Origin of the sequence: Kitasatospora sp. NPDC002227 (assembly GCF_040296285.1) — a bacterium.
GTDB lineage: Bacteria > Actinomycetota > Actinomycetes > Streptomycetales > Streptomycetaceae > Kitasatospora.
Genome location: NZ_JBEOWY010000060.1, coordinates 1 through 47,880, shown reverse-complemented (window position 1 = coordinate 47,880; position 47,880 = coordinate 1). Strand labels below are relative to the sequence as shown.

42 protein-coding genes and 1 tRNA gene are annotated in these 47,880 nt (G+C 71.7%); 8 read left to right on the top strand and 35 right to left on the bottom strand.

Annotated elements, in window-relative coordinates:
* Positions 1-284 precede the first annotated feature (284 nt).
* On the top strand, positions 285-2,531 hold the full coding sequence (locus tag ABT095_RS34070) for a glycosyl hydrolase family 18 protein (RefSeq protein ID WP_350533435.1): 2,247 nt from the start codon (positions 285-287) through the stop codon (positions 2,529-2,531).
* Here the strand turns inward: ABT095_RS34070 and ABT095_RS34065 are convergent, their stop codons facing one another.
* From ABT095_RS34065 to ABT095_RS34015, 11 genes are all read right to left on the bottom strand, one after another.
* Complete coding sequence (locus tag ABT095_RS34065; protein ID WP_350533434.1) at positions 2,532-3,242, bottom strand: spermidine synthase family protein; 711 nt, start codon at positions 3,240-3,242, stop codon at positions 2,532-2,534. It lies immediately after the preceding gene.
* A gap of 59 nt (positions 3,243-3,301) precedes the next feature.
* A complete protein-coding gene (locus ABT095_RS34060; RefSeq protein WP_502885115.1) occupies positions 3,302-4,351 on the bottom strand; it encodes a YeiH family protein in 1,050 nt (349 codons plus the stop codon).
* A gap of 7 nt (positions 4,352-4,358) precedes the next feature.
* Positions 4,359-4,922, bottom strand: coding sequence for a cysteine dioxygenase family protein (locus tag ABT095_RS34055; RefSeq protein WP_350533433.1), 564 nt, complete (start codon positions 4,920-4,922; stop codon positions 4,359-4,361).
* Between the two features lie 97 nt (positions 4,923-5,019).
* On the bottom strand, positions 5,020-5,946 hold the full coding sequence (locus tag ABT095_RS34050; RefSeq protein ID WP_350533432.1) for a LysR family transcriptional regulator: 927 nt from the start codon (positions 5,944-5,946) through the stop codon (positions 5,020-5,022).
* A gap of 84 nt (positions 5,947-6,030) precedes the next feature.
* Positions 6,031-6,900, bottom strand: a complete 870-nt coding sequence (locus tag ABT095_RS34045; protein ID WP_350533431.1) for an amino acid ABC transporter permease — start codon at positions 6,898-6,900, stop codon at positions 6,031-6,033.
* Positions 6,897-7,541 (bottom strand): amino acid ABC transporter permease, encoded by a 645-nt coding sequence (locus ABT095_RS34040; protein WP_350533430.1) that lies wholly within the window; start codon positions 7,539-7,541, stop codon positions 6,897-6,899. Before ABT095_RS34040 ends, ABT095_RS34045 begins: the two co-directional genes overlap by 4 nt.
* 12 nt (positions 7,542-7,553) lie before the next feature.
* Positions 7,554-8,447, bottom strand: coding sequence for a glutamate ABC transporter substrate-binding protein (locus ABT095_RS34035; protein WP_350533429.1), 894 nt, complete (start codon positions 8,445-8,447; stop codon positions 7,554-7,556).
* An 11-nt stretch (positions 8,448-8,458) separates the two neighbouring features.
* A complete protein-coding gene (locus ABT095_RS34030; RefSeq protein WP_350533442.1) occupies positions 8,459-9,187 on the bottom strand; it encodes an amino acid ABC transporter ATP-binding protein in 729 nt (242 codons plus the stop codon).
* 35 nt (positions 9,188-9,222) lie between these two features.
* The gene (locus ABT095_RS34025) at positions 9,223-9,474 is read right to left on the bottom strand and encodes a LapA family protein (RefSeq protein WP_350533428.1); all 252 of its coding nucleotides are present in this window, start codon (positions 9,472-9,474) and stop codon (positions 9,223-9,225) included.
* Positions 9,475-9,568: 94 nt separating this feature from the next.
* Entirely contained in the window at positions 9,569-11,335 is a 1,767-nt protein-coding gene (locus ABT095_RS34020) for an ABC transporter ATP-binding protein (RefSeq protein WP_350533427.1), read from the bottom strand.
* Positions 11,332-13,173, bottom strand: a complete 1,842-nt coding sequence (locus ABT095_RS34015) for an ABC transporter transmembrane domain-containing protein (RefSeq protein WP_350533426.1) — start codon at positions 13,171-13,173, stop codon at positions 11,332-11,334. The genes ABT095_RS34020 and ABT095_RS34015 overlap by 4 nt, the downstream gene beginning before the upstream one ends.
* A gap of 374 nt (positions 13,174-13,547) precedes the next feature.
* Between ABT095_RS34015 and ABT095_RS34010 the strand changes: the two genes are divergently transcribed.
* A complete protein-coding gene (locus ABT095_RS34010) occupies positions 13,548-14,402 on the top strand; it encodes an aldo/keto reductase (protein ID WP_350533425.1) in 855 nt (284 codons plus the stop codon).
* Positions 14,403-14,544: 142 nt separating this feature from the next.
* Here the strand turns inward: ABT095_RS34010 and ABT095_RS34005 are convergent, their stop codons facing one another.
* Positions 14,545-15,369, bottom strand: a complete 825-nt coding sequence (locus ABT095_RS34005) for a MarR family winged helix-turn-helix transcriptional regulator (protein ID WP_350533424.1) — start codon at positions 15,367-15,369, stop codon at positions 14,545-14,547.
* 481 nt (positions 15,370-15,850) lie between these two features.
* Here ABT095_RS34005 and fabG point away from each other — a divergent pair, with 481 nt between their 5' ends.
* The 4 genes from fabG (at position 15,851) to ABT095_RS33985 (ending at position 18,163) form a co-directional block, all read left to right on the top strand.
* Positions 15,851-16,633 (top strand): 3-oxoacyl-ACP reductase FabG, encoded by a 783-nt coding sequence (fabG, locus tag ABT095_RS34000; RefSeq protein WP_350533423.1) that lies wholly within the window; start codon positions 15,851-15,853, stop codon positions 16,631-16,633.
* Between the two features lie 203 nt (positions 16,634-16,836).
* On the top strand, positions 16,837-17,028 hold the full coding sequence (locus tag ABT095_RS33995; RefSeq protein WP_350533422.1) for a hypothetical protein: 192 nt from the start codon (positions 16,837-16,839) through the stop codon (positions 17,026-17,028).
* 127 nt (positions 17,029-17,155) lie between these two features.
* Positions 17,156-17,881, top strand: a complete 726-nt coding sequence (locus tag ABT095_RS33990; RefSeq protein WP_350533421.1) for a phosphatase PAP2 family protein — start codon at positions 17,156-17,158, stop codon at positions 17,879-17,881.
* A gap of 9 nt (positions 17,882-17,890) precedes the next feature.
* Positions 17,891-18,163 carry a DUF6343 family protein gene (locus tag ABT095_RS33985; protein ID WP_350533420.1) on the top strand — a complete coding sequence of 91 codons (273 nt, stop codon included), beginning with the start codon at positions 17,891-17,893 and terminating at the stop codon, positions 18,161-18,163.
* On the opposite strand, the gene ABT095_RS33980 is transcribed toward ABT095_RS33985, so the two are convergent.
* From ABT095_RS33980 to ABT095_RS33905, 16 genes are all read right to left on the bottom strand, one after another.
* Positions 18,160-19,548: an aspartate aminotransferase family protein gene (locus tag ABT095_RS33980; protein WP_350533419.1), complete on the bottom strand. Its 1,389-nt coding sequence runs from the start codon at positions 19,546-19,548 to the stop codon at positions 18,160-18,162. The two genes, ABT095_RS33985 and ABT095_RS33980, sit on opposite strands and share 4 nt — an antisense overlap.
* Positions 19,541-21,445 carry a 1-deoxy-D-xylulose-5-phosphate synthase gene (dxs, locus tag ABT095_RS33975; protein ID WP_350533418.1) on the bottom strand — a complete coding sequence of 635 codons (1,905 nt, stop codon included), beginning with the start codon at positions 21,443-21,445 and terminating at the stop codon, positions 19,541-19,543. The genes ABT095_RS33980 and dxs overlap by 8 nt, the downstream gene beginning before the upstream one ends.
* Before the next feature lie 44 nt (positions 21,446-21,489).
* Complete coding sequence (hpnH, locus tag ABT095_RS33970; RefSeq protein WP_350533417.1) at positions 21,490-22,503, bottom strand: adenosyl-hopene transferase HpnH; 1,014 nt, start codon at positions 22,501-22,503, stop codon at positions 21,490-21,492.
* A 2-nt stretch (positions 22,504-22,505) separates the two neighbouring features.
* On the bottom strand, positions 22,506-23,159 hold the full coding sequence (locus ABT095_RS33965; protein ID WP_350533416.1) for a phosphorylase family protein: 654 nt from the start codon (positions 23,157-23,159) through the stop codon (positions 22,506-22,508).
* Positions 23,156-25,078, bottom strand: coding sequence for a squalene--hopene cyclase (gene shc / locus ABT095_RS33960; protein ID WP_350533441.1), 1,923 nt, complete (start codon positions 25,076-25,078; stop codon positions 23,156-23,158). Before shc ends, ABT095_RS33965 begins: the two co-directional genes overlap by 4 nt.
* Before the next feature lie 115 nt (positions 25,079-25,193).
* The gene (locus ABT095_RS33955) at positions 25,194-26,234 is read right to left on the bottom strand and encodes a polyprenyl synthetase family protein (RefSeq protein ID WP_350533415.1); all 1,041 of its coding nucleotides are present in this window, start codon (positions 26,232-26,234) and stop codon (positions 25,194-25,196) included.
* A 131-nt stretch (positions 26,235-26,365) separates the two neighbouring features.
* Complete coding sequence (gene hpnE / locus ABT095_RS33950) at positions 26,366-27,757, bottom strand: hydroxysqualene dehydroxylase HpnE (protein WP_350533414.1); 1,392 nt, start codon at positions 27,755-27,757, stop codon at positions 26,366-26,368.
* Positions 27,758-27,860: 103 nt separating this feature from the next.
* The gene (gene hpnD / locus ABT095_RS33945; RefSeq protein WP_350533440.1) at positions 27,861-28,718 is read right to left on the bottom strand and encodes a presqualene diphosphate synthase HpnD; all 858 of its coding nucleotides are present in this window, start codon (positions 28,716-28,718) and stop codon (positions 27,861-27,863) included.
* A gap of 41 nt (positions 28,719-28,759) precedes the next feature.
* Complete coding sequence (hpnC, locus tag ABT095_RS33940) at positions 28,760-29,674, bottom strand: squalene synthase HpnC (RefSeq protein ID WP_350533413.1); 915 nt, start codon at positions 29,672-29,674, stop codon at positions 28,760-28,762.
* 341 nt (positions 29,675-30,015) lie between these two features.
* Positions 30,016-30,789, bottom strand: coding sequence for an ABC transporter ATP-binding protein (locus ABT095_RS33935; protein WP_350533439.1), 774 nt, complete (start codon positions 30,787-30,789; stop codon positions 30,016-30,018).
* A 34-nt stretch (positions 30,790-30,823) separates the two neighbouring features.
* Positions 30,824-31,798 carry an ABC transporter permease gene (locus tag ABT095_RS33930; RefSeq protein WP_350533412.1) on the bottom strand — a complete coding sequence of 325 codons (975 nt, stop codon included), beginning with the start codon at positions 31,796-31,798 and terminating at the stop codon, positions 30,824-30,826.
* A 103-nt stretch (positions 31,799-31,901) separates the two neighbouring features.
* Positions 31,902-32,792 carry a glycosyltransferase family 2 protein gene (locus ABT095_RS33925; protein ID WP_350533411.1) on the bottom strand — a complete coding sequence of 297 codons (891 nt, stop codon included), beginning with the start codon at positions 32,790-32,792 and terminating at the stop codon, positions 31,902-31,904.
* Complete coding sequence (locus tag ABT095_RS33920) at positions 32,789-33,526, bottom strand: CDP-alcohol phosphatidyltransferase family protein (protein ID WP_350533438.1); 738 nt, start codon at positions 33,524-33,526, stop codon at positions 32,789-32,791. Before ABT095_RS33920 ends, ABT095_RS33925 begins: the two co-directional genes overlap by 4 nt.
* Before the next feature lie 70 nt (positions 33,527-33,596).
* Entirely contained in the window at positions 33,597-34,658 is a 1,062-nt protein-coding gene (locus ABT095_RS33915; protein ID WP_350533410.1) for an iron-containing alcohol dehydrogenase family protein, read from the bottom strand.
* Positions 34,646-35,401, bottom strand: a complete 756-nt coding sequence (locus ABT095_RS33910; RefSeq protein WP_350533409.1) for a phosphocholine cytidylyltransferase family protein — start codon at positions 35,399-35,401, stop codon at positions 34,646-34,648. Before ABT095_RS33910 ends, ABT095_RS33915 begins: the two co-directional genes overlap by 13 nt.
* Positions 35,398-37,419 carry a DUF5941 domain-containing protein gene (locus ABT095_RS33905; RefSeq protein ID WP_502885116.1) on the bottom strand — a complete coding sequence of 674 codons (2,022 nt, stop codon included), beginning with the start codon at positions 37,417-37,419 and terminating at the stop codon, positions 35,398-35,400. Before ABT095_RS33905 ends, ABT095_RS33910 begins: the two co-directional genes overlap by 4 nt.
* An 881-nt stretch (positions 37,420-38,300) precedes the next feature.
* On the opposite strand from ABT095_RS33905, the gene idi reads away from it, so the two are divergent.
* Positions 38,301-38,882, top strand: coding sequence for an isopentenyl-diphosphate Delta-isomerase (gene idi / locus ABT095_RS33900; protein ID WP_350533408.1), 582 nt, complete (start codon positions 38,301-38,303; stop codon positions 38,880-38,882).
* Between the two features lie 28 nt (positions 38,883-38,910).
* Here idi and ABT095_RS33895 read toward each other — a convergent pair whose 3' ends face one another.
* The gene (locus tag ABT095_RS33895) at positions 38,911-39,480 is read right to left on the bottom strand and encodes an ATP-binding protein (protein ID WP_502885114.1); all 570 of its coding nucleotides are present in this window, start codon (positions 39,478-39,480) and stop codon (positions 38,911-38,913) included.
* A gap of 397 nt (positions 39,481-39,877) precedes the next feature.
* Here ABT095_RS33895 and ABT095_RS33890 point away from each other — a divergent pair.
* Positions 39,878-39,965 (top strand) — tRNA-Leu (locus ABT095_RS33890).
* A 657-nt stretch (positions 39,966-40,622) separates the two neighbouring features.
* On the opposite strand, the gene ABT095_RS33885 is transcribed toward ABT095_RS33890, so the two are convergent.
* From ABT095_RS33885 to ABT095_RS33860, 6 genes are all read right to left on the bottom strand, one after another.
* Positions 40,623-41,090 carry a hypothetical protein gene (locus tag ABT095_RS33885; protein WP_350533407.1) on the bottom strand — a complete coding sequence of 156 codons (468 nt, stop codon included), beginning with the start codon at positions 41,088-41,090 and terminating at the stop codon, positions 40,623-40,625.
* Between the two features lie 142 nt (positions 41,091-41,232).
* Positions 41,233-42,651, bottom strand: coding sequence for an alpha/beta hydrolase (locus ABT095_RS33880; protein ID WP_350533406.1), 1,419 nt, complete (start codon positions 42,649-42,651; stop codon positions 41,233-41,235).
* 33 nt (positions 42,652-42,684) lie between these two features.
* On the bottom strand, positions 42,685-42,834 hold the full coding sequence (locus tag ABT095_RS33875) for a hypothetical protein (protein WP_350533405.1): 150 nt from the start codon (positions 42,832-42,834) through the stop codon (positions 42,685-42,687).
* On the bottom strand, positions 42,831-43,139 hold the full coding sequence (locus tag ABT095_RS33870) for a type VII secretion target (protein ID WP_350533404.1): 309 nt from the start codon (positions 43,137-43,139) through the stop codon (positions 42,831-42,833). The genes ABT095_RS33875 and ABT095_RS33870 overlap by 4 nt, the downstream gene beginning before the upstream one ends.
* Positions 43,140-43,609: 470 nt before the next feature.
* Positions 43,610-44,578, bottom strand: coding sequence for a Gfo/Idh/MocA family protein (locus ABT095_RS33865; RefSeq protein ID WP_350533403.1), 969 nt, complete (start codon positions 44,576-44,578; stop codon positions 43,610-43,612).
* A 78-nt stretch (positions 44,579-44,656) separates the two neighbouring features.
* Complete coding sequence (locus ABT095_RS33860; protein ID WP_350533402.1) at positions 44,657-47,281, bottom strand: tetratricopeptide repeat protein; 2,625 nt, start codon at positions 47,279-47,281, stop codon at positions 44,657-44,659.
* Positions 47,282-47,880: the final 599 nt, after the last annotated feature.

Genomic DNA, 47,880 nt, shown 5'->3' with positions numbered 1-47,880 from the left:
AACGCTCGGCTGGGAAACCCCAGCCGAGCGTCTGGCTAAACTCCTCGCGGCCTAGACAACCGACCACGTGTTGCAACGACCCCTAGAAACCGCCCACCCGGTACGGGGCCTTCCGCATCCGACGGACCGTCAGATCACAGGTGGTCCAGACCTATTGCCAGGGCTCCGTCACATCCCTACCCTCCAAACAACAGACCTCCGCGGCACCCCGACGGCCCGAGGTCCGCTCCGCCCTGCCCAACCCAGGCAGACCCACCTCCCCACAGGTAGAGGAGCCCCCACCCATGCGCAGACGTCGGTTCCGCCTGCCCCTGCTCGCCGCAGGAGCACTGCTCGCCCCCTTCCTCGCGGTCGCCCTGCCGGGCGCCGCCCATGCCGCCTCGGCCACCGCCTCCTTCGCCAAGGACCAGGACTGGGGCACCGGTTACGGCGGCAGCTACACCATCAACAACGCCACCACCAGCACGATGAACGGCTGGACCCTCGAGTTCGACCTCCCGACGGGCAACTCCGTCGCCTCGCTCTGGAACGCGACGTACACCGCCGCCGCCTCGCACGTGACGGTCAAGCCGCCGAGCTGGCAGACCACCATCGCTCCCGGCGCCACGTACAACTTCGGCTTCAACATCGCCTACTCCGGTGCCTACGCCCCGCTGCTCAACTGCAAGTTGAACGGCAAGCCGTGCGACGGCTCCGGCGGCGACACCCAGGCCCCGACCACCCCGGGCAACCTGCAGGGCACGGCCGGCAACGGCTCGGCCGCCCTCAGCTGGACGGCCAGCACCGACAACGTCGGCGTCGCGGGCTACGACGTGTTCAACGGCTCGGCCAAGGCGGCCACCGTGACCGGCACCAGCGCGACCGTCACCGGCCTGGCGGCAGGCACGTACGGCTTCACCGTGGTCGCCTTCGACGCGGCGGGCAACCGGTCGGCGGCGGCCGGGCCGGTCTCGGTGACGGTGCAGCCCCCGCCGCCGGACACCCAGCCGCCCACCGCCCCCGGCACCCCGACGGTGACCGGCACCAGCTCCAGCAGCGTCTCGCTGAGCTGGGCGGCGAGCACCGACAACGTGGGCGTCGCGGCCTACGACGTCTACAACGGCACCGCCCTCGCCGCCACGGTCACGAGCACCGGCGCCACCGTCAACGGTCTGGCCGCCGACACCCCGTACACCTTCACCGTGAAGGCCCGCGACGCGGCGGGCAACGTCTCGCCCGCCTCCGGCGCCGTGACGGCCCGCACCCAGGCCGGGGGCACCAACCCGGGCGGGGCGATGAAGATCGGGTACTTCACCCAGTGGAGCATCTACGCCCGCGGCTACAGCGTGAAGCAGCTGGACACCTCCGGCAGCGCCGCGCGGCTCAGCACGCTCAACTACGCCTTCGCCAACATCGACCCGACCAGCAAGAAGTGCTTCATCACCAACCACGCGGCCGGCAACGACTCCGACCCGAACGCGGGTGACGGCGCGGGCGACGCCTGGGCGGACTTCGAGAAGGGCTGGGACGGCGGCGCCTCGGTCAACGGCACCACCGACACCTGGGACCAGCCGCTGGCGGGCAACTTCAACCAGCTCAAGGAGCTCAAGGCCAAGTACCCGAACCTCAGGATCCAGATCTCGATCGGCGGCTGGTCCTACAGCAAGTGGTTCTCGGACGCGGCGGCCACCGACGCCTCCCGCAAGGCCATGGTCAGCTCCTGCATCGACCTCTACCTCAAGGGCAACCTGCCCGCGATGGACGGCCGGGGCGGCCCGGGCACGGCGGCCGGGATCTTCGACGGGATCGACCTCGACTGGGAGTGGCCGAACTCCGCCGGGCACCTGGGCAACATCTACAACCCGGCCGACAAGGCCAACTACGTGCTGCTGGCCCAGGAGTTCCGCCGCCAGCTGGACGCGCTGGGCAGCGCCAACGGCAAGCACTACACCCTGAGCGCCTTCCTCCCGGCCGACCCGGCGAAGATCTCGGCGGGCATCGACATCCCCGGCCTGTTCGGCCAGTTCGACTTCGCCACGATCCAGGGCTACGACTACCACGGCGCCTGGGAGACCACCACCAACCAGCAGTCCGCCCTGCACCTGGCCGCCGGTGACCCGGGCCCGTTCCAGTTCAGCTCCGAGATCGCCGTCAACGCGTACGTGAACGGCGGCGCCCCGAAGAGCAAGCTGACCCTGGGCATCCCGTTCTACGGCCGCGGCTGGACCGGCGTCCCGGCGGGCTCCACGCACGGCCTGTTCCAGACCTCGACCGGGCCGGCCCCGGGCACCTACGAGAACGGGTACGAGGACTACCACAAGCTCAAGGACATGGCCACGAGCGGTGGTTACACCATCTACCGCGACCCGGTGGCCGGGTACGCGTACATCTACAACGGGTCCGTCTTCTACACCTACGACGACCCGACCGAGATGGCCCGCAAGACCGCCTGGATCAAGCAGCAGGGCCTGGCGGGCGCGATGATCTGGTCCTTCGACGGGGACACCGCCAACGGTGAGCTGATGGCGGCCGTCGACAACGGGCTCAAGTAACTACGCAGCGCGGCGGCCCAGGTGCACCACATCGGGCACGCCGCGCGGCACCGGGATCTCCACGGTGTGCACATCGGCGAAACCAGCGGCGCGCAGCGCCTCCTCGAAGGCCGGGGAGGGCTGCGCGCTCCACACCGCGAGCACCCCGCCGGGGTTGAGGCAGCGCTGCGCGGCGGCCAGGCCCTCGGGGCCGTAGAGCCCGGCGTTGGAGTCGGTGACCGTCCAGTCCGGGCCGTTGTCGATGTCGAGGCAGAGCGCGTCGTACCGGTCCGCGCCGGAGGCCAGGTACGCCACCAGGTCGCCGTGCAGGACGCGCACCCGCTGATCGTCCAGCGCGTACGCGGAGAAGGCGGCGAGCGGGCCGGTGCGGTGCCAGTCGATGATGGCGCCCTCCCGCTCGGCCACCGCGATCTCGGCCCAGCGCGGCTCGGCGGCGGCGTAGGCGAGCGAGAAGCCCACGCCGAGGCCGCCGATCAGCACCGACGGCCGCTCGGCCGTCAGCGCGTCGAGGGCCGCCTGGATCAGCAGCCGCTCCGAGCGGCCGTCGGCGGTGTCCATCAGGAAGCAGCCGTTGGCGATGATCTCGTAGTGGCCGCCGCGCTCGCGCAGCACCACCTCCCCGTACGGCCCCTCCCGCCGGTCCACCGTCACGGGAGCGCCCAGCACGTCCCGGTCAGCCACCGCGGTGAGGTCGGAGAACGGGTCGGTCATCGCGGTCCTTCCGAAGAGGGTCGTAACCGCACCAGCTTAGACCGACAGTTGGCGGGGTCTCAGGTGGTGAGCAGCACCCCGCCGTAGCTCACCCCGGCGACCACCACCCAGGAGGCGAGGCCGAGCAGCGCGATCCGGCCGCCGGTCTTGGCCATGGTGGGCAGGTGGATGGCACTGCCGAGGCCGAACAGGGCGGCGGCGAGCAGCAGTTCCTGGGCGCTCTGCGCGGCGTCGAGCACGCCGGCGGGCAGGGTGACGAAGGTGCGCAGCACGATCATGGCCAGGAAGCCGGCCACGAAGAGCGGCAGCAGCGGCGGGCGGGTGCCGGTGGCGGGCTGCCCCTTGCGGCGGCGGGCCAGCGCGAGCCCGACCCCGGCGGTGAGCGGGGCGAGGAGGGTGACGCGCATCAGCTTGACCAGCACGGCCTCGCGCAGCGCGACCGGTCCGCCGGTCTGGCCGGTGGCGACCACCTGGCCGACGTCGTGCACGCTGGCGCCGACCCAGCGGCCGAAGGCGTCCGCGTCCAGGCCCAGCGGGTGCTGGAGCATCGGCAGGACGGCGATGGCGAGGGTGCCGCAGAGGGTGACCAGGGCGACGGAGGAGGCGATGTCCTCCTCCTCGCTGCCGGCGGCCTGGCTGACGGCGCCGATCGCGGAGGCACCGCAGATCGAGTAGCCGGTGGCGATCAGCAGCGGCTGGTCGCCCGGCAGGCCGAGCTTGCGGCCGAGCCAGACGGTGCCGAAGAAGGTGGCGGTGACCACGGCGAGCACCATGGCCACGGTGGCCCAGCCGAGCCCGGCCACGTCGTGCAGGCTGAGCTTGAGGCCGAGCAGCACCACGCCGGCCCGCATCAGCCGCTTGCCCGCGAGCGAGAGCCCGGGGCGGGCGATGCCCTTGACCACCGGGCGCAGCACCGGCAGGTGGGCGGCGGCCACGCCGAGCAGCACGGCGGCGGTGAGCCGGGGCACCACGGGGAAGGCGGCGTGCACGGCCCAGGCGGTGGCGACGCCGCAGGCGGCGAGCAGCAGGCCGGGGGCGTCGCGGCGCATGCCCGAGGGCGCGCTGGTGGTGGCCGCCGGGCGGGCGGCGGTGCGCAGGGTCAGGGCCATCGCGGGTTCAGCACTCCTCGGCGGGCAGCCGGTAGACCCGGCGGACGCTGCTGCCCAGGCGGGAGATGTCGGCGCCGTAGGCGTGCAGCGAGATGGCCTTGGTGGTGCCGGAGTTGGTGACCCGGTGGATGTCCCCGGGCGGGGCGAAGGAGGCCACGTCCCCCTGGCCGCTGACGACGTACTCGCTGGCGACCAGCCGGGCGGCGGCTCCGTCGGCGACCAGGCGGTAGCGCTGCTCGCTCTCCTCGCCCAGGTGGACGCCGGTGGTGCACCAGGCGAGGTGGTCGTGGATGGAGGTGCCCTGGCCGGGCATCCAGACCAGGGCGACCAGCGAGAAGCTGCCGTCGGCCTCGGCGTGCACCAGGTGCTGGCGGTAGCGGTCCTGGTGGCCCTCGCACTGCTCGGGGGTGAGCAGGTCGGCGGCACCCAGGTGCGGCCTGAGTGTCTCCGCCGCCAGGTACGCCGTCAGCTCGGGCGCGAGGCCGCGGCCGACGACGGCGCGCAGGTCCTCGACCAGGCTGTGCATGCGGTCCGTGTGGGCGCTGACTGCGATGGTGGCGGATTCTGTCATGTGGTCAGCGTCGGGGCTGGCCACCCATCACGTCCAACAGCAGTTCTTTCGCCACTTTCAAACCACAGCTTATGGGATGAGTGTTTTCGATGGCCGGTCAGCACCCCTGCCGTGCGGCCGCCACCGCCCGCAGCTCGTCGAGCACCAGCGCAGTGGCGGGCACCCGCAGGTGCTCGCGCAGCACGTACGCGCAGACCCGGCGGCGCAGGTGCGGCTCGACCAGGCGGCCCGTCACCTTGCGGTGGCTCAGGAAGGAGAGCACCAGCGCGGGCATCAGCGCCACGCCCACCCCGGCCGCGACCAGGGACTGCACGGCCAGGTTGTCGTCGGTGGTGAAGACCACGTCGGGGGCGAAGCCCTCCTCGGCGCAGACCTGCAGCAGATTGGCCCGGCAGCGCGGGCAGCCGGCGATCCAGCGCTCCTCGGTGAGGTCGGAGAGCCGTACGGCGTGCCGCCGGGCGTAGGGGTGGCCGACCGGGAGCAGCACGGTGAGCTGGTCCTCCAGGAGCGGGATCTCCACCAGCTCCTCGGGCCCGTTCTCGGCCCCGGACACGGCGGCGCCGGGCGAGCCGGGGTAGGTGAAGGCCAGCGCGATGTCGCACTCCCCGCGCAGCAGCCGGTGCACCGACTCGGGCGGCTCGGCCTCCATCAGCTCGACCCGCACCCCGGGGTGGTCGGCGAGCAGCCGGGCGGTGGCCTCGGGGATGAGCGTGGCGTTGGCGCTGGGGAAGGCGCAGATCCGCACCCGCCCGGCCCGCAGCCGGGCCAGCGCGCCGAGCTGCTGCTGGGCGGCGGAGAGGCTGCCGAGGATCACCTCGGCATGCCGGGCCAGCGCCTCGCCGGCCTCGGTCAGCCGCAGCCCCCGCCCGGCCCGGGTGAACAGCGGGACACCGGCCGAACGCTCCAGCGCCTTCATCTGCTGGGTGACCGCCGGCTGGGTGTAGCCCAGTGCCCGGGCGGCCGCCGAGTACGAGCCGGCGCTGACCACCTCGTGGAACGTCTTGATGTGGCGTGAGTCGAACACCGTCGAATCATAAGCAGAATTTGGAGTGTCGAACCATCTCCTCAACCACCCCTTTGGTACCGGTGCTCCACTTCCGGACGATGCCTACTGCTGCGCCTCCGGCGGCAGCCCCAGCGCCACCCCCGCCTTGGCCATCGGCGCCCCGCCCTTGACCCGGGGGCTGCGCCGCCCGCGCCGCTCGACCCAGCGGGCCAGCCAGGAGAGCAGCAGGCACATGCCGATGTAGATCGGTGCGATCACCAGCACCACCGGGATGAACGGCAGGTCGTAGTCCAGGTTGGTGGCGATCAGCTTGCCCGCGTGCAGGAACTCCTCGTAGGTGATCAGGAAGCCCAGCGAGGTGTCCTTGAGCGCCACCACCAGCTGGCTGATGATGCTGGGCAGCATCGCCCGGTTCGCCTGCGGCACCAGCACGTACGCCATCACCTGGGTCTTGCGCAGCCCGAGCGCGAAGGCCGCCTCGCGCTGGCCCTTGGGCACGGCGAGCACCCCGGCCCGGAAGACCTCGGCCAGCACCGAGCCGTTGTAGAGGGTCAGCCCGGCCACCAGGGCCCAGAGCGGCTGGACCTTCATCGCGACGAAGATGAAGAAGATCATCACCAGCAGCGGCATGGCCCGGAAGAACTCCACCACCAGCGTGGCCGCCCACCGCACCACCCGGTGGTCCGAGAGCCGCCCCGCGGCGAAGAACGCGCCGAACGGGAGCGCGAACAGCGCCGTGAACGCGAAGGCCTTGAGCGTGTTGCCGAGGCCGTGCAGCAGCAGACGCTGGATGCCCTGGTACTCGAAGGGCATCCACTTCTGGTAGGTGAACTGGTGGGTGTCGAACAGCTCCCACACCACCCAGCCGAGCAGCGCGAGCAGCCCGAGCAGGGCCAGCCCGCCGTACAGCCGGTGCCGGGCCGCGGCCTTCGGGCCGGGGACGTCGTACAGCGCACTCGCCGAGGAGCTCATCGCGCCACCGCCCACTTGCGCTCCATCAGGTTGAAGACGGCGCTGATCGCCAGCGTGATGACCAGGTAGCCGACGGCGATCCAGACGAAGGTCCAGATGATGCTGTAGCCCAGCTCGTTGAGGGTCCGGTAGGTGCCGAGCAGCTCGACCACGCTGAACGAGCCGGCGATCGCCGTGTTCTTCGCCAGCGCGATCATCACACTGCCCACCGGCGCGATCACCGACCGGAAGGCCTGCGGCAGCACCACCAGGCCCAGCGTCTGCCCGAAGGTCATCCCGAGGCTGCGCGCCGCCTCGCCCTGCCCGGTGGGCACCGTGTTGATGCCCGAGCGCAGCGCCTCGCAGACGAAGGCCGAGGTGTAGCAGCCGAGCGCCAGCACCGCGAAGGTGAAGAACGGCAGCGAGACGCCGAACCTCGGCAGGCCGAGCACCACGATGAAGAACAGCAGCGTCAGCGGCGTGTTGCGCAGCACCGTCACCCAGGCCGCGCCCAGCGTGCGCAGCGGCCCCACGGGCGAGACCCGGCAGGCGGCCATCAGCACCCCGAGCACCAGCGCGAGCAGCGCGCTCACCCCGGTCAGCTCCAGGGTGCCGAGGAAGCCGTGCCAGTAGGTCGAGAAGTTGGCGGTCAGGACTTTCACGCGGGTGCCCCCTCAGTACCGGTCGATCGGCGGCGGCGTCGGAGCGGGCACCCCGGAGAGCCCGAGCGTCGCGTCGTAGGCGGCCTTCCAGTCGCCGTTCTTCTCGTGCCGGGCCAGCGCGTCGTCCAGCGCCAGGCGCAGCACGGTGTCCGACTTCGGGGTGCCGATGCCGTACGGCTCGGTGGAGAACGGCTGGCCGGCGATCTTCAGTTCGTCCGGCACCTTGGCGGCGTAGCCCTGCAGGATGGCGTTGTCCGTGGTCACGGCGTCCACCTGACCGGTGATCAGGTTGTCCACGCAGGCCGAGTAGGTGTCGTAGCCCACCAGCTGCGCCTTGGGGTACTGGTCCTTGATCCGCTGGTACGGGGTCGAACCGGCCGCCGAGCACACCTTCTTGCCCGCCAGGTCCTTCGGCCCGTGAATCGAGTCGTCGAGCTTGCGCACCAGCAGGCTCTGCCCGGCGACGAAGTACGGCCCGGCGAAGCCGACCAGCTTCTTCCGGTTGGCGTTGATGGTGTACGTGCCCACGTAGTAGTCCACCTGGCCGTTCTGCAGGGCCGTCTCGCGGTTGGCGGAGGCGATCGTGCGGAACTGCACCTGGCCGGGGGCGAAGCCCAGGTCGGCGGCGACCATCTTGGCGATCTCGATGTCGAAGCCGGAGTACACGCCGGTCGCCGGGTTCTTCTGGCCCAGGTAGGGCTGGTCCTCCTTGGCCCCGACCACCAGGTGGCCCCGGCTGCGCGCCGAGTCCAGGGTCGGCGAGCCCTGCACGGCGTCGGTGCTGCGCACCTGGTAGCTGGGCAGGGCGCTGGGCTGCGGGCCCTTGGGCGGCGGGGTACCGGGCTTGCCGCAGCCGGCCAGCAGGGCCAGCGCGAGCAGGGCGGGGCCGAGCAGCTTCCGTGTCACCGGGCGGCCTCTCAGTGCTTGAGGATCTTGGAGAGGAAGTCCCGGGCCCGCTCGGTCTCGGGGGCGCTGAAGAAGGCCTCCGGGGCGCGGTCCTCCAGGATCCGGCCGTCCGCCATGAAGACCACCCGGTTCGCGGCCGAGCGGGCGAAGCCCATCTCGTGGGTGACCACGACCATCGTCATGCCCTCGGCGGCCAGTGAGCGCATCACGTCGAGCACCTCGTTGATCATCTCCGGGTCGAGCGCGGAGGTCGGCTCGTCGAAGAGCAGCGCCTTGGGGCTCATCGCCAGCGCGCGGGCGATCGCCACCCGCTGCTGCTGGCCCCCGGAGAGCTGCGCCGGGTACTTGTCGGCGTGCGCGGCCAGGCCCACCCGCTCGAGCAGCTCCCGGGCGGTCCGCTCGGCCTCGGGCCTGGACCGCTTGCGGACCTTCACCTGGGCCAGCGCGACGTTCTGCAGCACCGTCTTGTGCGCGAACAGGTTGAAGGACTGGAAGACCATCCCCACCTCGGCCCGCAGCCGGGCCAGGCCCTTGCCCTCCTCGGGCAACGGCACGCCGTCGATGGTGATGGTGCCGCTCTCGATCTGCTCCAGCCGGTTGATCGCCCGGCAGAGGGTGGACTTGCCGGAGCCGGAGGGGCCGATCACCACGACCACCTCGCCCCGGCCGACGGTGAGGTCCACGTCCTGGAGCACGTGCAGGCTGCCGAAGTGCTTGTTCACCCCGCGGAGCTCGATCAGCGGGGTGAATCCTGGCGTGCTGCCCGCCGTACTGCTCAACCCCGGCGCCCCTTGACCAGCCAGCCGAGCGCGAACCCGGCCAGCAGGGTGGCGAGCAGCGCGATCCAGAGCGGTGAGGAGACGGTGAACACCCAGAACTGGATTTTCACCTTGTCCAGGTTCGCGAAGAGGAACCAGATCGCCAGGATGACGATGACGCCGATCGCGATCACCCGGTTGGGGATGCCCGCGATCTGGCCGCCCCCGCGCGATCCGGTGGATGACGAGCCGTCTGAAGTCTTGGTCACCTCCGCAGTCTGCGCCGCCCCTCCGCCCGCACCGCCCCTCGCCACCTCCGCGTCCTCCGATCGGCCCAGTCCGTACGCCCTGACGGGTGAGGGCCTACTCGTCGCGCCAGGAGCGCCAGAGTGCCGCGTACGGGCCGGCCGCCGCGACCAGCTCGGGGTGGCTGCCGTACTCGCTGATCCGGCCGCGCTCGACCACCGCGATGACGTCGGCGTCGTGCGCGGTGTGCAGGCGGTGGGCGATGGCGATCACCGTGCGGCCGGCCAGCACCCGGGCCAGCGAGCGCTCCAGCTGCCGGGCCGCGCGCGGGTCGAGCAGGGACGTCGCCTCGTCGAGCACCAGGGTGTGCGGATCGGCCAGGACCAGGCGGGCCAGGGCGAGCTGCTGGGCCTGCGGGGGCGTCAGGGCCGTGCCGCCGGAGCCCACCTCGGTGTCGAGGCCGGCCGGGAGGGCGGCCACCCAGGCGGTGGCGTCCACCGCGGCCAGGGCGTCGTGCAGCTCGGTGTCGCCCGCCGTGGCCCGGGCCAGCCGCAGGTTGTCCCGCAGGGTGCCGACGAAGACGTGGTGCTCCTGGTTGACCAGGGCGACCTCGGCGCGCACCCGCTCGGCGGGCATCCGGGAGAGCGCGGCGCCGCCCAGGGTGACGCTGCCCTTGCGCGGGGCGTAGATCCCCGCGAGCAGCCGGCCCAGGGTGGACTTGCCCGCGCCCGAGGGGCCCACCAGCGCCACCCGGCTGCCGGGGGCCACCGCGAGGCTGATCGCGTGCAGCACGTCCGCCCCCTCGCGGTAGCCGAAGCTCACCTCCTCGGCCGTCACCTCGCGGCCCTGCGGCCGGGCCCGCTCGTCGGTCTCCGGCGCCGTCACCTCCTGCACGCCCACCAGCCGGGCCAGCGAGGCCTGGCCGATCTGCAGTTCGTCGTACCAGCGCAGGATCAGGTCCACCGGGTGCACCAGGGCCTGGGCGTACAGCACCCCGGCGGTCAGCTGCCCGATGCTCAGCCGGCCGTGCACGGCGGCGAGACCGCCCACCGTCAGGGTGGCCAGCACGGCGATCGCGTAGGTGGCGTCCACGCTGGGGAACCAGACGGTGCGCAGCCACATGGTGTACCGCTCCCAGGCGACCCACTCGGCGATCTTGCGGTCCGTCAGGCGGACCCGCTGCCCGCCCAGGCGCAGCGCCTCGACGGTGCGGCCGGCGTCCACCGTCTCGGCCAGCACGGTGTTGACCGCCGCGTACCCCGCGCCCTCGGCCCGGTAGGACTGCGGAGCGCGGCGGAAGTACCACCGGGAGGTGACCAGGAGCAGCGGCACCCCGAGCACCGAAGTCAGCGCGAGCAGCGGGCTGGTGACCAGCAGGGCGCCGAGCACCAGCACCACCGAGACCAGCGCGACGGCCAGCTCGGGCACGGCCTCCCGGACGGACTTGGCCAGCCGGTCGATGTCGGTGGTGCCGCGGGAGACCAGATCGCCCGTGCCGGCGCGCTCGAGGACGCCGGGCGGCAGCGCCACCGAGCGGACCAGGAAGTCCTCCCGGAGGTCGGCCAGCACCTCCTCGCCGAGGATCGAGCCGCGCAGCCGCGACCAGCCCATGAAGGCGGACTGGACGGCCAGCGCCGCCGCGTACCACCCCACCGCCGGGAGCAGCCGCACCGGGCCGCCGGCGCCGATCCGCTCGACCAGGCCGCCGAGCAGCCACGGCCCGACCAGCCCGGCGAGGGTGGAGACGCTGTGCAGCACCACGACGGCGCCGAAGCCCCGCCGGTGGCGCCGGGCGAGCAGCCGGACGTACCGCCGCACGGCGGCCGGCGAGCCGACCGGCAGCATGGTGGCGGGCCCGCGCTCCTGCTGGGCCGGGGGCTTCATGACGCCTCCTGGAGGCTCGGGTGGTCGTCCTCGCGGGTGACCACGGCCCGGTAGTGGGGGTGGGTGTGCAGCAGCTCGCAGTGGGTGCCGGTGGCGGCCACCCGGCCCTCCTGGACCAGGGCCACCACGTCGGCCTGGTCGAGCAGCAGCGGGCTGGTGGCCAGCACCACCGTGGTGCGGCCCGCCCGCAGGCCGCGCAGGCCGGCCGCGACCCGGGCCTCGGTGTGGGCGTCGACCGCGCTGGTCGGCTCGTCGAGCACCAGGACCGGCGGGTCGGCGAACAGCGAGCGGGCCAGCGCGAGCCGCTGGCGCTGGCCGCCGGAGAGCGAGCGCCCGCGCTCGGTGACGGTGGCGAGCAGCGCGTCGCCCCCGCACTCGGGCGAGCCCTCTACCAGGGCCTCGAGCACGTCCTCCGCCTGGGCGGCGGCCATCGCCTCGGGGACGGCCACCCGGCCGGAGGCCGGGACGTCGAGCAGCGCGGCCAGCGTGCCGGAGAGCAGCGCGGGCTCCTTGTCGTGGACCAGCACGGCGGCCCGGGCCGCGGCCAGCGGCGCGGTGTCCAGCGGCACGCCGCCCAGCCGGGCGGCCGGCTCGGGCTGCTCGCCCTCCGCCAGCGGCACGTGCCCGCCGAGCCGGGCCGCCAGCGCGCCCGCCACGTCGGGATCGCCGCAGACCACGGCGGTGAGCCGCCCGGCCCGCACCGTCAGCCCGGTGACCGGGTCGTACAGGTCGGCCGAATCGGCCTCGGGCAGCTCCGCTCCGTCGGCCGCGGCCGGCCCGGTCTCCGGAACGCCTGCCCCGGGCAGCCGCCCCTGGTCACCGGCCGGGCCCGCCGGCTCCTCGAGGCGGCTCAGCGCCAGCACCCGGACGGCCCGCCCGGCCGAGACCCGGGCCACGCTCCAGGCGTGCGCCGCCTCGCCGAGCACCCGCAGCGGCGCCGCCAGGAAGGCGGTGGCCCCGTAGACGGCGACCAGCTCGCCGACGCCGATCCGGCCGCTCAGCGCGAGCTCGGCGCCGTACCAGGTGACCCCGATGACGAACAGGCCGGGCAGCAGCACCTGCTGGGCCTGCATCAGCGACCAGATCCTGGCGCTGCGCACGGCGGCGCCGCGCACCTGCTGGGAGGCCTCCCGGTACCGCGCGAGGAACAGCTCCTCGCCGCCGATGCCGCGCAGCACCCGCAGGCCCGCGACGGTGTCGGCCGCCAGCTCGCCGGCCTTGCCGCCGAGAGCCCGCTGCTCGTCGTAGCGCCGCTCGAAGGGGCCGAGCAGCGGCCAGACGGACACCGCGAGCACCGGCACCCCGAGCAGCACCACCAGACCGAGCAGCGGCTGCCGGACCAGCACCACCACGCTGACGCCCAGCCAGACCAGCACCGCGGCCCGGACCCGGGCCATCAGCTCGACGTACCAGCCGATCTTCTCCACGTCCCCGCTGCTGACCGCGACCAGCTCGCCGGTGGCGATCCGGCGGGACAGCCCGGCGCCGAGCCGGGAGGCCTGCCGGGCGACCAGCTGCCTGGTCTGCGCGGCGGCGGTGATCCAGTTCCACACCGCCTGGCGGTGGCAGTTGACTCCGCCGACGGACTGCAGCACGGCCAGGCCGAGCGCGAGCGCGGCGGCCCGCCAGACGCCGGCGGCCCAGTGGTCGACCGCGGACTGGATGCCGAGGCCGAGCGCGGCGGGCAGGGCCGCCTGGCAGCCCGTCTCGAGCACGGCCCACAGGGTGGCGAGCAGCTGCCCGCGCCGCTGGCTGCGGCCGAGCCAGCGCAGGAAGGGCAGCGGCCCCCGCAGATCGGGGCGGCCGGGATCGGGCATGGGTAGGTCTACGAGCGGCATGACGCTCCGTCACGGGGGCAGGAGGGTGCAGGGGAACTCGAAACGGCTCTGCCCTCGTACCTGAGAGGGCTTCTCGCGGTGCCGATTCGGCTTTGCGACGGACCGGCGGGCCCGGGGGATCACGGTGTGCCGATTACTGGGAGTCCGAGCCTGCCCGGCGGCACGTGACGCACGCAACAGGTTTTCCGGGCGCACCCGGGGAATGCCGTTCGTTGGCCTCCACGGCGCCCGGGTACCGGCGCTGGACGGGGGCCTCGGGGCCGTCCGTACTTTCATCAATTCCGGTGAATTTCCGCGAGGTGGGAACATTTTCTGACCGCCCCCGGTTACTCCCCGGCGGTACCAATTGGACAATCCGGAAGGTTCCCCTTCTAGTGACCACCATTCCCAGCATCACCCTGAACAACGGCGCCCGGATTCCGCAGCTCGGGTTCGGCGTCTGGCAGGTCGAGGACGACGCGGCCGAGGCCGCCGTCCGCACCGCGATCGAGGCGGGCTACCGCAGCATCGACACCGCGGCGATCTACGAGAACGAGGCCGGCACCGGCCGGGGCATCGCCGGCGCGGGCGTGCCCCGCGAGGAGCTGTACATCACCACCAAGCTGTGGAACTCGGGCAAGCGCGACTGGTCCGGCGCCCAGGGCCAGGACGCGGTGCTCCGCGAGTTCGACTCCTCCCTGGCCAAGCTGGGCCTGGAGTACGTCGACCTCTACCTGATCCACTGGCCGCGCCCGATGCACGGCAGCTTCGAGAACATCTGGCAGGCCTTCGAGAAGCTCGCGGCCGACGGCCGGGCCCGCTCGGTCGGCGTCTCCAACTTCGGCCCCGCCCAGCTGGACGCGCTCGCCGAGCGCTCCGGCGTGGTGCCGGTGCTCAACCAGATCGAGCTGCACCCGCACTTCCCGCAGCACGAGCTGCGCGCCTACCACGCGGAGCACGGCATCGCGACGGAGGCCTGGAGCCCGCTCGGCCAGGGCAAGGCCCTGCTCACCGAGCCCGCCCTGGTGCAGATCGCCGAGAAGCACGGGCGCACCGTCGCCCAGGTGGTGCTCCGCTGGCACCTGCAGAGCGGCGTCATCGCCATCCCGAAGTCGGTGACCCCCTCCCGCATCCGGGAGAACCTGGACGTCGCCGGCTTCGAGCTGGACGAGGCGGACATGGCGGCCGTCGCCGCCACCGCCACCGGCGAGCGCCTGGGGCCGGACCCGCAGGGCTTCGACTGGAACTGACCGGGCACGCGTGAGGGGCTGCCCCACCCGACGGCACAGCGGTGCCGAGCGGGTGGGGCAGCCCCTCACGTCCTCCCGGGGGAGGAATCTCCGGACCATACGCCCGTCCGGTAAATCGTTCCTGCTGTGATCGGAGCGCCGACTACAGTCGCGCGGCCTTGGCCAGCAGCGCGAGCGCGGCCTCGTGCTCGTGCGGCTCCAGCGGAGCGAGCAGCAGTTCCTGCACCTCACGCACTCCGGCGGTGGAGCGGTGGAGCAGCTCCTGGCCGGCCGGGGAGAGCGAGAGCAGGTTGCGGCGGCCGTCCGATGGGTCGCGGCGCCGGAGCACCAGACCGCGCCGGACCAGGCGGCTGACCATCTCCGCCATCGTCGCCTTGTCGAGCGAGGCCAGCTCACCGACCGTGCGCTGGTCGGCGCCCGGCTCGGTCTCCAGCGCGTCCAGCACCGCGTACTGCGGCGCCGTCAGGTCGCAGCCGACCTTCTCGGACCACAGCTTGGTGTGGACCTGCTGGGCCACCCGGATCAGGTACCCGATCGCCCGCTGGGCGTCGAGCACCGGACGGGAGTCGGTCACCATGGCGACCGCCCCGGGCTCCAGCCTGGCTATTTTCGCCATCACCCGGACGATTTCCGTCTGCTCGTCCGGAGTCAGGTTCTCGAAGAGTGTCCGCTGGACGCGGACCACTCCGCCGGTCGCCTCGCGGACGGCCTGAGCGCCGTTCTGCGAGAGGGCCAGCAGTTTGCGCCGACCGTCGGCGGGGTCTCGGCGCCGGAGCACCAGACCGCGCCGGACGAGCCGGGCGACCATCTCCGCCATCGTCGCCTTGTCCAGAGAGGCGCGCTCGCCCACCGTGCGCTGGTCAGCGCCAGGTTCGAGGGCGAGCACCAGGAGCACGGCGAACTGCGGAGCCGTCAGTTCGGTACCGACGTGTTCGGACCACAAGCGGGTGTGTACCTGCTGGGCCACGCGGATGAGGTGGCCGGGCGACTGCTGCAGTCGACCGGGCACACGGGTCGTCGGGATCTCCCCCAGCACCATGAAATCCGTCCCGATGTCACACCCGGTGTGTGTGGGACACCCGGGCGGGGCAGTAACGGCGAGTGAGCGTCCTGCTGTGAAGGTAAGCGCGCCAGCCGTGCAGCCGGTGGCTGCTGGCGCACACTATACAAACGGTCGGCCCGTACTGGCAGGCGGGGGCCAAGAGTAGACGCCTGTTCGTTGAAGTTGGCATATTTCCACAACCTGTCGCGATCACGACGAGTGCTCCGCCCGACCGACCCCGGCAAGCCGCCCTCACCCTCTGTCACCTGCGACTCTGCCCTCTGGCCCGGAACCTTACCCGCCGGTAGGGTTGCCGCCGCAGCGCTCTCACCACCACCCTTCCGGGTCAGGCCGCCTTCCGGGGCGGCCTTCGACCGTCACCCGACCGAGAGAGACGAGTACGAGCATGAGCGAGCAGACCGCCACCTCCCCGAACGCCGGCCCCCGGGTCGCCGTGGTCACCGGCGCCGCGCGCGGGATCGGTGCCGCGACCGCCGAGCGCCTGGCCGCCGACGGGTACGCCGTCGCCGTCCTCGACCTCACCGAGGAGTCGGCCAAGGCCACCGCCGAGCGGATCGAGGCGGCGGGCGGGCGCGCGCTCGCCGTCGGCGCGGACGTCTCGGACGCCGAGCAGGTGGCCGCGGCGGTCGAGAGGATCGCCGCCGAGCTGGGCGCCCCGGTGGTCCTGGTGAACAACGCCGGGGTGCTCCGGGACAACCTGATCTTCAAGATGTCCGAGTCCGACTGGGACACGGTCATGAACGTGCACCTGCGCGGCGCCTTCCTGATGACCCGCGCCGTCCAGAAGTACATGGTGGACGCCAGGTTCGGCCGGATCGTCAACCTCTCCTCCTCCTCGGCGCAGGGCAACCGCGGCCAGGCCAACTACTCCGCGGCCAAGGCCGGTCTGCAGGGCTTCACCAAGACCATGGCGATCGAGCTCGGCAAGTTCGGCATCACCTCCAACGCCGTCGCCCCCGGTTTCATCGCCACCGACATGACGGCCGCCACCGCCGCGCGGGTCGGCATGGAGTTCGACGCCTTCATGCAGGCGGCCGCCTCGCAGATCCCGGTGAACCGGGTGGGGCTGCCCGAGGACATCGCCAACACGATTTCCTTCCTCGCCGCCGAGGCCGCCGGATTCGTCTCCGGCCAGGTGATCTACGTGGCGGGGGGGCCGCTCGACTAGTCGGTGCACGTCCACCCGCGGGAAAAACCGGACGCCCGGCTTCTTTTTACCGCTCCTATATATAGGGGACGGCGAACGCGGCCGGGCTCGCCGTGCGTCCGGGGCGGCGCGGGTGGAGACTCGGGATGCGGAGGTCTGCCGCACGGCAGACGCGGCGACCGCCCGGGTGGGCCCGGGCGGCGTCCGATCCCCGGGAGGCACTGATGAGCGAGCCCACTGACGTCGATTCCATGCCCACGCCGGACGCCCTGCTGCACACGGGCGCCGAGCGGCCGTTCGATCCCGAGGACCTGGTGATGGCCTCCGGGCGCACCGTGACGCCGGAGCGCGTCGAGTGGGCCCGGCGGGCGATCGAGGAGCGCGGCGCCGCCGCGCTGGAGCGTTACCTGCCCTGACCCCGCACCGGGTGGCGCGGACCTTCCGGGGGCGTGTGGCAACTGCCGCACGCCCCTCTGCGCGCCAGTTCGTGATCACTCCTCGGGGTGACCGTTAACTGTGGGTTCACCCGGTAGTGTCGGCTCCGTGCGAGTTCAGACCCCTTCCACCGACAGCCCGAATCCGCTGGCGGACGGCGCCGGCGACTGGCCGCCGATGAGCAGGCGGCACGCGCTCCTGTTCGGGCTGACGGGGTTGCTCTACCTGCTGGTGGTGGTCGCGGTGCTCTGCGACACCAAGCTGGTCGACCTCGACTGGGCGCTCAAGCAACTGCGCCCCTACAAGCGCTGGCCCGAGATCCAGCCCTTCCTGAACGTCTGGATCGTGGCCGGGCAGCGCGGGCCCTCGGCGATCGTCGCCTCCGTCTGGCTGGGCTGGCGCTGCTGGCGGGCCCGGACGGTGCGGCCGCTGCTCGTGATGGGGGCCGCGCTGCTGCTGCTCAACATCACAGTGGGCGCCGTCAAGATCGTCACCGGGCGGCTCGGGCCGCACTACGCCCACTACATCGGCTCCCCGGAGCTGTTCTCCGGCGGCACCATCTTCCCCTCCGGCCACACCGCCAACGCCGTGGTCACCTGGGGCGTGCTCGCCTACCTCGCCGTCCGCTGGCGCCGCACCGGCACCGTGCTGGCCGGCCTCACCGCCGTCTCGATCGGCCTCACCACGGTCTACCTCGGCACCCACTGGGTCTCCGACGTCTTCGCCGGCTGGGCCGCGGGCGCGCTCGTCCTCCTCGCCCTCCCCCTGGTCGAGCCCACGATCGCCGACCTGGACCGCCGGATCGTCTCCCTCTGGCGCCCGCAAGCGGCCTAGGCTGGAGGGGTGAAGGCGAAGACTCCGCGGACTTGGCGCAGCGGTACCGAGCCGGTGACCGCGCGCAGTGACCTCAAGCTGCGCTTCCTGCTCTCGGTGGTCTTCACGCCGTTCTTCGCGCTCTGCACGACCGGCTTCGCGCTCTGGGCCGCCCATTCCAACGGGCGTTCGGTGCCCACCGACGGCACGCTGACCGTCTTCGCGATCGCCTGCGGGGTGCTCACCCTGGTGGCGGCGGCCGACCTGTACGTGGTCGTCCGCCGCCGTCGTACGGAGCTCTAACGACTGCTGACGGCCTGCTTGACCAGGGTCCGCCCGAAGTCCCACATCAGGCCGCTGCCCCGGTGGGCGTCGTCCATCACCTCGGTGAAGGCCTCGACGAAGCGGTCCACCTCGCGTTCGGTGATGATCAGTGGCGGGATCAGCTTGATCACCTCCAGATGGTCGCCCGAGACCTGGGTCAGGATCCGGTGGCGCTGGAGCAGCGGCACCACCACCATCTGGGCGAACAGCCCCTTCCGGGCGGCCTGCAGCGCCGTCCAGCCGGTGCGCAGCTTGAGCGACTTGGGGCGGCCGAACTCGATGCCGATCATCAGCCCGCGCCCGCGCACCTCGGCGAGCAGCTCGTACCGGTCGACCAGCTCGGCCAGCCGCGCCCGGAGGAGGTCGCCGACCCGGCGGGCGTTCTCGACCACCTTCTCCTCGCGCATCACGTGCAGCGTGGCGAGCCCGGCCGCCATCGCCTGCGCGTTGGAGCCGAAGCTCGCCGAGTGGACCAGCACCCGGTCCATCGAGGAGTACACCTTCTCGAAGATCCACCCCTTCCCGAGGGTGGCCCCGATCGGCACGTAGCCGCCGGAGAGCGCCTTGGCGGCGCAGACCAGGTCGGGCAGCACGCCCTCCTCGTGCTGGTAGGCGAAGAAGTCGCCGGTGCGGCCGACGCCGGTCTGCACCTCGTCGCAGATCAGCAGCGCCTTGTGCTCGTGCAGCAGCTGCTGGGCGGCGAGCAGCCAGCCGGCCGGCGGGGCGTGCACGCCCTTGCCCTGGACAGGTTCGACGATCAGCGCGGCCACGTCGCCCTTGCGCAGCTCGCGGGCGAGCGCGCCGAGGTCGCCGAGCGGGATCGCGGTGTCCGGCAGCAGCGGGTCGAAGCCCTTGCGGAAGCCGCCCTCGCCGTTGACCGAGAGCGAGCCGGCGGTCAGGCCGTGGAAGGCGTGGTCGCAGTAGAGCACCCGGGGCCGGCCGGTGGCGTACCGGGCGAATTTGAGGGCGGTCTCGACCGCCTCGGTGCCGCTGTTGCCGAAGAACACCCGGTCGAGGCCGGGCGCCTCGGCGAGCAGCGCCTCCGCGAGCAGGCCGGGCAGCGGGGCGCAGTCGAAGCGGGTCAGGTCCGGCAGGTCCAGGTCCATCACCTGCTGCACCGCCGAGCGCACCACGGGGTGGTGGCGCCCGAGCGCGAAGATCCCGAACCCCGCCAGCATGTCCAGGTACTCCTGGCCCTCGACGTCGTAGAAGTACGGGCCCTCGGCGCGCTCGTACGTCTTGTCGAAGCCGATGGTGTGCAGCATCCGGGGCAGCTGCGGGTTGAGGTACTTGGCGTGCAGTTCGTAGCGCTCACCGCCGCGGGCGGCGAGCAGGGCGGCGAGGTCGAGACCTGGCTCAGGCATGGTGCGGGTTCGCTCCTCGGATCGGTAGCAGGTGCTTGGCGAAGGCGGCGGTCTGGGCGGCCACACCGGTGCCGGTGAGCCCGATCTCCTCCATGATCTCCCCGCGTGAGGCGTGCGCGAGGAACTCCTGCGGGATGCCGAGGTCCCGCAGCGGTACGTCCACCTCGGCGTCCCGCAGGGCCTGGGCGACGGCGGAGCCGACCCCGCCGGTGCGGCCGTTGTCCTCGACGGTGACCACCAGGCGGTGGGCGGCGGCCAGCTCGACCAGGACCGGATCGACCGGCTTGACCCAGCGCGGGTCCACCACGGTGCAGGTGAAGCCCTCGGCGAGCAGCAGCGCGGCGGCGTCCAGGCAGGCCCCGGCCAGCGGGCCGACGGCGACCAGCAGGATGTCGGGCGAAGGCCCGGTGCGCTGCAGCACGTCGACCCCGCCGATCCGCTCGACCGCGGGTACCGCCGGGCCGGCCTCGCCCTTGGGGAAGCGCAGCACCGTCGGCGCGTCGGCCACCGCGACGGCCTCCCGCAGCTGCTCGCGCAGCTGGTCGGCGTCGCGCGGGGCGGCCAGCCGGAGGCCCGGCACGACCTGCAGGAGGGACATGTCCCACATTCCGTTGTGCGAGGCCCCGTCGTTGCCGGTGACCCCGGCCCGGTCGAGCACGAAGGTGACGCCGAGCCGGTGCAGCGCGACGTCCATCAGGACTTGGTCGAAGGCCCGGTTGAGGAAGGTCGCGTACACCGCGACCACCGGGTGCAGCCCGCCGGTGGCCAGCCCGGCCGCGCTGGCCACGGCGTGCTGCTCGGCGATGCCGACGTCGAAGGTCCGCTCGGGGTGCTCCTCGGCGAAGCGGGCCAGTCCCACCGGCTGGAGCATCGCGGCGGTGATCGCCACCACGTCCGGCCGCTCGGCGCCCAGCGCCACCAGCTCGGAGCCGAACACCGACGTCCAGGAGACCCCGGCGGAGGGGCTGACGGGCAGGCAGGTGTACGGGTCCATCGCGTTGACGGCGTGGAACCGGTCGGCCTCGTCCAGCTCGGCGGGGCGGTAGCCGCGCCCCTTGACGGTCAGGCAGTGCACGATGACCGGGCCGCCGAAGTTCCGGGCCTGGCGCAGCGCCTGCTCGACGGCGCCGATGTCGTGGCCGTCGATCGGGCCGAGGTACTTCAGGCCGAGGTCCTCGAACAGGCCCTGCGGGGCGAAGGCGTCCTTGAAGCCCTTCTTGGCGCCGTGCAGCGCGTCGAAGATCGGCTGGCCGACCAGCGGGGTGCGCTGCAGCGCGCCCTTGCCGAGCGCCAGGAAGCGCTCGTACCCCTGGGTGGTGCGCAGGGTCGACAGGTGGTGGGCCAGGCCGCCGACCGTCCGTGCGTAGGAGCGCTCGTTGTCGTTGACCACGATCACCAGTGGCCGGTCGGCCTCGGCGATGTTGTTGAGCGCCTCCCAGGCCAGCCCGCCGGTCAGCGCGCCGTCGCCCACCACGGCGACGGTGCACCGGGGCGGGCCGCCGAGCAGCTGCTGCGCCTTGGCCAGGCCGTCGGCGTAGCCGAGGGCCGTGGAGGCGTGCGAGTTCTCGATCAGGTCGTGCTCGGACTCGGCGCGGGCAGGGTAGCCGGAGAGGCCGCCCTTGGCCCGCAGCCGGGAGAAGTCCTGGCGGCCGGTGAGCAGCTTGTGCACGTAGCTCTGGTGTCCGGTGTCCCACAGGATGCGGTCCTGCGGCGAGTCGAACACCCGGTGCAGGGCGATGGTCAGCTCGACCACGCCCAGGTTCGGGCCGAGGTGCCCGCCGGTGCGGGTGACGGCGTCGATCAGGAAAGCCCGGATCTCCTCGGCCAGCTGCGGCAACTCGGCGGGGGCCAGCGCCCGCAGCTCGGCGGGCCCCTTGATACCAGGTAGCAGTGACATGGCTTCACCTTCCGCCCGACGGCCGGGTTGCACCACTCGAGCAGCTATGCGCCCAGCGTCTCCCGGGCCGCCCGGATGGACTCCTTGAGCGAGCCCATGGTGGCCAGCACGGCCGTGGGCTCGTAGCCGCAGTGGGCCATGCAGTTGGCGCAGCGCGGGTCCTTGCCGCGGCCGTACTTGGACCAGTCGGTGTCCTCGATCAGCTCGCGGTAGGTCGGCACGTACCCGTCGGACATCAGGTAGCAGGGCCGCTGCCAGCCGAACAGCGAGTAGTTCGGGATGCCCCAGGCGGTGCACTCGAAGTCGATCCGGCCCTCCAGGAAGTCCAGGAAGAGCGGGCTGTGGTTGAGCCGCCAGCGGCGGCGGTTGCCGCCCGCGAAGGCCTTCCGGAACAGCTCCCTGGTCTGCTCGACGCCGAGGAAGTGCTCCTGGTCGGGGGCCTTCTCGTAGGCGTAGGCCGGGGAGATCATCATCTCGTCGACCTTGAGCTCGTCGTTGAGGTAGTCGAGCACCTCGATGACGGTCTGCGGGGTGTCGGTGTTGAAGAAGGTCGAGTTGGTGGTGACCCGGAACCCCCGGCGCTTGGCCTCGCGGATCGCGGCCACCGCCTCGTCGAAGGTGCCCTCCTTGGCCACCGAGGCGTCGTGCCGCTCCTTCAGCCCGTCGATGTGCACGGTGAAGGTCAGGTACGGCGAGGGGGTGAACTTGTCGAGCTTCTTGCGCAGCAGCAGGGCGTTGGTGCACAGGAAGACGTACTTGCGCCGGGCCACCAACTGCCGGACGATCTCGTCGATCTGCGGGTGCATCAGCGGCTCGCCGCCGGCGATGGAGACCATCGGGGCGCCGCACTCGAGCACCGCGCCGACGGCCTGGGCCACCGGCATCCGCTGCTTGAGCACCCCGGCCGGGTGCTGGATCTTGCCGCAGCCCTCGCAGGCGAGGTTGCAGGCGAAGAGCGGCTCGAGCTCCACGATCAGCGGGAACTTCTCCCGCCGCCTGAGCTTCTGCTGCATGAGGTAGGAACTGACGCGAAGGGACTGACGCAGCGGCATGGCCATGACTAGCTCGCCTCCTGAGGGAGCGTCGAGGGCAGGGTTTCGGTGGCGGGAGCCGCGAAGCGGTGCCAGGCGGTGAGCGCCGGTACGGCGGCGCGCAGGGCCCGCCAGGCCTGGAGGCCGGCGGGCAGGGTGCCCGGGCGCAGCAACTCGCGCTCGGGCGTGTCGACGACCACCCGCAATACGGCCACGGGCAGCTCGGGTCTCAGTTCGGCGGCGGCCGCGAGCACGGCGGCGGCCTCCATGTCCACGGCCAGCGCGCCCTGCGCGTGCAGGGCGCGCCGCTCCAGGCCGCGGACGACGTGGTCGGCCGTGTGGTGCGGGCCGATGTGTACGGTCAGGCCGCGCCCGCGCAGCTGGGCGGCCAGCGCCTCGGCCGAGCCCAGCGCATGGAAGGCGCCCTGGCCCTGCACGCGGTCGGCCACGATCACGTCGCCCGGGCGGCAGCCCGGGCCGACGGCGGCACCGAAGCCCGCCACCGCCAGCCCGCCGTATCCCCCGGTGGCCAGCAGCGCGCCCGCCCGCTCCCGGGCCCGGGCCGGTCCCATCCCGGTGCGGGCCAGCACGGGCGTGACGGCGGCACCCGTCCAGTCCCCGCCGCGCAGCGCCCAGACCTCGGGCGCCAGCGCGCAGACCACCAGGAGCGGGGCGGCACTCACTTGGGCCCACCGCCCAGCGGGGTGCGGTGCAGGTACCGGCCGAGCGCGGTGACCGGGAAGACCAGCCGGTAGAGGTGGTAGTTGATCGAGAAGTCCCAGGGGAACCCGGTGCCGGTGAACTGCGGCTCGTCCCAGGTGCCCGAGGGCAGCTGGGTGGCCGCCAGCCAGGCGACGCCGCGCTCGACGGCCGCGCTCGACCCGTCGGAGAGGCCTTCGCCCGCCGCGAGCAGGGCCATCAGCGCCCAGGCGGTCTGCGAGGCGGTGGACTCGCCCCGGCCGGACCATGTCGCCGGGTCGGCGTAGGAGCGCATGTCCTCGCCCCAGCCGCCGTCCTGGTTCTGCCGGCTCTCCAGCCAGCCGACCGCGTGGCGCACCGCCGGGTGGTCGGTGGGCAGCCCGGCGGCCACCAGGGCGGGCAGCACCGAACCGGTGCCGTAGATGTAGTTGGTGCCCCAGCGGCCGAACCACGAGCCGTCGGCCTCCTGGTTGGCCAGCAGCCAGGCCACGCCCCGCTTTGTGCGCGGATCCTCGGCCCGGCCGACCTCGGCGAGCATCTCGACCATGTGCGCGGTGACGTCGGCCGAGGGCGGGTCCACCACCTCGCCGAAGTCGCAGAACGGCAGCTTGTTGGGCAGCGTGCTGGTGTTGTTGACGTCGAAGGCACCCCAGGCGCCGTTGCGGGACTGCATGCCCAGCGTCCACTCGACGGCCCGCTCCACCGCGCCGTCCAGCCGCGACTGCTCCGGATGGGTGACGCGGCGCAGCGCGAGCACCACCTCGGCGGTGTCGTCCACGTCGGGGTAGTTGTCGTTCTCGAACTCGAAGGCCCAGCCGCCGGGGGCCAGCCGGGGCCGCCGCACGGCCCAGTCGCCGGGGGTGGTGATCTCCTCGTCCAGCATCCAGCCGACGGCCGAGGCCAGGGCCGGGTGGTCGGCGGGCAGTCCGGCGTCGCGCAGCGCGATGGTGGCCAGGCAGGTGTCCCAGACCGGGGACTGGCAGGCCTCCATCCAGCGGCGGCCGTCCTCGGTGTGCACGGTGAAGCGGTCGAAGGAGTCGAGCCCGGCCTTCATCACCGGGTGGTCGAGGTCGTAGCCGAGCAGCTGCAGGGCGATCAGCGAGTAGACGGCGGGGGGCTGGATCCCGCCCCAGCAGCCGTCGGCCTCCTGGCGCTCGACGATCCAGCGCCCGGCCTTGGCCAGCGCCGCCCGCCGCAGCGGGCGGGCCGCCACGTGGTGGTAGGCGTGCAGGACCTTGTCCAGCCGCTCGAACAGGCCGTCCCAGCCGGCGATCGGCGAGAGCGGGCGCAGCGGGTAGGGGTCGGCGGGGTCGGTGTGCAGCTCGGTCAGGTCGAAGGGGCCCGGGCGCACCGGGCGGTGGGCCGAGACCACGGTCAGCGGCACGATGGTCTGCCGGGCCCAGCAGCCGAAGGCGTAGATGTTCAGCGGCACCCAGCGCGGCAGGAACATGATCTCGGGCGGCATCTCCGGCAGCCGCTCCCAGGGCCACCAGCCGAACAGCGCCAGCCAGATCCGGGTGAACACCCGGGCGGCGGCGATCCCGCCCGCCGCGCGGACGTACGCGCTCGCGGCGGCCATGTGCGGCGCCTCGGGATCGTCCCCGGCGAGTTTGAGGGCGACATAGGCCTCGACGGTGGCGGACAGCTCGGGCGGGCCGTCGTGGAAGGTGGCCCAGGTGCCGTCGGCGCGCTGCTGGGAGCGGATCCAGGCCGCGCTCGCGGCGGTCTGCTCCGGCTCCCGGATGCCGAGGAACTGGCGCAGTAAGAGGTCCTCGGCGTCCATCGTGACGTTGGTCTCCAAGTCCCCCTTCCACCACCCGTCGGCGTTCTGCAGTGCCAGCAGGTGGTCGGTGGCCCGGGCCAGTGCCTCGCGCGGGTCGGGGGGCGCGGCGGAGCGCCCCACCGATCCCTGACGAGTGTTCAGCAGGCCCGTCCCCGACGGGCGCTCGGTCACCGCGACCGGCTCGGAATCGTACTCAGGGTCGAGCCGGCCGTCCGCGGTTGCTGTCAACGTGCAGTCACCTCTCTCGTACCACCACGAATTCGGCGAGAGCGACGAAGTGCGCCCGCACCTCGTCGGCCATCGGCACCTCGTCCAGGGCGGCGAGGGCGGTCCTGTGCTGGCGGCGGGCCTCGTCCTGGGTCCAGGCGCGGCCGCCGGCCTGCTCGATCAGTGCGGCCCGGGCGGCGAGCTCGCTCTCGCTCTCCTCGCCCCGGCCCTTGGGGTCGGCCAGCTGGGCGGCGAGCGTCCGGGCGGCGGCGCCGCCCTCGGCGAGCGCGGCGGCCACCGGGAGGGACTTCTTGCGCTGGCGCAGGTCGCCCCAGTGCGGCTTGCCGGTGACCTCGGTGGCTCCCCAGATGCCGAGCAGGTCGTCGACGGCCTGGAAGGCCAGGCCGAGGTGGTGGCCGTAGCGCTGCAGCGCGTCCGAGACGCGGTCGTCGGCCCCGGCGAGCACCGCGCCGATCGCGCTGGCGGCGGCCAGCAGGGCGCCGGTCTTGCCGCCCTCCATCACCAGGCACTCCTCAACGGTGACGGAGTCGCGCTGCTCGAAGGCGACGTCCATCGCCTGGCCGTCGATGAGCTTGCGGGTGGCGGTGGTGATCAGCCGGACGGCCCGCGCGGCGTCCACCGCGCTCGCCCCGCCGGTCACGGCCGCGTCGAGCAGCACCTCGGTGCCCAGCGTGGCCAGCGCGTCGCCGACCAGGATCGCCTGGGCCGGGCCGAAGACCGTCCAGGCCGTGGCCCGGTGCCGGCGCGTCTCGTCACCGTCCATCAGATCATCATGGAGCAGGCTGAAGTTGTGCACCAGCTCGACGGAGACCCCGCCGGGGACCCCGGCCTCCAGGCCGGCCCCGGCGGCCCGGGCCGAGAGCAGCGCCAGGGCCGGGCGCACCGCCTTGCCGGCGTCGCCCGCGGCGGGCTTGCCGTCCCGGTCGATCCAGCCGAAGTGGTACGCGCCCACGGTGTCCATCGGTGCGGCCAGCCGCGCGACGGCCTCGCGCAGCGGCGGGGTGCAGAGCGTGCGCGCCTGCGCCAGCAGCTCGGGTACCGACGCCACCCCCGGGACCGGTGCTGCTGGTCTGGCGGCCGTGCCGGTACGAGGCTCCACTGGTGCTCCCTCTCCCTGAGGTCTCCGGAGGCCGTCGGGCGTCCGGGCTGGTGCGGTGTCGGTGTGGTCGGTGGCCGAGGTCATCGGGGCCACCTGCCGTCTCCCCGGTCGATCGGCAGCCGTGCCCCGGCGAGGGCCGCGTCGGCGGCGGCGTGGCCGCTGCGCACGGCGCTCTCCATCGTGGCGGGCCAGCCGGTGGCGGTCCACGAACCGGCGAGCAGCAGGCCGGGCACGCCGGTGCGGGCGCCGGGCCGGAGCTCGGCGGTGCCGGGGGCGGGCGCGAAGGTCGCGGTGCGCTCGCGGGTGACGAAGAAGTCGAGCACCTCGGCGCCGCGCGCGGCCGGGAGCAACCGCTCCAGCTCGGGCAGGTAGCGGGCCCGCAGCTCGGCCACCGGCAGGTCGATCTCGCTCTGCACGGCGGACTGCGAGAGCGCGAGGTACTGCGCGCCCTCCGTCGACAGGCCCGAGTGGGTCGTCCGGTCGAAGACCCACTGCACCGGCGAGTCGAGCGCGGCGAAGAACGGCCGGCGCAGCAGCTGCCGGTCGTAGACCACGTGCACGTTGAGGATCGGCGCGTGGCCGAGCTCCCCGATCGGCTGCGGCACGGCCCCGGCGGGCAGCAGCGCGGCGGCCGCCTCCTGGGCGCCGGCCAGCACCACGGTGTCGGCGGTCAGGAGCTCGTCGCCCTCGAGGCGGACGGCGTGCTGCCCGTCCCCGGGCTTGAGCTCCACGGCCTTGGCGCGCAGCAGCACCCGCACCCCGGCCCGCTCCAGCTCGGCCAGCGCGGCGTCGTGGTGCAGCTCGCCGAGCGGGCGCCTGGCCCAGCCGATGTCGGAGGCGCCCGGGTCGGAGAGCAGGCCGGTCTTGAAGACCATCGCGGCCAGCGCGAGCGAGGTCTGCTCCGCGGTCGCGTTGAGGGTGGCGACGCCCACCAAGTCCCAGAGCGCGGCCAGGGTGGCCGGCGTCTGGCCGTGGCGGCGCAGCCACTCGGCGAAGGAGATCTCGTCCAGCGCCGGGTCGGCCAGGTCGAGCCGCTGCAGGGCGAGCGCGGCCCGCACCACCCGCAGGCGGTCGAGCGGGCCGAGGTGCGGGTACTTGGCGAGGCTCGCCGTCAGGTGCAGCGGCACCGGCAGCTCGGCCCGGCTCAGGTTGCCGAGCACGCGGCGCCCGGCGGGCGTGACGGCGAGCACCGGCACGTCCAGCCGGGGCTGCAGCGAGGTTCGCCCGGTCGCGCCGAGCCGGTCGATCAGACCCCGGTAGGCGGTGCAGCAGCGCAGGAACACGTGCTGGCCGTTGTCGACCGTCAGCTCGCCGCGCTTGAAGGAGAAGGCCAGGCCGCCGAGCCGGGGCCTGGTCTCGACCAGGGTGACCCGCTGCCCGGCCTCGGCCAGCCTCAGCGCGGTCGTGATCCCGGCCAGGCCGCCGCCGATCACGACGGCGGAGGGCTGGGGTGTGTCAGGCCGTGACGTCATCGCGCCTCCCCCTCCCCTGGTGTTACCTGCTCACTCATGGACACCGTATGTCCGCTTCCGGGCGGATTCCCGCTGACACAGCGTGACAGAACTGGCCCGAGAATCAAGAACGCCCTCCGGCGAGCCCGGCGAGTGCCACGTATGCCTTCTCCCAGCCCGGCAGCGAGACCCGTCCGCGCAGCACCGACTCGGGGTCGGCGGCGATCCGGCCGAGCAGGCGGTGGTAGATGCCCGCCATCGCGGCGGTGCAGGCCCGGCTGCGGCGGTCGAGCAGCGGCAGCAGCTTGAGGCCCTCCTCGAAGCACTGCTGGGCCCGCTCGGCCTCGAAGGCGATCAGACCGGCGAAGTCGGCGCCCGCCGGCGGCTTCGGCTGTGCGAAGCCCTGCTCACAGCCGAACCGGACCAGGTCCTCGGTCGGCAGGTAGGTACGGCCGTTCAGGGCGTCCTCGCGCAGGTCGCGCAGGATGTTGGTGAGCTGCAGCGCCAGGCCCAGGGTGTCGGCGTACTCGGCGCCGCGCACCGGGTCCTCGCAGCCGTAGACACCGATGGAGAGCCGGCCGATCGCCCCGGCCACGCAGCGGCAGTAGACCTTGAGCTCCTCGAAGGTCTGGTACTCGGCGCCCTTGAGGTCCATCTCGACGCCGTCGATCAGCTCGTCGAAGCCGTCCAGCGGGATCGGGAAGCGCCGAGCGGTGTCGGCCAGCGCCACCTTGATCGGGTCGGTGTCCTCCTCGCTGACCTCGCCCTTGCGCACCTCGTCGAGCAGCTCGCGGGTGCGCAGCAGCTGCTCGGCCTTGCGGTGCTCGGGCAGGTCGCCGTCGCCGATGTCGTCGACCCGGCGGGCCAGGGCGTAGAGCGCGGACATGCCGAGCCGCTTGGCCTCCGGGAGCAGCCGGATGCCGTAGCTGAAGTTCCGGGCCTGCAGGGCGGTGACCGCCTCGCAGTACCGGTACGCCGCCATGACCTGGGCCGAGGCCAGTGGTGATGCCGCCACGCGGGCGTTCACCTTCCCTTCGCGAAGAGTGCCGCCGCCTTCGCTGCGAGGCGGCGCTTGTCCGGCTTCGCCTGCGTCGCCAGCACGTCGTACCCGGCGGCTTCGATCGCCGCCAGGGCCGCGTACCCGCCCGCGGTGAATCCCGCGAGGAGCAGTCGGAGCCTCCCCCGAACCGTACCCACCAGGGGTGCGCCACGGTCGAGCAGGGTCCGCGCGCGGTCCGCCTCGAAGGCGATCAGGGCGCGCAGCTCCGGGCCGGCCACGGGCTCGGCCAGCTGGGCCTCGGTGACGCCGAAGCGCGCCAGGTCCTCGCCGGGCAGGTAGATCCGGCCCCGGCCGAAGTCCTCGGCCACGTCCTGCAGGTGCTCGACGATCTGCAGGGCGGTGCAGATCGCGTCGGAGAGCGCGATCCGCTCGGGGGTCTGTACGTCGGCCAGGGCCAGCACCAGGCGGCCGACCGGGTCGGCGGAGAGGGTGCAGTAGTCGAGCAGGTCCTGGTACGTGGGGTAGCGGCTGGTCACCTGGTCGACCCGGTTGGCCTCGATCAGCCGGCGGAACGGCTCCGGGGTCACGGCGTGCTTCCCGACCAGCGGCACCAGGGCGCGCAGCAGCGGGTGCCGCGGTCCCTCGCCGGCCGCCCCGCCGGGCAGCGCCGTCTCGAAGACCCGGTCGAGGTCACGCTCGAGACCGTCGAGCAGGGCGAGCCGGAACTCGGTCTCCCCGGCCTGCTCCGGCAGGGTGACACCGAGCACCCGGGCCGTCCCCGGCGGGTCGGCCAGATCGCCGTCCCCGGCGTCGTCGACCAGCCGGGCGAAGCCGTAGACGGCCATCAGGTCGGTACGCCACGCGGCGGGCAGGAACCCGGGCGCCACCGGGAAGTTCTCCAGGTCGGCCTTGCCGAGCGTGCCCCCGCCGCCGTCCATCTGATTGTCTGATTTGGCCGAAGCCGCCACTGCCGTCACTCCCCCGTTCTACACCGCCCGGGCCCCGCGTCCCACTCCGGACACGCCTCGTGCTCGAACACCCGCGCACGGCGCAAGGGCCTGTCTGCCGACCCGCGTCGGATCAGGCCGGGTCGTTCGGTGCGTGCTATCGGCGTGCGGCAGGAACGCCCTCGTAGCGGAGCTACTTGAGCGTTTCGGCCGTGCGGCGAGAGTGCAGTGCCGGGCGAGCCGGGCCCGACGTGGGTCGTCAGACAGGCCCGGGGCCGGTGACGCGCCTCACGGTCGCGTTACCGGCCCCCCACGAAATCCGCACCAGGTGGTCAGCCCCGGTTGAACTTCTCGTACTCGCGGACGACCTCTTGGGTCTCGCCGTCCATCACGAGCTCGCCCTTCTCGATCCAGATGGTGCGCTCGCAGGTGTCGCGGATGGCGTTGTTGTTGTGCGACACCAGGAAGACCGTACCGGCCTCCTTGCGGAGCTCGCGGATGCGGGCCTCGCTGCGCTTCTGGAACTTCTGGTCACCGGTGGCCAGGGCCTCGTCGATGAGCAGAACCTCGTGGGTCTTGGCCGCCGCGATGGAGAACCGCAGGCGGGCCGCCATACCGGAGGAGTAGGTCCGCATCGGCAGCGAGATGAAGTCGCCCTTGTCGTTGATCCCGGAGAAGTCCACGATCTCCTGGTAGCGCGCCTTCACCTCCTCCGGGGACATGCCCATCGCCAGGCAGCCCAGGATGACGTTGCGGTCACCGGTGAGGTCGTTCATCAGCGCGGCGTTCACGCCGAGCAGCGAGGGCTGGCCGTTGGTGTAGATGCCGCCCTTCTCGGTCGGCAGCAGGCCCGCGATGGCGGCCAGCATGGTCGACTTGCCGGAGCCGTTGGAGCCGATCAGCCCCACGGCCTCACCCCGGTAGGAGGTGAAGCTGATGCCCCGGACGGCGTGCACCTCGCGGACGGCGGGCGAGCTGCGCTTGGAGATCAGGCGGCTGAGCGCCGAGGTGGCGCTGCCCTTGCCCGAGCCGGCGCCGTGCACCCGGTAGACGATGTGCACGTCGTCCACGACGACGGTCGGGATGCGGGTGTCGGCCTTGGTCATCGCCGCTGCTCCAGGGTTCTCGGTGGTTGCGGTGTCAGCCACGGCCGTACTCCTCCTCGGCCTTCCAGAAGAAGAGGAAGCCGAAGGCGAAGGCGATCACGGCCCAGGCGATCGCGATGGCCCACACGTGGTGCGGCAGGGTCAGGTAGTGCGGCAGCGGGTGGCCGGCCGCGTCCTTGAGGCCCTTGGGGTAGATCTTCTTGTCGAAGCTGTCCGGCATGAACGCGTACCGCATGAGGTCCATGTAGACCGAGGCCGGGTTGAGGTCGGCGACCTGCTGCACCCACTTCGGGTAGCTGGCCAGCTGGCCCGAGATGCTGTACATCACGCCGGACAGGTACATCCAGGTGCGCAGGATGAACGGCATCAGCTGCGAGATGTCCGAGGCCTTGGCACCGACGCGGGCCATCACCAGCGCGAGGCCGGTGTTGAAGAAGCACTGCAGGACCAGGGCGGGGACGATCAGCAGCCAGGTGATGCTGGGGGTGATGCCGTTCAGCAGCACGATCGCGACCAGCACGACCATCGAGATCAGCAGCTGCTGCAGCTGGATCACGGTGAAGGCGATCGGCATGGCGGCACGGGGGAAGTGCAGCGCCCGGATCAGGCCCAGGTTGTCCGAGATCGAGCGGGTGCCGGACTGGATCGCGCTCTGCGAGAACTGGAAGACGAACACGCCGACGCACAGCCAGGCGATGTAGACCGGGATGCCGTCACGGCTCTTCAGGATGACACCGAAGACCAGGTAGAACACCGCACAGTTGAGCAGCGGGGTCAGCACCTGCCAGAACTGCCCGAGCTTGGCGGTCGTGTACTGGGCGACCAGGCGGGCGGTGGCGAAGGCCACGATGAAGTGGCGGCGCTGCCAGAGCTGCTTGACGTAGCTGACCAGATCGGGGCGCTTGCCGCTGACGGTCAGGCCGTACTTGTCCGCCAACTGCTTCGGGGTCAGGCCGGCGTCAGCTCCACTTGGAGCCGAGAGGCTGACGGAGTCACTCACTGTCGACACATTCGTCCTTCGCGGGATCGGTCCGGCCGGGGGGCCGGGGGGAGACCCACAGGGTTCACGGGGGATTTGTTCCGCCGGTGACGGGGCTCACCGGCGGCTGCGATCAGATGACTGGCGGTCGACCCAACCTGGTCAATCGCCATACAGTACGCCATTTCATGGGCCGTCGCGGACCGCAGGGCTCGCTCCAACCCGCCCGGAAGCCGCCCATCCAGGCTTTGAACGCCTCCCCGGAGGGGCGGCGGGCGAGGGTGAGCAGCAACCAGACTCCCGGGTAAAGAGGCAGCAGGGGGCCCGGAAGGTTCCGTCGTGCCAGCCACACCCGGTTCCGGGCCACGTTGTGGAAGTACGTGGCGTGCCGGGCCGGCGAGGTGGTCGGGTGGTGCAGCACGATGTCCGCGCGGTAGTCGATCGACCACCCGGCGTCCACCGCCCGCCACGCGAGGTCGGTCTCCTCGTGGGCGTAGAAGAACTCCCCGGGCAGCTGGCCGGCCTGCGGGAAGACGGCGGTGCGCACCGCGCTGGCACCACCCAGGAAGGTGGTCACCCGGGAGGAGCGCAGCGCGTCGCTGGCGCGCAGCCGGGGCACGTGGCGGCGCTGGGTCACCCCGGTGTCGGGGTCGGCGATCCGGAACGAGACGATGCCGAGCTCCGGGTCCGCGGTGAACGCCTCGCGCAGCAGCTTCGCCGAGTCCTTGCGCGGGAGGCAGCCGTCGTCGTCCAGGAAGAGGATCGCGTCCACCTCCCGGCCGTCCGGGCCGAACAGCTCGATGCCGACGTTGCGCCCACCGGGGATGCCGAGGTTCTCCGGCAGCTCGACGCTGCGCACGCCCGCCGGGAGCGGCGGCAGCGGCGCGCCGTTGCCGACCACGGCCAGCTCGACCTCCGGGCCCTCCTGGAGCCGGACCGACTCGATCAGCGCGTTCAGCTCGGCGGGGCGGTTGCCCATCGTGATGATGACGGCACCGAGCTTGAAGTCCTCCGCGGTGCTCATCGCAGCCTGCTCGAGAGGACGATGCTCAGCAGGTGCAGCACGGTCTGGAGCATGGCGATCGCGGCCAGCACCACCACCGCGAGGCGGGTGAAGTACAGCCCGCCGTGCACCTGGTCGGCGATGCCCGCCGCCAGGATGAACAGCGAGGCCTCGACCGCGCCGACCAGGCGGTGGAACTTGAGCAGCGAGGCGATCCTGCGGGCCTTGGCCACCCCGGCCGAGCGGGGCACCGAGGCGCTGTCCTCGACGGCGGTGAGGCCGCTGCGGGCGCGGGCCACGTCCACCAGGTCGGTCTCGGACTTGATCAGGATCGCGCCGAGCGCGGCCAGCGTGCCGAGGAAGGCCCACTCCCAGTGCGAGGCGGTGCCCGCCCGGTGGAACAGGTCCGCCGCGCGCAGGCCGAGGCCGGTCAGCAGCGCCGCCTCGGACATGTAGTGGCCGACCCGGTCCAGGTAGACCCCGGTGAGGGAGGTCTGCCGGCGCCAGCGGGCCACCTCGCCGTCCACGCAGTCCAGCAGCAGGTAGACCTGGATCAGCAGGGCTCCCAGGATCGCGCCGGTCAGGCCCGGGATCACCAGGGCGGCGCCGGCCAGGATGCCGGTGAACATCATCAGGTAGGTCAGCCCGTTGGGGGTGATCACCGTCATGGTGGACAGCACCCGGGTGATGCGCAGCGAGATCCTGCGCATGTACAGACGGCCCGCCCAGTGCTCCGCGCTGCGGCGCTGGAGCATGCCCTCCGGGTGGATCACCGCGCGCAGTTCCTCGATCGAGGGGCGGCGGGTGAGGTCCACCGGGGGGTGTTCAGCTGTTGACGGCTTGGACATAGTCGGCGTACGCGTCCCTGATGTCTGAAGGGGAGAGGTCGAGGTGTTCCAGGATGGTGAAGCGGCCCGGCCTGGTGTTCGGAGCGTAGTGCACCGCCTCGGTGAACTCCGCCTCGGTGAAACCGATCTGAGCCGCGGTCACCGGCAGACCGTGGAAGCTGAGTCGCTCCGCGATCAGGCCGGTCAGCTCGCGCTCGCCCCGCAGGTGGCTGGCGAACGCGGCCCCGAGACCGCACTGCTCCCCGTGCTGCGCGGAGCGCTTGGGGTACAGCACGTCCAGGGCATGGCAGATCTCGTGGCAGGCGCCGGAGGACGGCCGGGTGCTGCCCGCGATGTTCATCGCGATGCCGGACAGTACCAGGGCTTCCGCGAGGCACATCAGGAGGTCCTCGTCCTCCAGCGTGCCGGGGTGGCGCAGCAGGTTCTCCCCCGCCGAACGGGCCATCGCGACGGCCAGCCCGTCCACCGGCTCGCCGGTGATCCGGTGCGAGAGCTCCCAGTCCGCGCAGGCGGAGATGTTGGAGATCACGTCGCCGATCCCGGCCGCCACGAAGCGCTTGGGGGCCTGCCGGATGACGTCCAGGTCGACCACGATGCCGATCGGGCTGGGCACCCCGTAGGAGCCCCGCCCGGCGTCGTTGTCGAGCGTGGAGACGGGCGAGCAGAGGCCGTCGTGGGCCAGGTTGGTGGCCACCGCGACGATCGGCAGGCCGACCCGCGCGGCGGCGTACTTCGCCGCGTCGATGATCTTGCCGCCGCCGAGCCCGACCAGGGCGTCGAAGTGCCCGCCGCGCAGCTGGTCCGCCAGCTGCACGGCACAGTCCAGGCTGCCGTCCGCGACCTCGAACCACTCGGCGCCCGGCAGCAGCGGCTCCAGGCGCTCGCGCAGCACCGCGCCGGAGCCGTTGCTGATCGCCACCGCTATCCGCCCGTGGGCGGAGAGCCGCTGGTCCGCGAGGATGCCGCCGAGGGCGTCGAGCGCCCCCGGGCGGATCTCCACGAAGACGGGCGAGGGCACCAGGCGGGTCAGTACTGGCACGCGATCTCCCGCGCCTTGGCCAGGTCGTCGTGGTTGTCCACCTCGACCCAGGAGACCTCGCCGATCGGCTGCACGTCGATGCGCAGGCCGCGGTTGACCATCTCCTGGTAGCCGTCCTCGTAGTACAGCTGGGGGTCGCGCTCGAAGGTGGCCTGCAGGGCGCTGGCGAGGTCGCCGGCGGCCGACGGGTTGATGACCGTGACGCCGATGTACTCGCCGGTCGCCTCGGCCGGGTCCATCAGCTTGGTGATGCGGCGCATGCCGGCGGCCGGGTCGACGACGACCTTCATCTCCTCGTCGGCGAGCTTCTTCACCGTGTCGAGGGCGAGCAGGATGCCGGGGGCGTTGCCCTCCTTGATCCGGCGGTCGTTGCCGTCCAGCATGGTGCGCTGCACCGAGGCCGGGTGCACGGTGTCGCCGTTGGCGAGCAGCAGGCCCTCGCCGAAGAGGTCCCGGGCGCACCAGAGGGAGTAGGCGTTGTTCCACTCCTCGGCCTTGTCGTTCTCGACCAGGGTCAGCTTGACGCCGTACTTCTGCTCGAGCGCGTCCTTGCGGTCGTACACCGCCTCCTTGCGGTAGCCCACCACGATGGCGGCCTCGCGCAGGCCGACCTCGGCGAAGTTGCCCAGGGTGAGGTCCAGGACGGTCCGCTCCCCGTCGACCGGCACCAGTGCCTTGGGCAGGGTGTCGGTGTACGGGCGCAGCCGCCGGCCGGCGCCGGCTGCCAGAACGAGGCCGATCATGCGGTGTCTCCTGATTCGTCGTGTTCAGCGGTGGCATCGCCGAGCACCCAGAAGTGGATGCTCTCGGCGACCACGACCAGCGCCAGAACGGCCGCCAGCGCCACCATGGCGGTCTGCAGGACGGACGCCCCGGAGCCCTGGTGGCCGATCGGCCCGACCGGGCTGCCGTGGTAGGCGAGCGCCGCGACGACTGTCACGAGCAGCGCCCGGCCCTCCTGCCCGCCGGTCGTCCGTACCAGCCATCGGGACGGCGCTCCGGTGCCGCCACGCAGGCGGTACACCGTGTCGTAGTGATGGTAGGCGACAGCGGCGACCAGCCCGAACGCGACCGGGAGGGCCGCGACGTTCAGGCGCAGGGCCAGCGCGAGCACCGTGAGGTACTCCCCGGCGCGGAAGAACGCGGGGGCGAGCCAGTCCAGCGGGCCGTTGAGCTTGCGGGCCAGCACCAGCGAGCTGAGCAGCAGGTAGCCGGCCGCTGCCGCGACGGCCTGCCAGGTGCCCGCGGTGAAGTACACGGCGGCGGGCAGCCCGGCGGCGGCCAGCGCCGCGAGCACCGGCACAGCGAGGCCGGGCAGCCGGCGCGCGATCGGGCGCAGCACGGGGGCGAGCAGCTCGGCCAGCGGCCCGCCGTCGGCGAGCGCCGCCACCTCGGCGGCGGCCTTGTCCTCGCGGGGGCGGCGGCGGGTGACCGAGCGCAGCACCCGGCCGGCCGTGGTGTAGCAGCAGGCGAGCGCGCAGCCGATCAGCAGCACGGTCAGCGTGGTGCGCGGGGTGGTGCAGGCGGTCAGCAGGGCGATCATCGCCCAGCGCTCGCCGATCGGCAGCACGATGATCCGGCGGGCCCAGACCGTCCAGCCGACCCGGTCGAGCCGGCTGGAGAACTGGGCGGTGGGGCTGGTGTTGACCGGTCCGGTGGGTGCCTTCTCGCCGGTCGCCTTCGCGGAGGCGGCCGCGGCGGAGGCGGCGCTGGTCTGGTCGGCGGCCATGAAGGCGAAGTCCACGCTGTGCCGGAAGGTCATCAGCACCATCGCGGCCAGGGCCAGGGCCCAGACGTGGTCGCCGCCGCGGGCGGCGCCGAGCGCCAGGCCCGCGTAGAACGAGTACTCCTTGGCCCGGTCGAAGGTGGCGTCCAGCCAGGCCCCGACCGTGGAGTACTGGAGGTCGTACCGGGCCAGCTGGCCGTCGGTGCAGTCCAGCACGAAGGAGGCGATCAGCAGCACCCCGGCGGCTATGTAGCCGCCGCGGGTGCCGGTGGCCGCGCAGCCGGCCGCGAGCAGGGCGACCAGCAGCGAGGCGGTGGTCACCTGGTTCGGGGTGAGGCCGCGGCGAGCGCACCAGCGGGCCAGGTAGCGGGAGTACGGGCTGATGAAGAAGGTGGTGAAGAAGCCGTCCCGGGCCTTGACCGCCCGGCGCAGCCGGACCGCCTCCTCGTCCACCTCGGCCATCGCGGCCTGGGCGGCGCGCAGCTCGCTCGCGCTCGCGGGGACACCGGCGACCAGCGTGCCCAGCTCGGGGCGCTGCAGGGGCAGGCCGTGGGCCTCGACGGCCTCGGCGAGGCGGTCGGGGAGGGGGCGGGTGGCGGCGGCCTCGGCCCCGGGGGTGCTGCCGGTACCGGCGGTACTGCCGGTGCTGCCGGTGCTGCCGGTGCTGCCGGTGCTCTGGTGCGGGATCGGCAGGGCTTCGCGGCCGGTTCCGGCCCCGGCCCCGGCTCCGGACGTCGCTTCGGACGCGGTGAGGGCTCGGGCGGCCGCCGCGAGGGCGGTGCGGGCCTGCGGGCCGGCCAGCACGGTCGCGCCGGGTACGGCGACGGCCGGGAAGCGGGGGTCGGTCAGCGCCAGGCGCAGCGCGTGGCGGTGACCGACGAAGCCGCCGTCCACCACCGCGATCCGCTCGGCCTTGGCGGCGCGCCGGTCCTGGGCCCCGGGGGCCAGGACGGTGGCGACGAGCTCGGCCAGCGCGGCCGCGTCAGCGGCGTACAGCACCTGGTCGAAGCCGAGTGCGGCGAGGTCGGCCCGCAGCTCGGTGGCGACGGCCGTGGGCGCCGTCCCGAGGGCGGTCCCCAGGCCACCGCCCCTGGCGGGCTCGGCCGGGGCCGCATGGAGGGGCGGCGTTCCGGACGCGAGCAGCGCGGTGCCGGTCACGATCACAGTGGACAGCGGGACTCACTCCCTGGCGGTGGTGTGCGGTCCGGCCACAACGGAGTGCGGTGGGACGGTGGGGCGGGTCGGGTGCCTGCCTCCCGACACGGGGTCGGGTCTCGGTCACCTGACGTCTGGTTCGGTCGGTGTCGGCCTCCGCACCGATGACGGCCCGCGGCGGGCCGAATCGGCCTCGAACGGACGGCACGTGGTGCGGAGCTGAGCGCTTCGGACGGAACCGAACGCACCGATCGAGGCTACCGGACCCCAGTTCGCCCTCGAAACGGCAGCGGCCAGCACTTATCCGCAGCTGACGACCCAGGACCGTGCTGATCATCATTCCGGACTGCGGGTCGAAGGTTCAAGCCGCCTACCAGTCCTGGTCGGTCGGCCGACCGACCTGTACGCGGCCAGGAGGTGAAACGAGAACGACCAACTCGATCACAAATCGAACAATCTGGCCGGACGTTCGGCTGCGTTCGAGCCTTTCGCGCCGTCGTGGGCGTCAGATCACCCAGGGCCTCGGCCCATGCGGCAGACTTGCCCCGACGCCGGCGCAAGCCCGAATCTCCACCCTCGAAATCTTCGCGGTACGTCCACCACTCGGCCCGGAAATCTTTACCGGGTCCGGCCACGGTCGGCGTGCGCACGGGGGCGACGAGGGCCCCTCGGCGCCGCGTAGCCGACCGCCGGACCGGGTGGGCCGGGCCGGGTCCGCATGCCCGGGCTGCGGCTCCGGTCCTCGTGCCGAAAGAGGCCCCATGCCCGAGAGCCGACCGACCGACCAGACCACAGCTGGCTCCGCCCCCGAGATCCTGTTGGAGCTGGTCGACGACGAAGGCGTCACCATCGGCACGGCCGAGAAGCTCTCCGCCCACCAGCAGCCCGGGCGGCTGCACCGGGCCTTCTCGGTCTTCCTCTTCGACCGGCAGGGCCGCCTGCTGCTCCAGCGCCGGGCCCTCGGCAAGTACCACTCCCCCGGCGTCTGGTCCAACACCTGCTGCGGTCACCCCTACCCCGACGAGCCGCCCTTCGTCGCGGCGGCCCGGCGCACCGCCGAGGAGCTGGGCGCCGCCCCCGCCCTGCTCTGCGAGGCCGGCACCGTCCGCTACGACCTCCCCGACGAGGCCTCCGGCCTGATCGAGCGCGAGTGGAACCACCTCTTCGTCGGCCTGGTCACCGCCGACCTCGCGCCGGACCCGGACGAGGTGGACGACACCCGCTTCGTCACGGCCGACGAGCTCAAGGCACTGGAGGCCGAGCGGCCGTTCTCGGTCTGGTTCCGCACCGTGTTCGAGGCCGCCCTGCCGGGCATCCGCGAGATCGCCGGCCGCGACTGGTAGACCCGGGCCGGCCTGGGCGCTCCCCCCGCTACTCCCCGAAGGCCGCCCAGGCTCCGGGCTCCTCCTCGCCGTCGAAGTCCTCCGCGAGGGAGTGGCCGAGCCCGAAACCCCGGCCCTCCTGGCTCGCCGGGAGCGGCAGCGAGGCCCAGATCACCTTGCCGCCCTCCCCGGTCCGCTCCACGTCGCAGACGCCGCCGGCCTGCAAGGTCACGCTCTTGACCAGCAGCAGGCCCCGGCCACCGAGCTGGCCGAGGTCGCTCTCCAGCGCCCTCGGCCGGTACGGGTGGCCGTCCTCCACCGAGATCCGGACCCAGCCGTTGCCGATCTGCAGCTCCGCGGTGAGCCGCGGGGAGAGCACGGCGGCATGGGTCACCGCGTTGCTCACCAGCTCCGAGACGATCAGCAGGACGTCGTCGATCAGCTCCTGGTAGCGCTGGCCGGTCATCCCCTGGTCCAGCAGGCGGTCGCGGACGGCGTGCCTGGTCTGCGGCACCGCCGCCTCATGGGCCTCGGCGGAGAACCGCCACAGCCCGGCCGCGGGCTCGGTCTCGACCCGCCTGGCCGGTGCCTCGACCGGTGCCCCACTGATCTGCTCCACTCCAGGCCGCCCTTCGACCGTCCGGTCCAGCGGGGAATCCGGCATTCCGCCCAGAGCTTCCCTCGGACCATCGAGGCTACGAGCGCGGCGCCCGCCACGGCGGCAGCGACAGCCAACTTGGCGCCACCCGACCGTTTCCTTCCGTTCCCGGACTCTTCCCGCCCACTTCACCACGCCTTACGACCACCCCTCTCACCAAAATGCCCACTTCTCCTCTCACCCCGCCCCACCCTCCCAGACATGTCCGACTTGCCCCACTCCGTCCCCACCTCCCCCACCCCCTGCCCCATCCCGCCCCCGAGCAGGGCAAATGCTGGTGAGAACGACCCCGGAACCCTGGTACTGTTCTCCGTGTCGCCAAGGGGAACAGCAACCGGAACCCCACGGCACACACCCTGTCCGGGTGGCGGAATGGCAGACGCGCTAGCTTGAGGTGCTAGTGCCCTTTATCGGGCGTGGGGGTTCAAGTCCCCCCTCGGACACCATCTGTGAGCCTGCGGGCTCCGGAAAACAGAACGGGCTGGTTGAGATTCATCTCAACCAGCCCGTTCTGTTTTCCGGACTCATAGGTGAGCATCAGGCCGAGCTACTGGTAGCGCGCAGGCCCGTCGGCGGGCTCGGCCGTGGCGAGGACGGCGACCAGGCCGCTCAGCCCAGGCCGTGGCGGCGATATCGTCGCGAGTCAGCTGGCCGGTGCAGCCGGACTGGGCCGTGCGGAGTTCGGGTCCGGGCGGCTAGGGTCTGGGTCATCCATCGCGCAACGAGGCGAGGGTCGGCACCGGCTTCTAGTGCGGCTCGATAGCTGGCGAGTTTCGCATCGCAGTCGGTGCTCCGTCAGTCGAGAACCGCAGCCGCAGATGTACCGCCCACCCCTCACGCGCAGGGCCGGTCGATCATATCGCCTGCGCACACGACCTGAGGAGAAAGCCGTTCTCTGCAGAGCTTGTGCACCACGCAGTCGGGACGATTCGTAAGCATTCGGCCCGGCCTGCCGCCACTCGGCGAGCCGACCAGCGCCGCGTGCTGCCCCTGGCGAGCCGTCAGCCGACTCGGTGGACCGGAGCGATCTCCGGTCCACCGAGTGGCCAATCCCCAGTAGCCAGCGCTCGCCGCTACTGCCGAGTTGAACCGTCATCAAGCGATCATCCGCTCTGCGCCGGGGAACTGTTGGGCGGCATCAGACACGGCGTGTCGACCGCGAACATGACTCGCTCTGCCGAGCCGTTGCGCCCTGCTCTGCCGACCGTGATCAGATAGTGACTCTTGGAGTGGTTGGCATACATGAGGACCTCGGATTCACCGTCGACGTACTCGCGGTACGAGCTGATCGTGAATTCCTGTCCTTTGAGCATGTCCCGGATCTTTCGGGCCACGGCAGGTTGCTGGTCGCGCGGCACGTCGGCGTACGCGGAGTACATGAGTGTGAACCGGCCGTCGGTCGTGAGCTCGTCGTGCTTGCCGACGCACTGGTTGAAGTTGGCACGGGTTTCAGCAGGGCTTAGCTGCAGCCCTCCGGTCTGGGCCATGTACTCCGTCATATGCTGCGCCCACGTTTGAGCGTCATGCTGGGACATCGTCGGCAGCGGGGCGTTCTTGTCCGGCTCGGACATACATCCTCCAAGGAGCGGCAGAAGACAGAGTAGAACGGCAGCCGGCGACGCTGTTCTTTGCAGAGCACGAGCCACGGGGAGTCCCTTGTGCAGAAGACCGAAGACGGTCTGTGGAATGACTTCGGCTGGCCCTTCTCGGATGTTATCCAGGGGGCTTACCAGCAATGATCAGTCCCTGGTTCCGCAGGCTCTGACTTCCGGGATCCCAGTAGCCACTGTGCCCGTGGGTGTCCACCGTAACGTCGTTGCCACCGAAGGATTGATCCGATGGGTCCGGGCCGAGGGTCAGTCCGCTCGCATAGTTGGCGACCGGGTCGTCAGAGGCTGCTTCCACCCAGACGTGTCCTGGATCGATGTTGAGGTTTCGGGCGTTGTCGGTGCCCATACCCGGGCTGCCGAGCGCGACGATGTCGTCGGCGTGCAGCCCACCGTCACCCTGGGCCGCCACACCGACTGCGGTAGATCCGTAACTGTGGCCGATGACAGTGAGATGGCTGCGGTGGTCGCCCTGCGCGACCCTTACTCCTGCTGTGAAGCTGCGCATGTCGGCGGCACCTCCCTCGGCTCGACCAGTGTCCGTGACACTTGGTGCTATCTCCGGCGCGTCGTATCCCAGCCAGGAGATGACCGACACGGTCTGGCCGGTATCCGCCGCCGCCAGAGCGGCACTCTGCAGTCGGCCCGTCCGTTCGATCTGGCCCGGCATGCTGGCGAGGACGGTGCCGGTCCCCGGCACCAGGACTGCCGTGTGATCGGCTGTGTCGGGGTTACCCATCGCGACGATGGCGCGCCCCTTGCCCTTCGCCGGATCGAGGCCGAGGAGGAACAACTGGCGGGGCCCGTCTTCCCCGTCCGCCTGGTCCAGCTTGTCCCGAAGCCCGCGCAGCGCGTTCTCGCGCTCGTTGTACTCCTCGTAGGTCAGCCCGGAGCCCGTCGGCGACCCGGCATGCAGGGAGTCGAGCTGCTCGTCCAGGGTCAACCGGTTGGCCTGGTCCCGAACCGTCGCCGGGAGCCCGTCGAGCATGCCGACCTGCCCCGGGTACAGCGCCAGGTACTCCTGTTGCTGCTCCGGCGTCAGGGACCACCACCACTCGGCGTTCTGCTTCGGATCCCTGTTCTCCGGGATGTACGGATCCACCAGACCGAGAGCCTTGGCAGCGTCCTTGACATCCTGCGCCGCCTCGGCCGCCGCACCGAAGGCCCGGGGCTGGGTCAGCACACCGGCGCCCAGGCTGCCCAGCGCGTTACGGCCTTCGTCGCTGGCCTCCTGCGCCATAGCGATCGCCGCATCGATCCGATCCTGCGCGGCACGCTGGAGTTCGACCGCCTGCTGACGCGACTCCCTCGCATCCGGGTCATGCCGGTCCGCCCCGTCCAGAGCCGACGGGCCCGCCACCTGACCGTCGTCGGAGACCCCCAGTCCGTTGGTCTCCGCGAAATACACCGCGTTCGTCAGGTTCGTCTGCGCCTGGCTCATACGGCCGGCCACTGTGTCGAGCGTCAACGCGATACTCTCGGTCTCTACCCGGACCACATCGAACTGCTGCTCATTGCGATCCATGGACGCGAAGGCGGCATCAGCATCCGCACCCTTCTACTGCGCCTGCCGCAGGGGTCCGTTGACCTTCGACCGATGCTGGGTGAGCGCAGCCTCCAAGTGCTGCGACAGCGCCCGCCAGGACTTCGCGGCCGTACGAAGCTCCTCTGCGTTGAGCTTCAGCAGAAGAAGGAACTGCGTGCTCACCGCACTCCCAGACCCTTCGTCAAGTCCGCGATCGAGTGGTCGGTCCACTCGTGGCCCTGCGCAGTGGCTTCAAGATTGGCGGCGGTATCGGTCAGGCGGGCGCGCAGCGCGGCCAGAGCGGGCGCCCAGTCGGCGCCGAGCTGTTCGAGGGCAAGACCCATTGACCACCCCGCAAGCTGGGCTTCAGCACCTGCATTGTCCTTCAGTGCGGTGTCGATCGGACCACCGAGCTCATCACCTATCGAACGGGCAAAGCTGGCCGATGCCCGTAGTTCGTCCACATTGACGTTGAATGTCTCGCTCACCGGTCTCCCCCTGTGCACTCTCAGCTTCCCCCACCGCAACAAACCATACAAGGCCATTAGCGCATGGCCGCTCGATTCAGCCTCATTGCCGCCGAGGGTGTCCGAATCATCGATATGGGCGCGGCAGAGTTGGTCAAGCCACATCCACCGCCACGTCACACGCCCACCCCGGCCTCTCCGTTCGAGCCTCGCCGGCGGAGCGCCGTGCCCTCTGGGCCTGGCCAGGGTGAAGAGGCAACCCATCAGCTGGAGTGGGTCGCGCCACAGTCTCCGGCCGAGCAACTGGACCGACGACAGCGGCAACAACAGCTTCGAGCGGAACCACGTACCGGCGCTGGACGCCTTCCTAGGGGTCGGCAGCAGCGAACTGGGTTACGGCCCGGGGCCCGCGATCCGGATGGCTACGACGATCACCGCGACTTCATCAGGCCGGCGCGACAGCTCACCGCAGGGGTCCGAATAGCCTGGCGTCACCTGGGAATGCCCCGCTCGACGTCTGGCGTCGCGTGATGAATCTCGGTAATGGTCGCGGCGGTGTCGAAGCTGAGGACCGGGCCGGGCCGGTCGGAGAGCAGACTCTCGTAGAGGGGCCGATAGTGGGCCACCTTCCGCGGGGTCAGCCCGTCGGTACCGTAGGAGGCCAGTAGCCGGCTCTCCTGGGCCGCGAAGCCGGTCATGGCGGTGTGGTCGATCCAGATCTCCACATCCGAGTGGCCGAACGAGAGAGTGGTCTCCTTGCTGCTGGAACCAGTGAGCCAGCTGCTGCGCAGCCGGGCCGTACCCACCGCGCCCCGGGAGCGGTACTCGGCAGTGCACCAGGCAGTCGCACCGCCGTCCGCCTGCTCGGCGCCGGTGAGCGCTGTGAGGGTGACGAAGCGGGTGAGCATGCTGAGCTGGTTCACCCCCGAGTCCATCCAACTGGACGTGTACGAGGCGAACGCCTGATCACCTCGCAGAACGTAGGGGTCGTAGAACGCCGAGGTGACGGCCGTGACGGGTCCCCACTCGGGGTGCTCGGCGATCCGTTCCGCCGCCCAGTCCACCTCGGGCGAGAACGCGAAGTGGTGCGCGGTGAAGACGCGGCCCCGGACATCGACGTCCCCGTCCAGTGAACGAAGCCGGGCGAGGGAGGCGAGATCGTGGACGAGGGGTTTCTCAACAAGCACTCGGGCTGTGGACCGGACGAGGGCCAGGGTGGCCAGGTCCGCGTGCGTGTCCGTGGGAGTGGCGATCACGACCAGATCGGGCTGGTGCTCGTCCAGTGCGTTGGCGAGGCTCGCGTAGTGGCGCGGCGCGGTTCCACGGAACGGGGGCGGCACCACGAGGTGGGGGTCGACGGTGAAATCGACGGAGATCCAAGGCAGTTCAGCGAGAACTGTGAGATGGGTCTGTGCGATCGTCCCGACGCCGACCAGGCCGACGCGTACGAGGTCACCCACGAAGTCCTGCTCTCTTCAAACAACTCAGCTCACTCAGCGCGGTCCGCTCGGCGCGGTCCGTCCGCTCTCCCGGGAACGTCATCGGCTGCCCAACACGGCCGCCCAGCGGCTCAGCGATGCGGGGCCGTCGACCCATTCGACGGCGGGACTGTCCTGGGCCGCCGCCTCCGCGCCGTCGAGCCAAGAGGTCGCGATGGGCACCCAGTAGGTGTTGCCGCCCGAGGTGCGCGTGCGCTCGTCGAGTTCGGCTCGAGTACGGCGGGCGGCGGCGTGGTCCCCGGCGAGCGCGCCGAGGAGGATCTCCGCCACATCAGCCAGGTTGTGACCACCCCGGTAGGCGATCCCGTCGGCCAGCCGCCGGGTGTCTCCGACAGCTTCCCTGGCAGCTGCAGGGTTGCCGGCCATCGCACAGGTGACCGCCTCGGCAGAACGGATCTTGACGAGCTCCACGGGGTTGGGCACGAGGTCGAGAAGCTCCCGGGCCCTGCCCGCCGCATCGGCCACCGTGGCCGGCTCTCCGGACCAGCACGCTGTCTGCGCCAGATTGGCCAGGGCCTTCGCCTCGGCAGCGGCCAACCCTTCGCGGTGGGCCAAGTCGATCGCCTCGCTGTAAGCCTCGGTGGCCTCACCGAAACGGGCGTTGACACGCCAGATGTGCCCGATCAGCCGGAGCCGTTCCCCTTCGTCCGCCGCGTCGCGGCTCCGCTGCTCCAGTAGAGCCGCGAGGGCAGTGGAAAATCGCCCGTTGAGGTAGTCGTAGTCGCAGAGCCAGTAGCGGGCCACCGCTTCGAACTCGCTACCCAGCAGCTCACGGTAGAGCTCGGCGGCCCTCGAGTAGTCGCCCTGGTTGCGCAGGGCGTGCGCGAGGTGGATGCGCACAAGCTGCGCCGTCCGGCTGCCGCGCCCGACACCCGCGTCCGCGCCGTCCAGGACCCCGATCGCCTGCTGTACTTTCCCGGTCCGGCGCAGCTGGACGCCCAGTATCGCGGCTCGAATCGCCCGGTACTCGGGAATCTCAGGACCACCGGCTGTGAGTCCCGCCCCGAGCTCCGTCCACTGACCCGCCTCGACCAGCCGCTGGGTGGCGTGCGCCATCCAGTCGTCGAAGACCCCGTACGCGGCCGACAACCTGAGGCCGGATTCGAGGGCCTGGGTTGTCGCAGTGCGGCTGGCGGAGGGGCCCAGCCGCTCCCCCAGTCGACGCAGCAACCGGGTGGCTGCCTCACTGCGGTCGCGGTCCGACCATCCGTCGGGGAGAGCCCGGTCGGCCTCGACGATGGCGCGGCGCAGTGCCGCGTGCAGGGCATAGGGCAGCTCGTAAGCATCGTCGTGTGTCAGGAAAGGACGCCGGAGGAACCGCGCGACACGGCCGTCCGGAACACCAGGGCGGCCGGCGCATAGCAAGTCGGCGTCGAGCCGGTCGATGAGAGCCGCCGTGCGGACCAGATCGCGCTCCTCCTGGGGAAGATCCCTGATCGACCGGGTGGCGACCGCCGTGAACGTGCCGCCGAAGTCATCCACTGACGGCTGCCTTCCCCGTGCCAGCAGCTCGACGAAGTGCGACACCGACAGGTCCAGGTACAGCGGCAGCCCCTGGCCCCCTGAGATGATGCGCTCTCGCACTGCCGCCGACATCGCCGGCTCACCGTCCTGGGTGAGCGCCTCGCGAAGGTAGCTGTCGGCGTCGGAGTTCGACAGATACCCCACCAGGTGTTGGCGCGGCTCAGCCGTGTCGTTGCTGAAGTGCAGATTGGGCCAGCAGTCCGGGCCGGTGAAGTCCAGTTCACCGCGGTTCTCGCCGTCCGCCCAGTCGATGCGGTTGCGACCGGTGATCACGAACAGCACGTTGGGCATCAGGTAGACGCAGCGTTGTACGAACCGTTCCGCCGTACGGTCGGCCCGGCCGTTGAGGACCTCGAAGGTATCGAAGAACACGCAGACCTTCGGTCGCCTTCCGCGCTGCGACAGCCGCTCCAGATCCCAGGCCAGGAGGTAGGGGAAGAACGACAGCGTGTCGTAGTCCGCCTCAGCCTCGATCAGCTCGGCGAACAACTCGCACTCGGACAGGAGCCGTCCCTCCCGTACCCGTTCACGAATGGCGCGGAACGTGAGCAGGGCCGCCCGGTGTGCAAGCCCTGTGAGGCCGCCCAGGTCAGCCGGCACGACCTGCCCGACGCTCTCCGCAATCTGCTCGCTGAGACCGATGCTCCGCGAGGCTCGCCGTACCGCCGGCGAGGCATCCAGAAATTCCTGCAGCGTCTCCCCTGGGTGAGCGCGGGCCCAGTACGAGGCCAGCGCCAGGTCAAAGGCCTGCCAGCGGCTTCCCAACCGCCCCAGCCCCGCCCGCAGACGCAGCAGCAGGCTCTCGATGTCACCGGCGCCGTCCTCGGAGACATCCACCCGCACGGCCACAACGTCTTCCCGGCCTTCGGCCTGAGCGTCTGCGAGGAGCCTGCGCTCCAACTCCTGGGAGAGCGATGTCTTCCCTATACCGCCCACACCGTAGAACGTCAGGACGTTGCGGCGCCCCTGCACCCGGTCGACAACGGGGGAGATCTGAGCCTCGGCCAGAGTCTGGTGCAACCCGTCGAGTGACCGGCCGAACGCGGCCACTTCATCGACCCGGTTGGTGAAGACCTGCTGCGCGGCGACGGTGGACGCCAGACCGCTCATGAAAGCAACACGCAAGTTCGTTCGGGTCATCCGGTCTCCTCAGCGGCTTCACACGGCTGCCTCGTCATCAGATCCTGACAGGCCGCGACGGACCGTCACAAGAGGCGCCCTGAGGTTCAGCCCGAATCCACCGGCTGATCTCGGGTGTGGAGGGGCATCGGGATGAAGAGATGCCTTGTGAACTGCGATGATGGGGATTCCTACGTCTCCAGCAAGCACGACCAGCAAGGCATCTCTGTCGGCCATCTCCGTCGCGTTCGACGAGTCCAACCTGCCAGCAGGCGCCCACCCCGACTACGGAAGGTCCACGCCATCCCCGAGGCCAACCTCGTCGGCACCCGGTGCGTCAGCGCAGCCGACCGCCTGTCCTCACGTCGAGGATCCAGCATCGGTCGCGTTCGCGCGCGACCTGAGCTCGAACGAAATGCACAGGACAGCCAGGGTCCGCGTATCCGCCAGCTCGCACCCTGGCAGAGGTGCCCAACTGCCCAGAAACTGCGAAAACCCGTCGCTGGTCGGGGCTCCGGTCCCTAACCTCGCGCTTTCACGAGTGGGGCTGTCCGAGGCGTGATCAAAAGAACGAGGAGTGCCTCTGACCTGGGACGATGGGACTTGTCTAGGGTCCTGAT

Excerpts from the sequence above, each read along its gene's own strand:
- ABT095_RS34070 (WP_350533435.1), top strand. The coding sequence starts at position 285 with ATGCGCAGACGTCGGTTCCGCCTGCCCCTGCTCGCCGCAGGAGCACTG.
- ABT095_RS34065 (WP_350533434.1), bottom strand. The coding sequence starts at position 3,242 with ATGACCGACCCGTTCTCCGACCTCACCGCGGTGGCTGACCGGGACGTG.
- ABT095_RS34060 (WP_502885115.1), bottom strand. The coding sequence starts at position 4,351 with ATGGCCCTGACCCTGCGCACCGCCGCCCGCCCGGCGGCCACCACCAGC.
- ABT095_RS34055 (WP_350533433.1), bottom strand. The coding sequence starts at position 4,922 with ATGACAGAATCCGCCACCATCGCAGTCAGCGCCCACACGGACCGCATG.
- ABT095_RS34045 (WP_350533431.1), bottom strand. The coding sequence starts at position 6,900 with ATGAGCTCCTCGGCGAGTGCGCTGTACGACGTCCCCGGCCCGAAGGCC.
- ABT095_RS34020 (WP_350533427.1), bottom strand. The coding sequence starts at position 11,335 with ATGAAGCCCCCGGCCCAGCAGGAGCGCGGGCCCGCCACCATGCTGCCG.
- ABT095_RS34015 (WP_350533426.1), bottom strand. The coding sequence starts at position 13,173 with ATGCCGCTCGTAGACCTACCCATGCCCGATCCCGGCCGCCCCGATCTG.
- fabG (WP_350533423.1), top strand. The coding sequence starts at position 15,851 with ATGAGCGAGCAGACCGCCACCTCCCCGAACGCCGGCCCCCGGGTCGCC.
- ABT095_RS33995 (WP_350533422.1), top strand. The coding sequence starts at position 16,837 with ATGAGCGAGCCCACTGACGTCGATTCCATGCCCACGCCGGACGCCCTG.
- ABT095_RS33980 (WP_350533419.1), bottom strand. The coding sequence starts at position 19,548 with ATGCCTGAGCCAGGTCTCGACCTCGCCGCCCTGCTCGCCGCCCGCGGC.
- dxs (WP_350533418.1), bottom strand. The coding sequence starts at position 21,445 with ATGTCACTGCTACCTGGTATCAAGGGGCCCGCCGAGCTGCGGGCGCTG.
- hpnH (WP_350533417.1), bottom strand. The coding sequence starts at position 22,503 with ATGGCCATGCCGCTGCGTCAGTCCCTTCGCGTCAGTTCCTACCTCATG.
- hpnE (WP_350533414.1), bottom strand. The coding sequence starts at position 27,757 with ATGACGTCACGGCCTGACACACCCCAGCCCTCCGCCGTCGTGATCGGC.
- hpnD (WP_350533440.1), bottom strand. The coding sequence starts at position 28,718 with ATGGCGGCGTACCGGTACTGCGAGGCGGTCACCGCCCTGCAGGCCCGG.
- hpnC (WP_350533413.1), bottom strand. The coding sequence starts at position 29,674 with ATGGACGGCGGCGGGGGCACGCTCGGCAAGGCCGACCTGGAGAACTTC.
- ABT095_RS33935 (WP_350533439.1), bottom strand. The coding sequence starts at position 30,789 with ATGACCAAGGCCGACACCCGCATCCCGACCGTCGTCGTGGACGACGTG.
- ABT095_RS33925 (WP_350533411.1), bottom strand. The coding sequence starts at position 32,792 with ATGAGCACCGCGGAGGACTTCAAGCTCGGTGCCGTCATCATCACGATG.
- ABT095_RS33920 (WP_350533438.1), bottom strand. The coding sequence starts at position 33,526 with ATGCTCCAGCGCCGCAGCGCGGAGCACTGGGCGGGCCGTCTGTACATG.
- ABT095_RS33910 (WP_350533409.1), bottom strand. The coding sequence starts at position 35,401 with ATGATCGGCCTCGTTCTGGCAGCCGGCGCCGGCCGGCGGCTGCGCCCG.
- idi (WP_350533408.1), top strand. The coding sequence starts at position 38,301 with ATGCCCGAGAGCCGACCGACCGACCAGACCACAGCTGGCTCCGCCCCC.
- ABT095_RS33885 (WP_350533407.1), bottom strand. The coding sequence starts at position 41,090 with ATGTCCGAGCCGGACAAGAACGCCCCGCTGCCGACGATGTCCCAGCAT.
- ABT095_RS33880 (WP_350533406.1), bottom strand. The coding sequence starts at position 42,651 with ATGGATCGCAATGAGCAGCAGTTCGATGTGGTCCGGGTAGAGACCGAG.
- ABT095_RS33860 (WP_350533402.1), bottom strand. The coding sequence starts at position 47,281 with ATGACCCGAACGAACTTGCGTGTTGCTTTCATGAGCGGTCTGGCGTCC.